Origin of the sequence: Methylotenera mobilis 13 (assembly GCF_000384255.1) — a bacterium.
In the GTDB taxonomy this organism is placed as follows: Bacteria; Pseudomonadota; Gammaproteobacteria; order Burkholderiales; family Methylophilaceae; genus Methylotenera; species Methylotenera mobilis_B.
The window spans coordinates 533362-589562 of the sequence record NZ_KB913035.1; the positions used below are offsets into that span (position 1 = coordinate 533362).

The window sequence follows — 56201 nt, forward strand, 5'->3', positions numbered from 1 at the left end:
GGCGCAGCAGCGCCAAGATCGGCGCGGGCAAGTTCAGGCCGCTACGGCCGCTGCAACCGGCTTAGCGTGCTTTATTTTCCGTTTTCTGAGACGACCCCTATTACATATTGTTGAGAGTGCAGCGATCCCGGCTGGCTGGTTCAAGTCTTACTCTGCTTACGCAGGTGTACAAGATGCGATGGTGCAGTGGTGGTATGGTCACAACGCAGTTGGTTTCTTCCTGACAGCGGGTTTCCTGGGCATGATGTACTACTTTGTGCCTAAGCAAGCTGAGCGTCCAGTGTATTCTTACAGCCTGTCTATCGTGCACTTCTGGGCACTGATCTTCACTTACATGTGGGCGGGCCCTCACCATCTGCATTACACCGCATTGCCTGACTGGACTCAGTCTTTAGGTATGGTGTTATCACTGATTCTGTTTGCACCAAGCTGGGGCGGTATGATCAACGGTATCATGACTTTGTCCGGCGCATGGCACAAACTGCGCACAGACCCTATCTTGCGCTTCCTGATTGTTTCCCTGTCTTTCTACGGTATGAGTACCTTTGAAGGTCCGATGATGGCGATCAAGACTGTAAACGCTTTGTCTCACTACACTGACTGGACCGTTGGTCACGTGCACTCTGGTGCCTTGGGCTGGGTTGGTTTTATTTCTATCGGTTCCCTGTACTTCCTGATTCCACGTTTGTTCGGTCAGAAACAAATGTATAGCGTGAAAGCGATTGAAGTGCACTTCTGGATGGCAACGATTGGCGTGGTGTTGTACATCGCTGCGTTGTGGATCTCTGGCGTGATGGAAGGCCTGATGTGGCGTGCGATGAACGCTGACGGTACATTGGCTTATACCTTCGTTGAGAGTGTGAAAGCTAAACCTCCATACTACATTACTCGTGCTTTTGGCGGTTTCTTATACATGAGTGGCCTGGCTTTGATGCTTTGGAACACGATCAAAACTGCCCGCAGTGGCAAACCAGCCACTATCGCTGTACCCAATGCATTAGCACACGCCTAAGGATTAAAAATGGCATCACATGATCAAACCAGCAATAACTTGCACGAGAAGATTGAAACCAATAACTTTCTTCTAATCGTACTCACATTCATCACAATCTCAATGGGGGGATTGGTTGAGATCGTCCCCCTGTTTTTTCAGAAATCCATGACCGAGCCTATCCGTGGGTTGCAGCCTTACACTGCGCTGCAATTGGCTGGTCGTGACATTTACCTGCGTGAAGGTTGCTACAACTGCCACTCACAGATGATTCGCCCGTTCCACGCGGAAACGCTGCGTTATGGACACTACTCAGTGGCTGGTGAGTATGTTTACGATCACCCGTTCCAATGGGGTAGTAAGCGTACAGGTCCTGACCTTCACCGTGTGGGTGGCAAATACAGCGATGACTGGCACCGTGTTCATCTGAACAACCCACGTGATGTGGTTCCAGAATCCATCATGCCAGCATACCCATTCTTAAATGAGACATTGGTTGATCATGAAAGTATTGGTGATCATATGGCCGCACTACGTAAAGTTGGAGTGCCTTACACCGACGAGCAGATCAAGGCGGCTGGCGCAGAAATCAAAGGGAAAACCGAGATGGATGCACTGGTTTCATACCTGCAAGTACTCGGCACTTACCTCAAATAGGAATACACACCATGGACACCATAAATATTCTTCGCATTTTAGTTACCGTAGTGAGTTTTGTTCTATTTGTAGCAATCCTACTTTGGGCTTGGTTCAATCGCGACTCCAGGCAGTTTAAGGATGCACAGCATCTACCATTTGAGCAAGACTAAATACCAGCGGACAGATTAAGGAAAACAGCATGAATGATTTTGTAAATGGATTCTGGCCGATCTGGATTTCGACCATTACTTTAGGGGGGATCGCCGGTTGCGTAGGCTTGCTGATTTTTGCAAGCCGTATCAAAGTACCGCTGGACAGCGACAACACCAATGGCCACGAGTGGGACGGCATTAAAGAAATGAACAATCCGCTGCCAAGATGGTGGGTATGGTTATTTATAATTACTGTGGTGTTCTCACTCGGTTACCTGTATCTATATCCTGGGCTTGGTGACTTTAATGGCAAGTGGTCATGGACCCAAATTGGCGAGTACGAAGCTGAAGTTGCAAGAAACAATGCGAAGGTTGCACCACTATATGCAAAATACGCAGCCATGCCTGTAGAGGACGTTGCCAAGATCTCTGAAGCCCGTGATATCGGCAAACGTATTTTCCTCAACAACTGTGCCGCTTGCCATGGTTCAGATGCCAAAGGTAGCCGTGGTTTCCCTAACCTGACGGATACTGACTGGTTGTATGGCGGTAGCCCAGAGCGTATTAAAGAAACTATTACTGGTGGTCGTATCGGCATGATGCCGCCGATGGCTGCAGCTGTTGGTAGCGAAGAAGACGTGAAAAACGTGGCTAACTACGTATTAAGTCTGTCTGGCAGTATTCATGACTCTGGTCGTGCCAATGCCGGTAAAGACAAGTTTGTCGTGTGTGCAGCTTGCCACGGCCCTGAAGGCAAAGGTAACCAGATGATTGGTGCACCTAACCTGTCAGACAACACTTGGTTGCATGGCCAGGGTGAAGCCGCGATTATCAAGCGTATTCACGAAGGTAAAACCAACCAGATGCCAGCCTGGGAAGAAAAATTCAGTCCGGAGCAAATTCATTTGCTGACTGCTTATGTTTGGGGTCTCTCAAACACTATTAACTAGGTATGACACTGTTCAGACGATTGATTGAACTACTGCTCAAAGGCTATTGGATAGAAACCCTTTTCAAGGAGGATCAATTTTGACACTCGCCTTGAGCAACACTAAATAAATTACATTAAATAGATTGCATCGTCGTAACTATCTGTTAGAAAATTCGCCTCAAGAAAAACAACCTGTTGACATTATTGCCATGGGCCTCGAACAACTCGCCGCACTCAAGAAGCAACTTGCTGAAGAAAAGAAGTCTGAGCAATCAGCAAATAAAGCAAAAACCAAAAACACTAATCCTGTCGATCCTGTGGTCTTAATCATTGGTAAGCTACAGAGGCTTTACCCTAAAGCCTTCCCGAAAAACCCAACCCCAAAAGTACCTTTAAAAATCGGCATTCTTGAAAATCTCCAATTGCAATCCGAAGAGATTGGCATTTCCAAGGAAGATTTACAGTTGGCGATAAAAACTTGGTGCAAAAGCTCTCGTTACTGGCAAGCGTGTAAAGAAGGGGCTACTCGTTTAGATTTAGATGGAAATCCAGCTGGAATAGTCGAAGCAACAGGTGCCGCCCATGCTAAAGAGATGGTAAGAAAACGGACCAAGGCTAAACAATCACAGAGTGAGTAGTTAATGTTTGAGTTTGTCCAAAGGCTTCCTGTAGGTTGATCATAATCTCAGCAAATACATAAGCTTCTGGGCTTTGCGCCGTCAAAATACCGTCGATTGAGTTGACACTAGCGTTCAGAGCAACTCAATCGACCCACTCAACATCACCTAAAATCGAACACCATTTAAACCCAGCATGATGGTCAAAGATATAAGGAAGGCAAAACTTGCAGTAGCAAATAAAACATTGTTTGCTTTTCTTTCCGCGGCCGCATGTGCAAGGAGCACAACTCTCAACCCAGAGCCCAAATGTGCTAGCACAAAGAATACACCAAATGCGTAATGTGGTATTAGGCGTACACTCCATGGGTCATAAAGCATGCCCACGGGATCTCCGGTCGCAAAACTCCAATCCGTTTCAATTCCTGCAAATGTACGAGCAAATATAAATACCGCATTTAAATGTGACAAGATAAAAATGCTAAGAAATACACCTGTAGCCAACTGAAATAATCTATAAAAGTCTGTTTTTTGCGCACTCCACTTCCAAACCAAAATTCCTCCGGTAACTACCTGGAATAACAGAGCAAGAACTAGTAACGGCTCAATAAGTGGAGACCTGTAGACAATCCTTCCCATCTCCATTACTTGTGCATGAGCGCTCTCACCAAACAAACTGAACAAATGATTGAATAAATGGAACGCGACATATGCGCTAACCAACAGCCCAGAGACTCCATGCCCGATACGCAAAAGAGGAGACACACTTACCTTTTGCAAATTGAAAGTGCTTGCCATTTTGGGTTTGCTCGATAAAAATAAAATACCTAACAATATCCAAAGTGGCATCCAAATAGCGACATCTTTCACCTTGCTGCCGAGCATGATTGTATTCACACCAAAAAGACAGTACAACGTGGGCACTGCTACTAACAAGAGACCTATTCTTCTGGCTCGTATATTCAAAGGCGAAACAACTTTGCTAAGCCAAGCAAAATATATCCCCTTCACAAGTGAAATGACCTTTGAATTGTCCAGAATGACTGCTGCGGTGATTGGAGTTTCAGGAACCGGGTCGATTGTAGCTGAGCAAATATGCCGGTTAGGATTTGGCCGAGTTATTCTTATTGAATATGATACGGTTGAACACAAAAACCTTAATCGCATCTTGAATACTATTAAAGCCGATGCCGATAGAGGGCTACCTAAGGTTCAAGTTTTTTCTGATCGCGCCAATCAATACCGAAATGAACCATATGTAGTTCCAGTAGATGCAAATGTTTTATCCCGCAAAGCTGTATTGGCATTAGCTGAAGCAGACATGATATTTTCTTGTGTAGATAAGCTTCGCCCGCGTAGCGTAGCGGATCGTGCAGCCCAGTCATTTTTGTTACCGCTATTCGATGTTGGCGTAGGTATATCTACTCGCAGCCTTGAGAATGGCGAGCTTGCAGTAGACGAAGTGGTTGGCAGAATTGACTATGTTTATCCAGATAGTAGCAGTTTGTTTGATCGAAATGTCTACACCTCAGCTAATTTGCAAGCTGAAGCATTACTTGAGTCTGATCCTGAAGCTCATGCGGATCAAATTCGCAGAGGCTATATTGAGGGCATGCCAGAGCAGGCTCCAGCAGTAATCACACTTAATATGCGTGCCGCAAGTGCATGTGTTATGGAGTTTATTGCTCGCTCATATCCTTTTAGGCAGGAGCCTAACGACAATTATGTAAGAACTAGATTCATGCTTGCAGAAGCTATTGAAGAGCACACGAGGGAGAGTGAGTTTACTAAGCGAGAGTCCCCCTTTATAGCAAGCGGCGATGAAGAGCCATTACTAGGACTTCCCTTTCTTGGTAAAGAGGAGTTTAACTAAATGAGATGGCCACTATGGATTCTAAAATTTAGTGATGCCATTCTTCCTTCTAGGAGTCTACTGGTATATGACAATGAACTCCCAAAAAAGCTGCCAAGAAGAAATTTAGTACTATTGCGTGATGGAGGTGAGAACTGGAGCATTAATATGAAATGTCCCTGTGGTTGTGGGCAAACTATTGAGCTCCCTCTAATCCAGGAAGCAAAACCTAGATGGTCACTAAAAATTGACGATGGAGGCTTGCCTACGCTATCCCCATCAGTTTGGTTGCGCGAGGAATGTAGAGCTCACTTTTTCGTTAAACGGGGCAGAATATTTTGGGTCAAGTCTTGAATCCTATTAAGAGGCTTACATATGATGCTTTCAAATTTATCAAAGCAGCAAGAAGATGCTATCTTAATGTCAGGACTTTCAGGGGACGCAGTGGAGAGCCTGTCCGACTGATAGTAGGGCCAATATAGGAGATTAATATGGAATATGACTCTGTAGGAAATCTAGCTCAGGTTCGTGCTTTGGCTATTGATACTTTTGGTTCCGAGTCAGTGGCAGAGTCTTGGCTGAATCAATATCATGACTTATTGGGTGCGGCTCCTATAGTTGTCGCTGAATCATCTTCTGGACTGGTAGAAATTCAGAAGATATTAAGTGCAATAAGTTATGGAGGGGTGGCGTAAACTCAGACAGAGAGTTATGCGAAGATTCAAACTCAGATTAAATGCAGCCACTAAGGCGTTCAAACTGCGTCAACCTATTGCAAAAACTCAGGGGTGCATTGATACCTGGCTTTTAAGGAGCTTGAGCTGAAACCTGCAAACAAATCACTCAAGCCACTTATGAAAAGCTAGGCCTTTTATTGCGAGAGACTTCGCTCCGAGGCGAGTGAATTAAACTAAAGAAGCTCTTTACCCTTCGGTGGTCCCAAATTAACACGTGGATGCACATTTTCTTGAGTTACACCGCATAGCAAATCATCTAATTCAAAGGCATTTGTATTTTTTGACGTAATACCATCTCTTGACCTGCAAAAGAGAAAATACCGACTTCTAAATCGGAGTGATCTAAAAATTCTCAATAAACATCTTTTGCCTAGTTTGTTTGAATTAATAGACATCCAAATGTCGTCTCTGTAACCATCTTATTGTGAATAACATGATTACATCATAAGACTTGAATTAGAAGGCGTGTAGAAATTGGCGCTTACACAGCAACCCATGTGAGTCGAAACCAACGAATGACAATCATGTTCACGTCCTTTGATGGTCCGCCTCTGATTCTGCGTCTTTATGGCTCGGCAAAAGTAATCAATACGAAAGACTTTGAATGGGATACCTTGTGCAAACTATTACCATCTCAGCCAGGCGCTCGTCAAATTTTTGACCTTGAGATTGATCTCATACAAACCTCTTGCGGAATGGCCATACCTTATATGGCTTACCAGGGCGAGAGACAACAACTTAACGACTGGGTGTCGAAAAAAACACCTAATGAATTAGAGGAATACTGGATTACAAAAAACAGTATTAGCATAGATGGCATCCCAACAATGCCTCCAGAGACTTGATTTCCGACTTAGTTTACAACACAGCAATATCATAGGTATCCCATCATGATATTTAACCTTACTGCCCTACATTAATTGAGAAAATGCCAAGGACACTAAGATAGAAATAATCCAAGAAAATAACCAACCACTTAGCCAAGTACCCAAGGTTACCTTTTCAAAACCAAAATGGGAAAGCAAAAATTGTGCACTAGTAATTGAACTGGCAAAACCCGTTGGAATAGCAATCTTAATTAGCTTCAAATGTCTCACGCTCTTCCCGCCAATCATCTGCATGCCAATGAATACTCATGTTGAAAGGTGGGGAAAATAATCTTTCCCCGCCTCCATCCTGACTTAAGCTAGCTCAGGCAACGCTAATACCAAAGCGCTCCACTCTTCGTCAGTAAATAATCTAGACTTAGTAACAAAGCTGCGTCCATCAGGTGCATTCAATGAGAAAGTATTGTTATTCCCAACCTCCAGCTCAAGGATCAACTGAGTGTGTTTCATATACTCATACTGAGATTTGGACATGAAATATGGAACGCTTCCAACACAGCCAATCTGGATATCGTTGGGGCCAATCGCATATTCGTTTTGGGGGTAACACATTGGAGTACTACCCTCGCAACAACCTGATGACTGAAAGAAAATCAAGTCACCATATTGCTCCTTTAAAAGCTCAACAGCCTTCTTACTTTCCTCAGATGCTACGACACGTTCCACCATGCTCATCTCCCTTAATAAGCTATTTAGTTTTACTAGTTAACTGATTGAGGGTTTCGTCAGTAGTCCAAAGCGCATGTGCGATAAATCTAAAATTAATTAACGCGGCCAAGTATCCGTCTCCTTCTGGCACTCTTGGCGCTGCAGTGGCATCTCTAACGACAGCAACCTCAAAACCTTGCTCTACCAACTCACGCAAGTGTGATTCAATACACAAATTTGCCGCCATACCCGCTAGCAAAACTTGTGTTACACCTTTCTTTCTTAACTGAAGTGCAAGATCATTGCTTTCAGGCCCATAAACCTTATGAGGAGAAGCAATGATTGTTTTTCCATCAAGAATATAAGGCTTATATATTTCCAGGAAATCTGCTCCAGATCCCTCAAAACCTTCCAAACTTAAGGGGCTCTTTCTTTCGAACATACCAATGTCATGCATTACATGCTCCAATGGCCCTCCAAAATCCCACTGATGATCTACCGGATAGTAAAAATGAGGGGACACTGCTACCGTTATTTCAGCTTTTTTTGCTGCCTTGAAAAGTGACTCGATATTTGAAACTGTATTGTTCTCGGTTACGCATTCTCCAACGAAAGGCCAACTTACCCCCTGCGGAGTAAGAAAATCGTTTTGCGGGTCCACGACCACTAATGCAACACGATTAATATCAAGTTCGAATTGGCTTTTTGGCAATACTGGATTTGCCGGATCCACATAGATACTCTTACTTTCTTGCATCTTAATCTCCTTTAAAAGACGACTGGTCAACTATTTAAATGTTTAAAAAAATTTACTTCAAAATTTGTTTCAAAAAAATATTTTTAAAACTTAAGAATGGGGTATTACTTTTTAGCAACTTGGCTTGCATAACCGCACCCTCAAATCCTGATATGCATACATCCGCCAGTTGATTTAGCTCATTTTCAGTTTTATTTGGAAACTCAGCCTGGACCTTGGTTAAAAGTAGCTTTTTCCATTCAATGAAAATTTCTAACAAAGTATCTCTAACAACAGCGTTGTTTCCACCTAACTCTAAAGCTAGATTTCCCAATAAACACCCCTTAACAAACAAATTCTCCTCATGGTAATTTGCCAATGCGTCAAAATGCTCTATAAGGGTTGTGGCCCTACCATTTACCAAATGATCTGACTCTAAAATTCCTGCCCAGTAAGCCTGCAATATCTCAACAGCAAAAGCCTCCTTGCTTTCAAAATAGCTGTAAAAAGACCCTTTAGGGATATTCGCTGCTTGCGCAATATCTTGGACTGAACATGCATTGAATCCATTAGCTTGAACGAATTCTTGCCCTACGGATAAAATCTTTTCTCTAACAACAAAATTGACTGGACGTGGCATAACTAAAAATAGATGACCGGTTGGTTTTTTATATTATTAAGCTACTAAATCTAAATGTCAATTAGTTTTTTTAATTTCCGAGTGGAAATAAGCATAAAGATCTCTTTTACTCTGGAAATAGCTTGAGCCTCTAATTAGTTAGGATTGCTTATGAAATTCCACTTGGAGAGAATAGCAATGTCATTAATCAATGGTATTAGTAACAACATCAGAGTCTTTGAAAAACTAGCGAGCAAGCAAGATTCAGATAAAGCTAATACGCCACCACTTCAAGCCACTGAATCCTCCAAAGTAACGCTTAGTGAGGATGCCAAGGCTCTGGCCAATTTTACAAACAAAGGAATTGCAGTATCGATGAAGGAATTCGATACCCCATTAACTAAAGCAAATGCTGCAGGTAGGGGTCGTCTCAGAAAACGGAAAATAAAGCACGCTAAGCGTGCGTGGAGGCTGGCACCCAGCGGTACAGCGTCGGAATGGACACGCCGAGGTTCTTGGCCACGTCCTTGGGCGGCACCCCGCTGGCCAGCAGCTTCTTGGCCGACTCGATCTTGCTGTCGGTCATCTTCGGCTTGCGGCCGCCTTTGCGGCCGAGCTGCTTGGCGACTTCCAGCCCGGCGCGGGGGCGCTCGACGGTCAGCTCGCGCTCCATTTCGGCAAGGCTCGCCATGACGTGGAAGAAGAACCGCCCGGATGGTGTGCCGGTGTCGATGGAGTCGGTGAGGCTCCTGAACTGGACACCGTGCTTGTGCAGATCGCCGACCAGATCGACCAGTTGCTTGACCGACCGGCCCAGCCGGTCGAGCTTCCAGACGACCAAAGTATCGCCTTCGCGCAGCATTTCGAGCGTCTTGGCCAAGCCAGGCCGGTCTGCCCGCGTGCCACTCACCTTGTCCTCGAAGACCTTTTTACATCCGGCCTTGCTCAAGGCTTCGCGTTGCAGCTCCAGGTTCTGATCCTGCGTCGAGACGCGCGCATAGCCAATCAACATGGCTTGTCTCGCGCCCGGTCGATGCGTTCCTGCATCGCCTGCATCACTTCTTCGTGGGTGTACGATCTGGCGTTGGCGTCGGTGGCTTGCCGCAGGGCTTCCTCAACCTCGCGCGTCATCCGCTCGTAATCCTCCGGCCACAGCGCTTGCTCCATGCGCAGCGACGCCTGACCCAGCAGGTGCAGCAGGCTGAACAGCCGCATGTCGTTGGTGGCGACGATGCGCTCCCGAATCTGCTCCTGAATAGCTTCGCTAGCCCGATGCGCTTGTGGTGTGGCAGTCCCCTCGTAGTCAGCGGGGAATTCCGCTTCCTCGGCAATCCTTGCCCAGGCGCTGGCCAGCGCCTCGATGGTTGACGTGCTCATTTCCGCCGCTCCTGTGCTCTTTGGCGAATCAACCGGCCAAGGGGCCTCGACGCGAAAACCAGCAGCATCACGCCTATCGGATACCAGGTCGAGAAGACCACCAAGGCATCGAAGGCTGGCCGTCCGGTGTTGGTAGGCAGTACGGCGGTCACAGCCATCAACCCGCCGACCGTCCAGATGATGCGCCACACGTAGGGCATCACGCGGGGCACGTAGCCGTCATCGAAAGCGGTCTGGTAGTAGCGGCGCAGGCCGCGCTCGGCAAGCGCCTGGCGCTGCCGCTCCGACAGCGCATCCGTCCGGCCATACCAGCGCCGGAATGGTGGACAGCGCAGCAGCAAAGGGGTGAAGAGGATCATCACCGCCACGATCGCGACACCCCACGCCATGACGGCGCCGGCATCGGGCCGCTTGGCGTTCTCGATCACGGGCGCGAAGACGCCCGGAGCACCGATCATCCAGAACAGCGCAATGTGCTGATGGAAGGAGAGCTTCATTTGCTCATCCACTTGCGCAGCAGGCGCTTTTTCAGGGAGGCGCGTTCTTGCGGGTTGCGTCCCTTGTGATTGGCGATGCGATCCGCCGTGGCGGCCTGGCGCTTGACGGGCCAGTAGGAGCGGCCATCCTTGCCCATCGACCAGACGCTGCTGGCCTGGTTTTCCAGCAGGGGCAGATGGGCGCTCAGGGCTTCGGGCGACGCGCTGGTCAGCGCCGTGCGCTCACGGGTGCGCCAGCGCTGATGCCAGAGCTTCTTGTCCTCGCGCTCGCTGCCGCAGGTCGTGTGCCCGACGATGGGTGTTTTGCGGCGGCTGCGGCTCATAACGTAGTGGTCTCCAAGAACATTCAGGACTGATCCCAGGCGTCGATGGTCAAGACCTGATCGGCAGGACAGGCGGCTACGCGGTCGGGAACTGGATGGTGTTCAGTCTCATGCCGACCCCATTCGATTGATCGCGTCGCTTGCGGCACGCTGCGACGCAAGGAGGTTTGCGACCTGGTTTAGCAGCCGTGTCCGCTGCATGTCTGTTACCCATCTCCCCGACCGCTCATTGGACCAACTCCAGAGATTGGGCTCTATCGCTCAGCCAATACGAAACCGGCATTGGCTGATGCCACAACCGAGACGAACACAAATGGCTCGGTACCTGTATTTCGCGCCCCGTGCACTTGGCCCGGTCTTGCCACGGCTATCTCACCTTCCCTGAGGGCACGAACAATCCCATTGCCCTGAAAGTAATCAGCCATTCCCGACAAAACAGTCCACGTGTCTTGGCCGTGAGGATGAATGTGAGCCGCAATTTCCTGCCCGGGATGGACATGCCAAACCACGATAATTGAGTCTCGGGTTTCAAGCACAACGGAACGAATAGGCTCGCCTTCGGACGGCTGAACATACTCGGCTACAGAAAATATTCTCGATTCAACAGTCATCGGAGATCCCTCTTTCACAGTGCCCCCAGACAGGCTGGAGATGAGTTCTAACTCGAATTTGAACGGGAGGCTGGTCGTGCGGTCGTGCAGTTGCCGATGAGCGTGTCGGCTGCTGCCTCCTTGCCCACCAGCGAACTCACGTCCGTTGCGGCCATCCAGAAGGTCTTGCCCGAGCGCGGCTCATAGGTCGCGGGATCGAACACGCCAGAGGGGCCGAACATCGGCGGCTTGATTGGTCATGGCTCCATGCCTTTGTCGTTACGGTCTTCATCGTCGGCATCCTGACGCACGGCGGGCAATTGCTGGAGCAACGCCGGCAGCCATTCCTGTACCGTCTCCCACACCACATCGAGGTTGATGTCGAAATAGCCGTGAGCCATGCGATTACGCATATTGCGCATGCTGCGCCACGGCACGTCGGCATGCGCCTGGGTGAACTCGACGTAGCCATCCATCACCTTTGTGGCCGCCTCGCCGATGACGATCAGGCTCATGATGACGGCCTGCTGGGTGCGCTTGTCGGCCAAGAAGTCGTCCTTGGCCATCCCTTCCACGAAGCTGCGCGCATCGGTTGCGGCCTGCTGAATGTGGTCGAGGTAATCGGGCAGGCGGTTCTCGCTCATATCGGTTGCGCCTCCGCGAGCACCTTGGCCCGGAACTTCGGCGGCAGGTCGCCGGGAGTCAGCAGATCGACGTCAACGCCGAGCAGCGATTTCAGTTCTTCTTCCAAATCGCCCAAGTCCAACAACGTGGCACCGGGCAGCGCATCGACCAACAGGTCGAGGTCGCTGCCATCCCGGTCGGTGCCATGCAGCACCGAGCCGAAGACGCGCGGGTTCGCGGCGCGAAAGCGGCCTACCGCTTCACGCACTGCGCTTCGCTTCATGTCAAGCACAACAGACGGTCGCATGGGCATCCTTTCTTATCGAAACTCGTTGAGATGATATGCAATCAAGAATAGAATTTCAAGAACTATTTTCGAGAATCGCAATGCCTTGATTCCCGTGCCGCGCCGGTTGCCTTGGCGGGCTTGTCACAAACCTACGTTTTCAAGAAGAAGGAAACCGCATGCCCCGCCGTTCGATCCTCTCCGCCGCCGAGCGCGAAAGCCTGCTGGCGTTGCCGGACACCAAGGATGAGTTGATCCGTCACTACACGTTCAGCGAAAGCGACCTCTCCATCATCCGGCAGCGGCGCGGCCCGGCCAATCGGCTGGGCTTCGCGGTGCAGCTCTGCTACCTGCGCTTTCCCGGCGTCATCCTTGGCGCTGATGAGCCACCGTTCCCGCCATTGCTGAGACTGGTCGCCAACCAGCTCAAGGTCGGCATCGAAAGCTGGGACGAGTACGGGCAGCGTGAGCAGACCCGACGCGAGCACCTGGTCGAGCTGCAAACGGTGTTCGGCTTCCAGCCGTTCACGATTGGCCACTACCGGCAGGCTGTCCAGTTGCTGACCGAGCTGGCCATGCAAACCGACAAGGGCATCGTGCTGGCCAGAGCCTTGATCGAGCACCTGCGGCGGCAGTCGGTCATTGTGCCCGCCCTCAACGCCGTCGAGCGGGCGAGCGCCGAAGCGATTACCCGCGCCAACCGGCGTCTCTACGACGCCTTGGCTGAGCCGCTGACGGACGTGCATCGCCGTCGCCTCGACGATCTGCTCAAGCGCCGCGACAACGGCAAGACGACGTGGCTGGCCTGGCTGCGGCAATCCCCGGTCAAACCGAACTCGCGGCACATGCTGGAACACATCGAACGCCTCAAGGCGTGGCAGGCGCTCGACCTGCCCTCCGGCATCGAGCGGCTGGTTCACCAGAACCGGCTGCTCAAGATCGCCCGCGAGGGCGGCCAGATGACGCCCGCCGACCTGGCGAAGTTCGAGCCGCAGCGGCGTTACGCGACCCTGGTGGCGCTCGCCATCGAGGGCATGGCCACCGTCACCGACGAAATCATCGACCTGCATGACCGCATCCTGGGCAAGCTGTTCAATGCCGCCAAGAACAAGCATCAGCAGCAGTTCCAGGCATCCGGCAAGGCGATCAATGCCAAGGTGCGGCTGTTCGGGCGCATCGGCCAGGCGCTGATCGAGGCCAAGCAAGCGGGCCGCGATCCGTTCGCCGCCATCGAGGCCGTCATGTCCTGGGATGCTTTCGCCGAGAGCGTCACCGAAGCGCAGCGGCTCGCGCAACCCGAGGACTTCGATTTCCTGCACCGCATCGGCGAGAGCTACGCCACGCTGCGCCGCTACGCGCCGGAATTTCTCGACGTGCTCAAGTTGCGGGCCGCGCCCGCCGCCAAGGACGTACTCGACGCCATCGAGGTGCTGCGCAGCATGAACAGCGACAACGCCCGCAAGGTGCCCACCGACGCGCCGACCGAGTTCATCAAGCCGCGCTGGCAGAAGCTGGTGATGACCGACACCGGCATCGACCGGCGCTACTACGAACTGTGCGCGCTGTCGGAGCTGAAGAACGCGCTGCGCTCCGGCGACATCTGGGTGCAAGGCTCGCGCCAGTTCAAGGACTTCGAGGACTACCTGGTGCCGCCCGCGAAATTCGCCAGCCTCAAGCAGGCCAGCGAATTGCCGCTGGCCGTGGCCACCGATTGCGACCAGTACCTGCATGACCGGCTGACGCTGCTGGAAACGCAGCTCGCCACCGTCAACCGCATGGCGCTGGCCAACGAGCTGCCGGACGCCATCATCACGGAGTCGGGCCTGAAGATCACGCCGCTCGATGCGGCGGTGCCCGATACCGCACAGGCCCTGATCGACCAGACGGCGATGATCCTACCGCACGTCAAGATCACCGAATTGCTGCTGGAGGTAGACGAATGGACGGGCTTCACCCGGCACTTCGCCCACCTGAAGTCAGGCGACCTGGCCAAGGACAAAAACCTGTTGCTGACCACGATCCTCGCCGACGCGATCAACCTGGGCCTGACCAAGATGGCGGAATCGTGCCCCGGCACGACCTACGCCAAGCTGGCCTGGCTGCAAGCCTGGCACATCCGCGACGAAACCTACGGGGCGGCACTGGCCGAGCTGGTCAACGCGCAGTTCCGACATCCCTTCGCCGAGCATTGGGGCGACGGCACCACGTCATCGTCGGACGGCCAGAACTTCCGCACCGGCAGCAAGGCCGAGAGCACCGGCCACATCAATCCGAAATACGGCAGCAGCCCAGGGCGGACGTTCTACACCCATATCTCCGACCAGTACGCGCCGTTCCACACCAAGGTCGTGAACGTCGGCGTGCGCGACTCGACCTACGTGCTCGACGGCCTGCTGTATCACGAATCCGACCTGCGGATCGAGGAGCACTACACCGACACGGCAGGGTTCACGGACCACGTCTTCGCGTTGATGCACCTGCTGGGCTTCCGCTTCGCCCCGCGCATTCGTGACCTGGGCGACACCAAGCTCTACATCCCGAAGGGCGATGCCACCTACGAGGCGTTGAAACCGATGATCGGCGGCACGCTCAACATCAAGCACGTCCGCGCCCATTGGGATGAAATCCTGCGGATGGCCACCTCGATCAAGCAGGGCACGGCGACGGCCTCGCTGATGCTCAGGAAGCTTGGCAGCTACCCGCGCCAGAACGGCCTGGCCGTCGCCCTGCGTGAGCTGGGACGCATCGAGCGCACACTGTTCATCCTGGACTGGCTGCAAAGCGTCGAGCTGCGCCGCCGCGTGCATGCCGGGCTGAACAAAGGCGAGGCGCGCAACGCGCTGGCCCGCGCCGTGTTCTTCAACCGCCTGGGGGAAATCCGCGACCGCAGCTTCGAGCAGCAGCGCTACCGGGCCAGCGGCCTCAACCTGGTGACGGCGGCCATCGTGCTATGGAACACGGTCTATCTGGAGCGGGCCGCGAACGCCTTGCGTGGCCACGGTCAAGCCGTCGATGACGGCCTGTTGCAGTACCTGTCGCCGCTCGGCTGGGAGCACATCAACCTGACCGGCGATTACCTCTGGCGCAGCAGCGCCAAGATCGGCGCGGGCAAGTTCAGGCCGCTACGGCCGCTGCAACCGGCTTAGCGTGCTTTATTTTCCGTTTTCTGAGACGACCCCAATTAGGGTATGAAGTGTAATTTTGAGTAACGCGGGTCATATGGGCGGGATGCGCTAGCATCTGAACTTTTTTGACCGTCAGTCGAAATTACAAAGAATAGAAGCGTTATTAAGGGGTAAAATGTGACGAGAACTCTCCTTTTCACTAGATGGCGGATAAGTGCATCCCGTATTGAAGGAGCTGTCATGTCCTTAAAAAGCAGCGGTGTTCTTTAATCATCCCGCGACGAATAATTATGTTGCACGTGCGTCACATTATGACGCACACCTCACCTAAACTCATGACTGTTCAAATAACAGTAAAGGATTAGTTATGAGAATTACCTTATCAATCAACTCGGAACATTCAATAGAACTTACCCATGATCAGGCAACAAGTATTATGTATGAATTGGATGATAAGCCTGTTTTGGCTGACTTCTTTGCCGAAGCGGCTAACCATTCAGCAAGTCAAATGCGCTGTATCGTCGCCAGAAAAAGTTGCCTTCCTATTTCAATGTTAGAAAAACTGGCTCATGATTCCCATTGTGATGTGGTTCGTGAGGTCGCGCAAAACAAAACTGCATTAAAAAAATTTAGTGCAGATTTGTTGATTGATATGATGAGCCGAGATTTTGGTATTGCGTTCGAATTGGCAGACAATTTGCCTCTGATTGAAGATGTTGCCACACGCGATTGTGTCATAAACTTTATGCAAGAAAGTGGTGATCCTGAAATACTGGTTAAAATTGCCAAATATCACCGACGCCTAACAAAGCAATCCTAATGACGAGCATGTGGCTAAAATTGTGGCCTAGCTCGTTAGCTAGGAGCAATGCTCCGCTTACGGTTCGCATCCCTCACTTAACACATTAGCTGTCCGCTATGGGGATTAAGCAGAAATGCGGGACAAAGCCGCCATTCATATATTCAATAAATTTCAATAGATATTAAAATTCAATTACAATTAATTATGTTAAGCTGCGTCTTTATATTCATATCTTAATATAAAGACCGGAAAATAATAAAACTAAGAAAAATTAGGGTGCTCCGGCCATGCAACATAAAATATCAATTATTAGTATAGAGATCTATGGGTCTCTTATTAACTGTTGGCAGCAGAAATAACCGCAAGATGCAATCAACGGCCTCATTGACTCTTGCCAAGGCGCGCCTCTTCCTTGAGCAGGCACGAAGAGCCGATCGCAATGATTACCACACTATCTCAACGAACCTTGAAGGCGCGATTGTTTTCTGCCGCAGCGTCACATTTCACTTGCAAAGCCAGTTTTCGCACGCTCCGGGGTTTGACACCTGGTACATTGAACAACAGAATATCTTGAGGGGACAACGCTTGGGTAAGTTCCTACTGGAGCAAAGGAATTATGTGCTTAAGGTCGGCCCAGCCATCGTCAATCGAATTGTCGGTGTTTCCATTACCGAGGCGTTAATAATGCATGACGAAGTTACTGTTGAAGTTCTTCGTGGCCAGCCTTGGTACTGCCGTTCACCCAAGATACTCTTTGAAGACTTGGTGTACCCGCTGCGCCAACGGATTCGCCTGTGGATGGAGCGACGTCGCAGGCTTAATGCCATTAAGAAGAAGACAGCAGAGTCAGCCGACATGATTACCTCCGACGAGCTTCACTTTGCTGATGCTGATTGGAACAAATTGCCAGCGATACAATTAATCGAACAGCAGTTAGCAGTTCTTGCCGACATAGTTGTTGAGGCAGAAGATCGCTTCTTGTCCAATGAGGCAAATGCCGTCTAACCCATCATCCACCGGATGCTGCGCGATGAAGCTGCGCACCGCCGACGATTTTAAACGTTATTCATAAGGAGAGTTACCGTTGAGTTTCCCATTGCAACTTACAGCAGAGATCAACAGCCACAATGGAAACTTCAATCGCTCGTTCACGTTGAACCGCGGGCTTACAGTTTTACTTGGGCCTAACGGATCGGGAAAAACGCATCTACTTCGGGGACTGAAAAATAGTCTCTATCAGTACACAAATGGTAAGCGCGTGCGATTCCTCTCTGCGGGTCGAATGGGGATGTTGGAACAGTTCAGGTCGGACTTTGATGGCCATCGTGGTGGTACCCCTAACTACGACAGTGCGACTTATGGAAGCAAAAGTGATACAGCTCGTCGCCACCAAATCGAGACTTTGACCGGAGATTTTCAAACGCTAGCGGAGCGTGCCGATATCCTGATAAAGATTCAGGAGAGACTCAGAAAGCTATTTAAGAGAGACCATTCTTATTGAATGGGATGCGGGAAGCCTGAAGATTTCATATTCCCGGCTTGATATTGATGCAAAGCCATATTCTTCAGGCAGAGAGGCTTCAGGTCTCATGCACTTAGTCGGGATACTGGCGGCACTTTACGATGATGAAGTGGGAGCGTTACTTCTTGATGAACCCGAAGTGTCCTTACATCCACAATTGCAAGCATTTCTTCTGAAAGAGATTCTCAGTGTTGCTGGACATCCGGCGGTCGGAGTAAACAAAAAAATCATAATTATTGCGACACACTCCACGGAGATGTTGCAAATTCAAAGCCCAGAAGATCTGTTATCTCTCGTTTTCTGTTACGACCTAATGGTCGACCCTGTACAAATTCCGGCTGATGCAGGTGAACTGAAAAGCAAGAAAGTGCAAAGTTTAATTGCCAGACTTGGTCAAGAGCACAAGCTTTCACTGTTTTCCAAGCGGCCTCTACTTGTTGAAGGGCCATCTGATGTAATCATTTGTAGCGCTCTTGCAGCTAAATTAGATATGCATTTGGAGGCTGCTGGGTCACAACTTCTTCCAGTTATTGGTAAGGGGCAAATGCCGACTGTTACTAAGTTGCTGCGGCTACTCGGAAAGACGCCCGTTGCGCTGGCAGATGCAGATGGAATTTCTGATGGGATAGAATTAACTAACTCCTTTCTCAACGACAATCCTGCTGCTGATGCACGAGCAAGTACCCTAGGTTTTTCATCTGCTAATCAGATGGCGGGGGCAATATTCGGTGACTTCTGTAACTTAGTCGATCGTCGGTGGAATGAAATCGTGGGTAGAGCCGAGTTACATCCGTATTGGGTTAACAGAAGCACCGGCGAGGAAGAGCAGGCAAGGCGTCGCTCTACTTTTTGTGCACTTTTCACCACTGATGATATCGAATTATATAAGGTGGCCACTGATGGTGCTTGGGTAGCAATAAAATCCCGATTCACTGCATTACTCGATTTATTGGAACATTGTGGCCTCTTTATTTTGCGGAGAGGCTCTATCGAGTCTTACTACCTAAGTTCAGATCAATTTACTTCAATTGGAAAGCCAAGCGCTGCTGTAAGTGAAATTGACTGTTTCAGCCAACTTTCTCAAAAGGATGTAGAAAATGCCTATGGAGATGTGGTGCGGTGCATTCGAGATGCGTCCAATGCAGAAGTAATTTGTGAGGCTGACGCATTGAGAGACCTTTTGCTTTCAGTCGTTGCACCCGCGCACGCAAGGTTCAAAAGTGGCGATCCCTCACTTAATTTCAACGTCTTAGCCCGATCAATCTTAGGAGAGCGATCCAAGATTTTTGACCTAACTGTGGAAGACGATAGGCTTGTTATTTCGATTGAAAGTAAGATACTCAATGTCAGTGGCTTCCCGGTGGCGCTAGGAAAAGACGATGACGTGCTGAAGTCGATCAATGTGGCTCTTGCAACTAATTCATAACGAGGCCGTCCACTGGTGACTACTATATTGATTGTGTCCGCTTTGCGGATTTAGCTGCCTAATGTGAATATAATTCTGATGTCACAATAAGTCTGTTAGTTCTACTCTAATTGTTTTATTAAGGGCAACGGTTGCCTTGACCAGCATTGCTAGAGTTAGATGAGTATTAGGCTCATCCAGTAATCTATCAACAGCAGCAAGGCTGGTTTTCATTCTTTTAGCCATATTTGTTTTTGTAATACTCTGTAGCTCCATTTCCTTTTTTATTTGCCAAACAATCGTACGTTTTACTGCAATAACGGTAGCCACTTCTAGCAAATCCTCTTCTGCCAGAAAACTGTCTAAGCTAGTCCCTATATGTTCAGCATTCATTTCCGTCTCCATGCGAGTCTCTAGGTTATTATATGCCTAACATACTGATTGAATTGCCATGACTTGAATGGCGTAGAATGAGTGCTTAATCACGAAATATTTATTAAGTTGGTTTCGGAATGTAAGGAGCTAAGCAATCCTTATATTCATTTTGTAAGTTCCAGTACTTATCAGCCAGTTTTTGGTCACCAGTCATGGCTATTACTGTCATTGCGGCCATGAGCAATAATCCGGTTGATTGCTGCAAGACACTGGTAAGTAAATGGACAGGATAACCATCTTGTTTTCTTTTTAAAGGATGTTTCCCACCGTGAATATATGAACCCAATGCTCGCCATGACTGTGATTTAAACTCTGACAGATTTACGCTGGCTTGCTTGGGGGCATTAGGTTTTACTTCTAAATCTCTTAACATTCTCGCAACATCTGGACCATCAGAGTATCCGTCATTCCCAACGGTCAGTGGGGAATCGTGTTTTGTTATGTATTCGTCATCCGCTGCGTAGAACAGCCAAATACTGCGCACGGTTACTTCAAACTGAGACCTAAGTAGGGTCATGGCTGACGTGAAATTCTTGGAATATATCAGCATTCTTATGCTATCTGCATGTTCGATAGATATGCCTGCCATTGCTACTGACAATCGGCATCTTGGCAGCGGTGGAATTTTTGCTTGAGATAAAAGTGTTGAAATAGCTTGGTCAAACTCTGCTGATCTGATTATTAATTTATCTTCCATGCTTTACTTTAGCAATTTTGACAGGTGTTATCAATTTACGGATGATATTAATGTGAACTAGCCGAATGTTCCATAAATCAGTAACCAAAAGCTTCAACAGTATTTTATGATGTTGATTTATAACCCTATGCTTTCCCGGAACTTGGCTGCATTTTCAAGTAAATCCTGGCTAGTTTGTTTTACATTTTTTGGAATTTTAGCAGTGACAGTTTTGTTCTGAGCGTTATTCACAAGACCATCAATTTCTTTAAGAGCATCTCTTTCACTCGGTGTGAGTGAGGACGTTAGTTCAATGTGAGCAACAGTTTCCTGCCGATTCGTTTTGTGATCATCTGGATGTTGATTATCAGTAACCTTTGGAACTGATAATGGGCACCATAGATCTTTTCTTTTTTTATTGGGTTGATTTAAGGTGGCTTGGTTTGCAATAGCTTCAGAATCATTACGATAATCAGTAAACTCACTGGAAAGGTAAGCTCGCTCAAGAGCATGTATATCAACTTCTTTGCGGCTAATATGTTGATAGCGAAAAGCGATCATAATTAGATCAACCAATGCACGCTTTCGTCCCGCTGTCCAACCATGCAGTTTTTTTGCATCTTTTTCAGGGTCAATTTTTAAAATATCGGGCGCCACGTCTATTAAAGCTTGAAGAGTCTTTATCCAGCATTCACTTGACCATGCATCAGGTAGAAGAAAAATTGGATCGGCAGTTAACCGCTGTCTATCTTCATCGTATCTTAAAAGTAAACGATGCAAGAGACTAAAATTCGCTGAAAATAAGAATGGGATTTGAATATATGAAAGCGAAAGCAGTATTTGTGTGATGCGTGCATTCGCAGTAGTACTGGAGGTTGCAAATTGTGATTCATCAACCATAAAAAATGGAATTCCATCTTGAAAGGCTTTTTTTCTGCATTGGCTGGCTAACGTGGCAGCATTTACTTCGACATTAAATAGTGATTTGGCTACTTGAATAGGCGTACTAAGTGTTTTTAATGTCATTAAGCGAGGCCCCTTTATCTGGAAAGGGGGATGATTAGCATCAACTTTAACGTAGGTTTCTTGCCCGGCAATTCGTATCAAAGCTTTCAGTATCTCAGATTTTCCGATGCCTGACAGGCCTGTAAGACAGATAGGCCTCGTGAACTTATCAGAGTCATTTTTTTTATCTTCGGTATCATAAACTCTTGAAATGAATGCTTGATTGCTAGGGTAGGTCTCCACGGCACTGGCGTATGTGACGCCAACAAGTCGCTGCAGAACCTCGACGCATTGCCGAGTTGGATAGAAAGCTGCTTCCAATGAGTATTTTAGCCGACTGCAAGCTAATTCTATGGTGGTTTCAAGAAGATTTTCCACTGGATCTGGTTTAACTTCAGCCATTGTCTTGATGTAGGCTGGATCTAGAAAAGGAAGATATCTATCAGCCCACGGATTATTCTTGTTATTAGGCATCTGGCCTAACCTAAAAATTCTTAGATGCTGAATGCATTACTTCATTTGCTTCATTTCCAGAAACTGCATTCTTTTTAGGTTTGCCAGGAAATCTTTTTCCAGGATTAAATTCTTTACCAGTTAAGTTCTTAAATCTTCGCATCATCTCGGAATTTGTTGCCTGTCTATGCACGCGAAAGGCAGACAAGATGTTTTTGCGTTGCTCATCCCACTGTTCTAAGTCGGCAATAGACATGTAGAGTGTGTCTTCATCTCCCCGTATTCTTAACATTGCTGGCGTTTCAATCAGACGCCCATTAAACTCAACCCACACATAGCGTACACACATATCAAGAATGTAACCTTGGACCTTCGTAATGCCGGCTATATCAAAGAGACCTGTTTCCCGCAGTGCCTCGCAGTAGAATTTTCTGGATTTGAGATAGACACCATCTTCTTTTACAGTGAATTCAACTGGAGTCAGGAAACAACGGACAGCGTCATCAATACTGATAGGCTGGGAATCATTTCTATACTTGCTGCTATAAAACTGCCATAACCCATTGGGTGATGGAACAACATGCGCTAATTCGCCTTCAGGATCAATTCGATCTTCCATATTTGCTGACTTATTAAAAGTAATAATACGCATGATTTCCCTTTTAGCTAGCTCTACAGGATTCAGGTTGCTGTTGATAAACGTTGGTTGACCTTCAAGTTTTACGTCACGGGGATGGGACGATTCAATATTCGCTTTTGATTGGCCCGACCAGGACGGCGCAATATCCCGAATCGGAAATCGCTTCTCTAGATCTTCGATAAGATCCTTGCGTGCTCCTGGACCTCTATCAATAGCAAAGTATGCCGGTAAACCTTCATTCATCCACTCGTTAGGACTAATCTTGATTCCGAACAAATTGCAAAAATAAACTTTAGGTACAGCTATCGAGAACAGCATCATGCGATAAGCCGTGCTACGCTCTTTGTCAAAACTGAAACCTATACCAAGTAAACTGCCGCAAAGTCCGTCTCGTCCCGTAGCTACGCACAGAGGAGGCAGCGTTGTTTTTTCGATATAGCCAACAGGTTTTTCCTTTAAGTAGTAGGCATCCGCTTCAACGCGTTCCATAAGGTTTGCGATTTCTTCGCTGAACCTGCCTATTGATGCAGCAATACGGGTGCGATGGCGAACTTCGCCGTACAGCTGTTTCTGCACATTCTCCAGGCCAATTTCTTTCTGCACTTGGTACCTGAATTGATCATAGGTAGGAAATGGAGAACCATCTGAGCTTATGTAAAGGTCCATTCCATTTTTCTGCGTTATTATTTTGCAGTTAAAATCATAAGCCATTGCTTCGCGATAGATGGTTGTCATGTAATTTCCCAAAGTGGCTCTTTTAAGGAAGCTTTTGACACACTTATTTGCCAGTTCAAGACTTTTTCCATTTCCGTAATTATTACCAAATGCTTTTGATGGAGCGCCAAATTTGCGATCGGGATACTTCATGCGATCCCAGTTCCCACTTTTGTGGAATGGAGGTAACAACGTCCAAATATTTCGTCCAAAACATAGATAGGTAAGCAACCAGAGTCGGAAACGGGATTCATTCTGAGGAGGAGAGCAAAGCCTTGCGCGCATATTAATTTCCTTTTGCGGATATTGGGCATTCATGACATCTTCAAAGTCATTCACTGTCGGAGCAATGAACTGATAGCGTTCGTTGACGCGATCGTAATGCGACGTTGTGGCATCTTTAGTGCGGTAGGTATCTATCAGTGATAAGTCCAAACCTTCAAGTTCTTCAAGCCAGGGCGGAAGGGTAGATTGTTTGGTGCAAGGAATTATTTTATTTAGGGTAACACCTTCTTCAAACTGGATTCTTGGCATAGACATTAGAGTTGCATTTGCCGGACCCTTCTCCTTAAGTTGAAAATGCACCAGTAGAACTCTGCCATTTTGATGATTGCTTTTAAGAAAATGAATTTCAAGCCCTTTCGGTAATGACGCCCATCCCTCTGGAGCGATAATTTTTGTACCAACTTTCATGGCAACTCCTTGAACCAGTCTTCATAGATGTCCAGCACGTCTCTGCTTTCAGGTTTCATCGGTAGGTCGATTAAAACTGGTTTGAAAAGATCCACACGAAGTTTTCTTGCCCAAATCGCTTGATAAAATAGATCTCTACATTCGTGTTCCGTATATTTTTTTCTCTCAACAAAACTTGTAATTACGTGGGATGGAGGAACACCTGTATCGAAAGCAATTTTGAATCTGTTCAAAATCTCATTTTTTTGATGATCCGTAAGATTGACAGGGCGGCTGTGATGTAAAAATATTTGCCGCAGGTTCGCTACGACATGCTGATCAATCTTGTCGTCGCTGATAAACAAGGTACGTATCCCTGCCCCCTTGTAATATTGCTGTTCAATTTCATGGCGCTCTAGAAGTTTACTATTTTCGTTATTGTCAGCAGGTTGTTTTGGTTTTCTAAAAGGAGGTCTCTTGAAGTCCTGGTAGTCACTTTTGACTGACCAGTTGATACAGTAAACTCTTCCACTTTTATCTTTTATCGCCCACAGTAAATCGCCAATCCATGGAAAAACTGTAGTAATTACCTCGTTACCGGGCATACGGACTTTGACGCGAGGCAGAAGATGTAAATATCCCATTTCTTCAGCGACTTCGACTAGACCGCGAATTGGCTGCAAGTTTATACGATCAACATTAGGCATATTCCAGAGTGGATGTGCTATCGTCTCCGGTGACAGCATGCGCTGTTCCTGAAGGCCTACGACATCTGGATGGTAGAGGCCAAGCAAAGCGGCATTGCGTTCCGGAGTTGATAGCACATGTACCTCGCGTGCTAGTTTTTGAGGCTCGAGAATGAACGCTCGTGATTTAGACGGCGCTTCCTGAGGTGTCGCCAGTATGCTGGGTGTATATGTCGAATCCCACATGCATTCCAGTTGGCGTCTATATATTGTTTTTAATCGTTGGGCAGATATGCCCTTTTTTGAAGCCATGTTAACGATCCCTTAGCGTCAACATGGCGGGGTTAAGCTCTATTCCAAACATGGCATCACCTCGTAAACAAGCGAAACATACAAAATGTATGTTATTTATAACAAAATATTGACTTTGCTTGCTTTCGGATAGATACTATTGGTGCGAGCAGTAGTGACTTGTAAAAACAAGGCAGAGCCGGGTCTTAATTTTTTAAGATTCGGCTTTTTTACATTTTGCACTCCTCAAGTCTTCGCTCAGCTTCAGGTGATAATGTTCTTAATTTCTTAGACAACTGCTTTGCGTCCATGTATGTTCCTTTCTTTATACCAAGTGCAAGTGCAATCTGGTGGCTTTGTCCACGCAGACATTTACGTTTTCCGTCCAATACCTGGTACACCAATGTCGTTGAAAAACCATTAACCCGTGCCCATTCCGCAACAGATACGCCAGCTTCATCAAAAATGAGCTTCACATCTGAGGTGTTCAAGTTTTGATTTTGCATGTCTTTGGACTGCCTTATTTGTATTCAAATGAATACTAACATAAATGAATTTGTATTGAAACAAATAAATAAAAATGTATACTATGCATAACATGACTATACAAACTTCTACATCATCAGGTATTCCAGATGGATTTGGACAGCGGCTTCGGGAAGAGCGAAAACGTTTGGGATTGAACCAAGGGCAGCTTGCTGAAATTGCGGGTTGCCAACGTCTGGCACAGCTTCAATATGAGAATGAATCAAGGGTACCGACAATCCGTTATCTTAATGCGATTTCTTTGGCTGGCGTTGATCTTGCGTATTTGGTTCTGGGTATCCATTTTGGTAGTGCTTCATTAACTAATGAACAGTCACAACGTATTGAAGACAAGGTTTTTGAATTAATAGAGAACTGCGCAAAAAGCCAACCGGACGGAAAATTGTCGCCTGATTCTCATAAAATGCTATTCAGGCTGTTCAGAGGATATCTAACACAGGTTGAATTGGGTCAATTGCCTGCAGACTTTGACCCTTTGGCTTTGATCTCCAATCAATTCGGGGTCGCAGGGTAATGACTGGTCATGAGAGCAAAGATGACCTGAAGAGTCTGGCGCACATTTTGAGTGCGCTTCAGAAATCGGCATCTGATCATAACTCCTATCAGAAAACGATAGGCCAGGTAGGTTCGGATTTTGAGCATCTTCTGCAACAGGAGATACCTGCCATATCCAATACTGAATCTGGGTTAGTTGCTCGATCCAAAGCTGCCCTGCATATCTTTCTTCCATTAAAAGATCAGACTGCTGTTTTTGAGCGGATTCAAAAGGTTTCTGGATTATCCGACCGACAGATCAGATTGGCTATCAGGTCTGGCATATTAAGAATCGATCAATATGAGAGGCCTGCTCTGAATGATATACACGCCAAGTTTATTCCAAATAACAAAGGCATCGCCTACCTTTTTACGCTGGGATTGCTTTCGGGTGTGATTATCAGTCAGATTTTTTATCAGCCCACGGGCGGTTTGGCACATATTTTTTATGGACTAGGTTTTGGACTGGCAACAGGGTCCATTACAGGACTTGTCCTTGATCGGTCATTTCGTGCATATCCTCTTGTTGAAAAACTTGAAAAGCTTGCTCCCTGGATCGCTACCTCCTAATGTACTATAAACTCTCAAGTCACATTTAAAATTTCTAGTTCATTGTGATAAGACAGTCCTTGGAAAACATGTCTACATCCTTGAACGAGCCTAATCTTCCCGGATTCGACCAGCTTGGATTTCCGGACATTATGCCAGATGAAATCCTCTATAGTTGGTGCGCGAGGTTTCACCACTTGTCAATGCGATTGGACGCGAGAGTAACCAGCAAACTATTGTTTGGCATTGCTTCTGCAGGACTGCATCATGATATTCCATGCAATTTAAAGACATTTGAGAATAATACGAAAGGCTATCTAGGCACAGCTGAAAATCTTCTTTTACGGAATACGCAGTTTGGGTTTTATTCTAAATTTTTAACAGATGAATCGCGGTTAAAAATAGCGCAGTCTTTCATGCATAGAGATAATGCGACGGCAAGATCTAAACTGGGTTTGAATCCAAATGAATTAATCACTAGCAAGATTTTAAAGGTTTGCCCGGAATGCAGTCAGGATCAATACAAAGCCAGAAGATTTACCTGGTGGCAAATCGGACATCAACTTCCTACTTCCTTCATATGCCATGAGCATCATTGCGCCCTGAAATTGTTGATAGTGCCGCACACGCGAGGTTATGCAAGAAACCTTTATTCCCCGACTTCCAGGCTTGATTCATTAGACCTCAGTCAGTATTTCGATGCCCAATATCAATGGCAGCAGCTTGAAAAAATAAGTGACTGGGGAAATGCCATGTGGAGAAGCGATACATTGCAGTTGCAGAATGGAATTCTGCGTTGGTGCTGTCTGTATCAGTTACAGAAAAGAGGTTGGGTCGGGGTAGGTGGCAAGGTAATGATGCATGAACTGAGGAATGCGTTTGTAAGGCATTACGATGGGTTGCTAAACATCGTCGGGGAAAAATATTTCCGTGATTTAACAGATGTCAATAGCTCATTTTATACTCAGATGGTCCGCAAAGTATCTGGACGGCAACATCCGGTGAAACATGTGTTTTTAATCAATTTCCTTTTTGATAACTTTGAAGATTTTCTTGAAACTTACAATGATGTAACTAATGATTTATTACAAGGCGGGGAAGCGTTATGCAGTGCAATTCTGAATAGGAAAAATTCAATGATTGCGCGAATAAAAATAAGCGCAGGTCAACCAGTAGAGGAAGTGGCTTCATTGTTGGGGATGACGGCATTAGCGGTTTCAAAATGTGCTGATAAGGATAATGCAACAACAAAAACTCTCCCAAGAATTATTGGTACCGGTAAGGAGGCAATTATTATTGAAAAGTCTCGGCAAGGACTGGATTACAAGGATATTGCGATTGCAGCTGAAGTGAGTGTTTCATATGTCTATCAATACTTGGCTAAAAGGCCGACTCTGAAAATTGAATGGCGGAAATCCTATGACTACAGACAACTACAGCTACATCGGGAGCAATTTTTAACAGTTCTTAAAAATCACCCCGGTGCCTCACTCAATACAATTCGTCACATTCCTGAAAATGGCTTTGATTGGCTATTCAGGAATGATAGGGAATGGCTGCGAAATACATTACCTGCAATATGGCGCGTTAAATTCTAACTGCCACGTGTATCAACGCCTCAGGCTCGATTTGGCTGGGGTTTTCTCGATAATCAACATTCATCACTAATAATTTTTTGGATTAACCATGCGAATAGCCTCTGTCGAAGTATCTCATATAGCCAACCCAGGACACTCATTAACATTGCCCAATATATTAGATGATGAATTTCTGCCAGGTTATTTGGGGCGCGTATCTTTAGTTAGTAATAGAGAAAGTGTGAAAAATATAAAAAATACTCTTCACAAATGGTTCAGTGAAGTAAAGCCAGAAATTAAATCGCCTGCATTTGTGCATGTTTTAGAGCATGCGCTGGGTGTTGAGGCAGAAGCTATTGCAAAAGGGAATACTTTGACACCAATTTTGCGGACAACCAGGCCTGAAACTATCAACTTCCCGGCGGAGTTGGGGATTAAGATTAATGATGAATTTGCGCTATTAACAAGACTAAGCTTCATTAACCCCAAAAATGTTGCGTGCTTTTGTGAATCATGTGTAATTGAAAATAAGGGTAACCCATGCTTCTCGTTCTGGAAGAGGTCGCAGCAAATCCCTGGAATTGACTGGTGCGTGAAACATGAGGAACCATTACAAGAGGTGCATGATAAAAACGCCTTTTTTTATCAGCCGAGCTTCTTTTTAAATAGCGGAAATTATATAAAACAGCCGGAATCACTCGGAATAAACAATCCTGTCATATTGAGGTTTGCAAAACTGATTGAAGGTGCCATGGAATTGGATGTGCCTGTAAATAACAGAATTGCTCAGGAAATATTATCCAAAAAGGCAAAGTCAATAGGCGTTAAATTTTCTGAAGAAGGGACTTGTAGGCAGCTTAGCGATCTGATGAATGAAGTTTTGCCAGAGCAATGGATTCTAAAGCATTTTCCTAGATTAAAAAAAGAAAGTTACGGAAAGTTTGTTGCAGGTTTTGATGAGGTGCTGAAATCATCCAGAAAGGGGAAGTCCTATATCAATACTCTGCTGGCCGCAGCGGTTTTGTTTGATGACGCAGATGAGGCATTGCATGAATTAACTGCCCAAAATTTCCATTTATTAAATAAAGAAAACAAACCGGACATATCAGATATATCCTTCGTTAATGCTTATATAAGGCATAAGGGAAGCTATTTGAATATGGGCTTAGAGCTTGGGAAAGACCGACGTTATATTTTTTGGCGAGCAAGATGGCTCGGGTTGCCATCCTTTACCGGAGTTAACACACAAACATTTAGAGCGATTAAAGATTTCTATGACGGAGGCAATCTCATTGAAATACATTCAAGACCCGATCTGAAAAAAGAAAAATTCGAAAATATTATTCGTTTATCAGGGCGACTGTTCTCGAGTACAATCAAAAAAATAGATTCAATACAGTAAGTACAGAATAGGTACATATGGCAAAAGAAAAAAAAGAAACCAAATCCGAACCATTAGAAAAAACCCTCTGGAAAGCCGCGTGTAAGTTACAAAAAAATATTGATGCGGCTGAATACAAACATATCGTTTTAGGTCTGGTTTTCCTCAAATACATTTCCGATTCGTTTGAACAGCACTATGCCAAGCTCGTTGAGGGACATGGCGAATATATTGGTGCAGATCCGGAAGACAAAGATGAATACGCCGCCGAGAATATATTTTTCGTGCCGCAGGATGCTCGCTGGTCTCACCTGCAATCACAAGCCAAGCAACCCGACATTGGCAAACTGGTTGATGCCGCCATGGATGCGATTGAAGCCGAAAACCCATCGCTCAAAGGCGTGCTGCCCAAAGTGTTTGCGCGCGATAATCTTGACCCTGCTAGTTTAGGCCAGCTCATTGATCTGATCAGTAACATTGCGCTGCAAGATACCAAGGAAAGAAGCGCCGATATTCTCGGCCACGTGTTTGAATACTTTCTGGGCGAATTTGCACTGGCAGAAGGCAAGCAAGGTGGTCAGTTCTATACGCCTCGCTCTGTGGTGGAAGTGCTGGTAGAGATGCTGGAGCCTTATGAAGGCCGCGTATTTGACCCCTGCTGCGGTTCCGGTGGCATGTTTGTGCAATCTGAAAAATTCGTGGTCGAACATCAAGGCCGTGTGAATGATATTTCCATCTACGGCCAAGAGAGCAACCAAACCACATGGCGCCTGGCTAAGATGAACCTCGCTATTCGCGGCATAGATGCTTCCAAGGTGCTGTGGAACAACGAAGGCAGCTTTCTCAATGATGCACACAAAGACCTGAAAGCTGATTACATCATCGCCAACCCACCGTTTAACGTCAGTGACTGGTCTGGTGAACTGCTGCGTAACGATGGCCGCTGGCAATATGGCACGCCGCCCGCAGGCAACGCCAACTTTGCCTGGCTACAGCACTTTATTTACCACCTATCACCTAGCGGCCAGGCCGGTGTAGTGCTGGCAAAAGGCGCACTCACCAGCAAAACCAGCGGCGAAGGTGAAATCCGCAAAGCGCTGATTGAGCAAGCCAATGTGATTGACTGCATCGTTAACTTGCCGGCCAAGCTGTTCCTGAATACGCAAATCCCCGCTGCCTTATGGTTTATGAGCCGCAACCGTACTAACGGAAAATTCAGAAACCGCAGTAACGAAATACTCTTTATCGATGCCCGTAACCTCGGTCATCTCATTAACCGCCGCACTAAAGAGCTGAGCCACGACGATATTAAGAAAATCGCCGATACCTACCACAACTGGCGCAACCCAAATGGCAATTATGAAGATGTTGCAGGCTTATGTGCCTCTGTCAGCCTGGAACGCGTAAAAGAACTTGATTACGTACTCACCCCGGGCCGCTACGTGGGTCTACCCGATGATGAGGATGACTTCAACTTTGCCGAACGCTTTAACACCCTCAAAGCAGAATTTGAAGCGCAGTTGGTAGAAGAAGAAAAGCTTAATAAAGCGATTGCGGAAAACTTGGCGAGGGTAAAGCTGTGAGTGAGTTAAAGTCATGCAAACTTGGAGATGTTGTCAGTTTTGGTAATGGCAAGGCGCGCCCATCATCAGAAGGTGGCATTCCTATTTATGGGGGGAATGGAATTTTAGGATTTTGCGCCAATAATAATTATGAAGGCGAGACAATTGTTATTGGTAGAGTTGGTGCATATTGTGGTGCAACATACTATGAAAATCGCGCCATTTGGGTATCTGACAATGCATTGTCAGCAAAACCTAAAGGGGAAAATTATGCAAAGTTTATTTATTACTTTTTGAAAGACATGGATTTAAACCAGCATGCAGGTGGTTCGAGTCATCCATTAGTCACTCAAACATTGTTAAATTCTTTAGACATTGAAATCCCTGAAAATCCCGAAGAACAAAAAGTGATCGCCTCAGTCCTCAGTTGTTTAGATGACAAAATCGACCTGCTGCACCGCCAAAACACCACACTAGAACACATGGCCGAAACGCTGTTCAGGCAGTGGTTTATAGAAGAAGCGCTGGAGGATTGGGAGTTTGGAGAGCTTGGCGAATATGTTGATTGTTTTAATGGTGTATCTTACAAAAGTTCAGAACTTAATCCTTCAAAGGTAGCAATGGTTACTTTGAAAAGCTTTGATAGAAATGGCGGTTTTAGACTAGACGGATTTAAAGAATTTACAGGCCGATTCAAAGAACAGCATATTGTTGTTCAAGGCGACTTGGTTGTGGCACATACAGATATTACTCAAGATGCAGATGTTATAGGCAATCCAGTATTAGTTGTTGGTTCTCCAAGCTATGAAACCATTGTAATTTCAATGGATTTAGTAAAAGTTACATCAAAGTTTGAATGGCTTTCAAATGAGTTTCTATATCGCATGATGCGAACCAGAGAGTTTAAAGAACATTGTTTAGGTTATTCCAATGGCTCTACGGTTCTGCATTTAAGCAAACAAGCAGTTCCATCTTTTGAATTTTTTATGCCACCAAAAGAGAAAATTGAAAGTTATACAAAGCTCGCTAAAGATTTATTCAGTAAGAAATTTAAAAATATCGAACAAATACAAACTCTGGAAAAACTCCGCGACACCTTGCTTCCCAAGCTAATGAGTGGTGAGATTAGAGTGGAGGTGTAAATATGTCTAGCTTGAAGATGCCTGAAAAAAAGGTTTTTGAGCGTCTATTCGATAGAAGTGGATATGTTTTAGATTTCACAGATAGAACTTTCTCTGAGTTCTTTAGGGAATACCAAATAAATATTGATGCTGATAAATACTTGGTCAATGGTCAATCAAAAATGAAACGGCTGAGAGCGTTTTGGGAGATAGAAAGCGATTTATTAGTTGGAAAAATTTTGAATGGTCTGCTCGAATATGCACAAGTTATTGGAAACCTGTCTGAGGCTGACTTGAAGACTGCCAAGCAAATTATTGCGAGGTTGCTAGGGGAGGCAGAAGCAAAGCCAAAAAATGAATTATCAGAAGATGAATTTTTACAACAGTCATTTAACAAAATTGACCTATCAAGGCTTGAATTAGATACTGTTTTTCAAAAGGTGATAAGCCAAAGAATTGATGAAATTCAAAAGTCATTAACAGCAAAAACACCGCTTGCGACTATTTTCTTATGCGGAAGTACCCTAGAGGGATTGTTGCTAGATGCGGGTACTAAAAACCCCAAAAAATTTAATAATGCTCAATCAGCACCCAAAGATAAAGATGGGAAAATTAGACTTTTGCACGACTGGACACTTGAATGCCTCATTAATGTAGCTCACGAGTTAGGTATGCTGTCATTAGATACAAAAAAATTTGGCCACACTTTGAAAGACTTCAGAAATTATATTCACCCTAGACAGCAAGCGGTTCAAAAATTTAACCCAGATGAGCACACGGCAAAAATTACATGGCAAGTATTACAAGCTGCAATTGCTGATTTGACTGGAAAAAGAAATTAGTCATCAAAATGCCTGAAAAAGAATGGTTAGCGAATAATAGATTTTATTACCCAATTGATGATGCAAAACTCCAAAGCATTTTTTATTTCAGCCTTATTTGGAACATTTACGAAAAAGAGCTATGTAATAAAGACGGTCGAATTGGAAATCACCCAAACGAGCATTCAAAAAATTATGCAGGAAAAGTAGACCAAAGACTTTTGAGCAGTGTATTTGAATACTTTAAAAATCGATATATAGCCAGTGGCCAGCCAACTGAACAATTCATAACTTTTGAGTTTAAATCTGAGCTTATTAAATCAGAGGTTTTAAATTGCTTAACTATGGAAAATCCATCATGTGAGGAAATGATAGAAGCTTTGTTAAAGATCGCTTTTAGGCTTAGAAACAATTTGTTTCATGGTGAAAAGCAGATAGAAAAGCTTTATGAGCAGAATGAAAACTTTAAGCAAATAAACTTACTATTAATGAATTTGATTGAAAATAGATGACTGAAGAAGAGTTCAAGAAAATAATCAAAACTAAGGCTGATGGTAGATTGCATAAGCGAGAAAATACTACTCTAGAGTTTAAGCAAAATTACCATCAAGGCTCAATCAATGAGTATGCTAAGACCTTTTGCGCTTTTGCAAACCATTCTGGTGGTGTGATTGTTTTTGGCGTCTCTGATGCGCCCAGAGTGCCAAACGGCATGAGTAATGAAAACTTTAGTAACATAGAAATTGAAAAAGTTACTAATTTTTTGAATACGCATTATTCACCGATGATTGAGTGGGATGTTTATGAATTTGAAAATGATGGCAAGAAATTTGGCGTAATCAAAATTCATGAGTCCTCCAATAAACCAGTTATTTGTAAAAATAACACACCTAAAGATGTTGCAAGAGAAAGTGACATTTTTTATAGGTACAGTGGACGCAGTGAGCGTATTAAATATCCTGAATTACGTGCAATATTGGATGAAAATAGAAATATAGAGCAAAGAAAATGGGTTGAGCATATACAAAATATTGCCAAAATTGGCCCACAAAACATTGCTATTGTAGATACTTTGAAGGGTGAAATTGAAGGAAAGAATGACCATAAACTTCTGATTGATACAAAGTTAATCAAAGATATTAAATTTGTGCAAGAAGGTAAGTTTGTCGATAAAGATGGCGCACCAACTTTAAAGCTTGTTGGAAATATTACCCCCGTTGAAAAAATAGAAGTTGAAGTTATTAAAAATGCGGACAAACTAAAAGTTTACACATTAACCGCTAGTGATTTATATAAGGCAGTAAAAGCTCAGCTACCAAATATCAAGCAAAATGAGCATTACAAAATAATTGCTGACAACAACATTAAAGATAAGAAAGAACTTTCTGACTATATTTTTAGAAGTAGCAAGCAACAAGAACAATATGAGAAGTTTGGAATATTACAAAAGGGAATCACCAGTGTTTATAAGCCAGAAGCTGTGGATTTTATAGTTAAATCTTATAAAAAAGATTATGAGTTATAGCTAATGAAAATCACCGAATCGGACATCGAGTCACTAGCCATTGAGCGCTTGCAGGTGCTTGGCTTTGATTACCTTTATGGCCCAGAGATTGCACCTGATAGCGCCAACCCTGAGCGCGACAGCTTTGCTGAGGTGTTGTTGCTCAACCATTTACGCAAGGCTGTTGCCCGCATTAACCCCACGCTGCCTGCTGCAGCACTCGATGAAGCTGTTAAAGCCATACAGCGCATCAGTTCGCCAGAGTTATTGGCCAATAACGAAGCATTTCACCGCTTGCTGACTGAGGGGGTAAATGTCAGCTACCAGAAAGATGGCAACACGCGTGGAGATCTGGTGTGGCTGGTAGACTTTGCCAACCCGGATAATAACGAGTTTCTGGTGGTGAATCAGTTCACCATTATTGAAAACAACCAGAACAAACGCCCTGACCTGATTTTGTTTGTAAACGGCCTGCCGCTGGTGGTGATTGAGCTTAAAAATGCTGCCGATGAAAACGCTACGGTTAAAACCGCGTTTGAGCAGATTCGCACCTATAAAGCTAGCATTCCCAGCCTGTTTACTTACAATGGCTTTGTGGTGGTGTCTGATGGGCTGGAGGCTAAGGCCGGTACCATTTCCGCTGACCTGAGCCGCTTTATGGCATGGAAGAGTGCTGATGGCAAGGCCGAGGCTTCACACTTAACCAGCCAGCTTGAAACGCTGATTCACGGCATGCTGAATAAAGCCACATTGCTGGATTTGATTCGCCACTTTGTCGTATTTGAAAAATCTTCCAGAGAAGATACCAAAACCGGCCAGATCAGTATCAGCACGGTGAAAAAGCTGGCGGCATATCACCAGTATTATGCGGTGAATGCGGCAGTGATTTCCACGTTAAGGGCCGCTGCAGAAGCCAGCGGCGTTGCGCAAGACCCTGCCAGTTATGGCTTGAGCGATGTGCGTACCCAGCCCAAAGGCGACCGTAAGGCAGGCGTGGTGTGGCATACGCAAGGCAGCGGCAAATCACTGAGCATGGTGTTTTACACCGGAAAAATTGTGCTGGCGCTGAATAACCCGACCATTGTCGTCATCACTGATCGCAACGATTTAGACGACCAGCTGTTTGATACCTTTGCCGCCTCTAGCCAGTTATTACGGCAGGAGCCTAAACAGGTTGAAGACCGTCAGCAGTTGAAGGAGCTGCTCAAGGTAGCTTCAGGTGGCGTGATATTTACCACCATTCAGAAGTTTCAGCCGGAAGAAGGCAATGTATACGAAACGCTGTCTGAGCGCCGCAACATTGTGGTGATTGCCGATGAGGCACACCGCACCCAATATGGCTTTAAAGCCAGAACAGTAGAAGATAAAAACGCCGCTGGTGAAGTGATAGGCCAGAAAATCGTGTACGGTTTCGCCAAATACATGCGCGATGCACTGCCTAATGCAACCTATCTGGGCTTTACCGGCACGCCGATTGAAAGCACCGATGTAAACACGCCTGCGGTGTTTGGCAATTACGTGGATATTTACGACATTTCCCAGGCCGTGGAAGACGGCGCTACGGTGCGTATCTATTACGAAAGCCGTTTGGCCAAGGTGCAGCTTTCTGATGAAGGCAAAAAGCTGATTGCTGAGCTCGATGAAGAACTCGATCAGGACGAACTCACCGAAACGCAGAAAGCCAAATCACGATGGACTCAGATTGAAGCTTTGATCGGCAGCCAGCAACGCATAGCCAATATTGCGCAGGATATTGTGAAACACTTTGAGCAGCGGCAGGAAGTGTTTGCCGGTAAAGGCATGATCGTGAGTATGTCGCGCCGTATTGCTGCCGCACTTTATGCAGAAATTATCAAAATCAAACCTAAGTGGCATTCGGATGACTTGAACAAAGGCGTGATCAAGGTTGTGATGACCGCATCATCAAGCGATGGGCCGGAACTCGCCAAACACCACACCACCAAGCAGCAGCGCCGCAACCTGGCCGAGCGCATGAAAGACCCGGATGACGAATTGAAGCTGGTGATTGTGCGTGATATGTGGCTGACCGGATTTGATGCGCCCAGCATGCATACGCTGTATATCGACAAGCCGATGAAAGGCCATAACCTGATGCAGGCGATTGCCCGTGTCAACCGCGTGTATAAAGACAAACCCGGCGGTTTGGTGGTGGACTATCTGGGTATAGCAGCCGATTTGAAACAGGCACTGTCATTCTATTCTGATGCTGGTGGCAAGGGCGACCCCGCTGAAACGCAGGAGCAGGCGGTCAACCTGATGTTGGAAAAACTTGAAGTGGTTGCCAACTTATTTCATGGTTTTGACTACAAAGCCTATTTCACAGCAGATACTTCTAAAAAGCTCTCGCTGATATTGGTCGCTGAAGAGCATATCCTCAATATCGAAGATGGCAAAAAACGCTATATCAATGAAGTTACTGCTTTGTCGCAAGCCTTTGCAATTGCGATTCCGCATGAGCAAGCTATGGATGCAAAGGATGAAGTGGCCTTCTTTCAGGCTGTCAAAGCACGGCTGGCCAAGTTTGATAGCAGCGGTGAAGGCAAAACCAATGAGGAAATTGAAACCACGATACGCCAGGTGATTGATCAGGCGCTGGTGTCAGAACAGGTAATTGATGTGTTTGATGCGGCAGGCATCAAAAAACCTGATATTTCAATTTTAAGCGATGAGTTTTTAATGGAACTCAAAAATCATGAGCATAAAAACATCGCGCTGGAAGTGCTGAAAAAATTGCTGAATGAAGAAATTAAGGTGCGCGAACGGCTCAACGTGGTGCAAGGCCGTAGCCTGATGGAAATGCTGCAGAACTCGATTAAACGCTACCAGAACAAAATCATCACTGCCGCCGAACTGATGGATGAGCTGATTAAAATCAGTAAGGAAATTGTGCATGGCGACAGCGAGGCAGAGCGTCTGAAACTGAGCCCGCTAGAATTTGCCTTTTACACCGCGGTATCTAATAACGACAGTGCAAAAGAGCTTATGCAGCAGGACAAGCTGCGTGAGTTGGCAGTAGTGTTGCTGCAAAAAGTGCGTGAAAATGCCAGCATCGACTGGACGATTAAGGAAAGCGTCAAAGCCAAACTCAAAGTCATCGTCAAACGTACGCTCCGGCAGTTTGGCTACCCACCTGATATGGAAATACTGGCAACCGAGACCGTGCTCAGGCAGGCGGAGATGATAGCTGCTGAATTACAACACTAAATATAGCAGAAGCAACTATATGATAAAAAAGCCCTGAAAAAAATCAGGGCCTTTTGAATTGCAAAGCTCGACAGACTTTATTATCTTCCGACAGACTTTATTAATTTACATCATAAATAAAATAACAACAAATACATTGAATACTTGACATAGTTAGCCAGCTAACTATAATGGTCCTAATTATGCTAGAACTAAAAGACTTACCTACTACTGGAGTGCTCCATAAATTTGCTGAGCGATATCCTGATGCGGATATCACGGCAGTGTCGAGCTTTTTGCATTTGCTACGGGTTGCAACCGATTTATCCATCGCATTGGATACTTGTTTGAGTAAGCATGGGTTGCTACAAGGGCGCTGGTGGGTCCTTATTTTGCTAATGCGTGAGGACACACACACCGCAACACCTTCTGTACTTGCAAGCAAAGCGGGCGTTACGAGAGCAACGATGACAGGGCTAATTGATGGCTTAGAGCAAGGTGGCCTTGTTGAGCGTGTGTTTACGAAAAGTGACAGGCGTAGCGTGTTGATTCACCTGACTGATGCAGGGCAAGCTAAGCTAGATGCAGTCATGCCAGATTACTACCAAAGATTAAGGCTGTGTATGAAGGGTCTTAATGAAGCACAGCGTATCCAATTAGAGCAGATGTTAGATTTAATTAATGCAGGCATCCCAGAATTAACCAAGCAAAAATAATTTATTTCACAATCAGGAGTCATGATGAGTAATATCAAACAACAAATCAGCGAAATCAATCAAAAATTTGACCATGCATTTAATACCAAAGATTCAGTGTCGATTGGTGCCTTATACGATACAAATGCAGTGGTAATGCCTGCTCCAGCAGGTGACCCTGTGATAGGCGCCTCTGCAATCCAATCATTTTTCCAAGGGCTCATTGATGCGGGCGTGATTGAGCACCAGTTAACGTTGCTGGACGCCGTTGAAGATGGCAATCTTGCTTTCCAACGCGGTAAATGGGCTGGTGCGATGTTAAATGCGCAAGGCGAAAAACAAACGTTTGGCGGTAATGTGCATTTGGTATACCGTAAGCAAGCGGATGGCAGCTGGAAAGCAGTAACACATATTTGGAACTAAGCAGTTAACGGACGCCAATCATTAGGGCATGAAAATATATGGGAAATAGTACAAAAAATATCATTAGTGCATTTGTTGCACTAATCGTACTCACCATTATTTGGGGCTACAACTGGGTTGTGATGAAAAGTGCACTGCAATATGCAGGCCCATTTCAATTTGCTGCCCTGCGTGTTTTCTTTGGTGCGATTGTACTATTTGTTGTGATCTATGCTACTAAGCGACCCTTGGGTCTAAAAGAGTTCCCAACGATGCTGGTGTTGGGTTTGCTACAGACTGTGGGTTTTACTGGTTTATTGATTTGGGCCTTGGTTGAAGGCGGTGCAGGTAAAACAGCTGTACTCACTTACACGATGCCATTTTGGGTGATGCTGTTTGCTTGGCCAATGCTGGGTGAAAAAGTACAAGGCTGGCAGTGGTTGGCAGTCATCTCTGCCGTATTCGGTATGGTGCTGATATTCGATCCTTTACATATCAAAGCAGATGGCTTCAGTATGTTCTTGGCAATTGTCTCAGGTGTTTCTTGGGCACTTTCAGCCATTATTTCTAAAAAACTACATCGACGTAGCCCGCATCTCGATTTATTAAACCTGACAGCTTGGCCTATGTTGTTGGGCTCGATTCCTATGATCGCAATTGCGTTTATCGTGCCAGCCGTCCCTATTCAATGGACAGGTTACTTTATCGGTGCTGTATTGTTTAATGTGTTTCTGAGTGGTGCGTTGGCTTGGTTGCTGTGGTTGTATGCCTTACAAATTTTACCTGCTGGCATGGCCAGCATGGCATCAATGCTAGCGCCTGTCATCGGTGTGTTGGCTGCATGGGTACAGTTAAATGAAGTACCTAATCAGATGGAGTTGATTGGCATGGTGTTAATCGCACTATCGTTAGTGATTATTTCATTTATTAGTATTAAAAAGCATGCGCCTGTTGATCCAGCAATTGGGCAAGAGTAAACACCTGTAAATAGAATCTGAGTATTTGGTGCTTACTAGGCCATTAACCTCAATCCTCTCTCTGAAAAGCCTGTAATTTGGGTAAACGCATGTGATAAAATCAGCCTTATTTAGTTGGAAATTAGGATCTAAACATGGCAGGTCATAGTAAGTGGGCAAATATTCAACACCGCAAAGGTCGCCAAGACGCAAAGCGCGGTAAGATTTTTACTAAAATCATTAAAGAAATCACGGTCTCAGCACGTCTAGGTGGTGGTGATCCTAATATGAACCCACGTTTACGTGCGGCAGTTGCGTTGGCAAAAGAAGAAAACATGCCATCAGATAATATTACACGAGCGATTAAAAAAGGTACGGGTGAGTTAGAGGGCGTTAGCTACGAGGAAATCCGATACGAAGGCTACGGCATCAATGGTGCAGCCATTATTATTGATTGCTTAACTGACAATAAGCAACGTGCAGTGATGGATGTGCGTCATGCATTAAGTAAGCACGGCGGCAATCTGGGCACCGATGGCTCGGTGGCTTTTATGTTTAAGCACTGTGGTAGCTTAGTGTTTGAGCCTGGCACCTCAGAAGATAAAGTAATGGAGGTCGCATTGGAAGCCGGCGCTGAAGATGTGGTAACCAACGATGATGGCAGTATTGAGGTGATTACGCCACCAGCTGACTTTGTGGCGATTAAAGAGGCGCTCGAGGCAGCGGGTATCAAGGCAGTAATGGGTGAAGTGACAATGAAACCTGATGCCGAAGTGATCTTTACTGGCGAAGATGCGGTGAAAATGCAGAAAATACTGGATGCACTGGAAGATTTAGATGATGTGCAGGATGTTTACACCTCTGCTGTGATTGAAGAGTAACTCTGAATGTTGATAACAACTGGGTGCATGCCTTGAGTGTTACTAGAATTCTCGGTATTGACCCAGGCTTAAGGTTAACGGGTTTTGGTGTGATTGAAAAAGTAGGTGAAAAAATCACCTACATTGCTAGTGGCACTATCAAAACCGCTAGTGGTAAAAAGAGCAAGGTGGAAGGCGACCCAGAGCGTGAAGAGTTGCCCGCCCGCCTCAAAATCATACTCGATGGCTTGTTCGAGGTGATTGATACTTACCAGCCTAATCAGGTGGCCATTGAAAAAGTATTTGTGAACGTTAACCCTCAATCCACTCTGTTGCTTGGGCAGGCCCGTGGTGCTGCGATTAGTGCTGCGGTGATTCGTAATTTAAGCGTTGCAGAATACACTGCCCTACAAGTGAAACAGGCGGTGGTAGGTAACGGGCATGCGCAAAAAGAGCAAGTGCAAGAAATGGTAAAGCGCCTACTCAAGTTACCTGCTGCACCAAAACCAGATTCGGCTGATGCGCTTGCTTGTGCTATTTGCCATGCGCATGGTGGTCAGGGACTCGGCTTAATGGCTACCGCAGGTTTCCGTGTTCGCGGTGGGCGATTGGTTGGATGAGAAACTCAATTTCAGAGCCTAGTCCCACTAGCTTCACCAATTCCCTTTTTTGTTATTTCTGTGCCACGCGACCTATGTTTCTGATAGCTACGCTGATGGCTTGTTTGATAGGCCTAGCTGCGGCTATTAATTCAGGAGTTGTGTTTCAGCCAGTGCTTGCAGTCGCAACTTTAGTGCTAGCGCTTACGATGCATGCTGCGGTAAATATAATCAACGATTATTTTGATGCATTAAACGGTACAGATGCTATTAATCACGAGAGGTTATATCCCTTCACTGGCGGTAGCCGCTTCATCCAAAATGGTGTGATGACGCTAAAACGAACAGCCTATTTAGCCTACGCATTGCTGTTTACTTCAGTATTAGGTGGTTTGATATTAACTTATTATGTGAACTTGGGATTGTTAGTGCTGGGCATGGTGGGCGTGTTGATTGGTTGGGCATATTCCGCCACCCCATTTCGCTTAAATAGTCGTGGTTTAGGTGAGTTCTGCGTTTTTTTAGGGCTTGTTGTTGGTGCTGATTACGTTCAGCGCCAAATCTTTTCTCTAGTGCCAATATCGGCAGGTGTTCCATATGCTTTGCTGGTCACCAGTTTGTTATATATTAATCAGTTTCCAGACCGTCATGCTGATATGGCTTCTGGTAAGCGCACTTTGGTCGTTCGATTAAAATCCGAACACGCTGTATGGGTTTATTTAGTCGTAATGTTGATGGCATTGGTATGGTTATTCGGCTCTGTCTATATGAGTACATTTCCAACTTCAGTGATGCTATCAGCGATGCCTTTGTTCTTCTCACTGCACGCATTTTATGTGCTGCACCAGTTCTCAGAAAAACCAGCGCAGTTGTTGCCAGCAATTAAATCTACACTTGCTTCTATGTTCAGTCATGCGTTACTGTTAACCATTATTTTGTTATGGAATGCATCATGATTGGTCGATTAAGCGGTACCCTATTAGAAAAAACACCTCCGTTGGTTTTAATTGATTGCAACGGCGTGGGTTATGAGTGCGAAGTGCCAATGAGTACTTTTTACAATTTGCCTGCCTTAGGTGAAAAGGTGGTGATGCTTACCCACTTTGTGGTGCGCGAAGATGCCCAGTTGTTGTATGGCTTTGGTACAAGTCAAGAACGTGCGACGTTTAGACAATTACTTAAAGTGAATGGTATTGGCGCTAAGTCGGCATTGTCTATTTTAAGTGGGCTATCGATAGATGATTTAGTGCAAGCCGTGGCGCTACAAGAGCCAAGCATGCTGACACGTGTGCCGGGTGTTGGCAAAAAAACAGCAGAAAGATTGCTGCTAGAATTAAAAGATAAATTCACGATTGATGGTGTTGCTGCCATGAGTGAGCATCAACCGAAATCTGCAACTAGCGATGTGCTTAATGCATTGCTAGCGCTTGGTTATAACGAGCGCGAGGCAGTTGCTGCAGTGAAGTTGCTGGATAAAGAAGTGAGTGTGACGGACGGGATTAAACAAGCATTGAAATTACTTTCCAAGTAGTATGCGTGATGAGGCTAGAGCGTGCTTTACTAGTGGGCATATTGTCTATATGCCCGATATTTTTGAGTATTTAATATGATTAACACCAACCAAATTGCACGCATGACCTTAATATCTCTACTGATAGTAGGATGTGTTTTAGTGCTTTATCCGTTTATGCCCGCTATGCTGTTTGCTGCCGTGATTTGTGTGTTTACTTGGCCTTTATACCAACACATATGGCGTCTATTAGGTAAGCGAGATACGCTTGCATCCCTAACAATGACATTGTTGTTGCTGGTCGCGCTAATCTTACCAATGGCTTATTTGGCTGTGAATTTGGCTGATTCAGCCACAGTGTTACTTGATGAAGCACAATCTGCCTTGCAAAGTTTACAACCTGCAGCGCCATCGTGGCTAAAGGCCCTGCCAATCATCGGAGAGCAGTTGGCTGAGTCTTGGCAACGTGCGCTTGTCAGCCATGAAGAGCTCATGCGCTTGCTAGACCAATATTCAGAACCAATCCGAGAGTTTTTATTGCAGGCTGTGCAATTGGTGATGGGTGGTTTTTTGCAGTTGGTATTGGTCGTATTTGTCGCATTTTTCTTTTATAGAGATGGGGCGCGTTTATCCGATGTTATTACTGCAATTGTGCGTAGGTTGGGTGGTGAACTAGGGCAAGAAATGCTAACGTTATCATCCAGTACAGTGAAAGGCGTCATGCTAGGCGTTTTTGGTACAGCATTAGCACAAGCGAGCGTTGCATTGTTTGGATTTTGGCTGGCGGGTGCGCCAATGCCCTTCTTATTGGCACTAGCAACCTTTTTCTTATCGGTGATTCCAGTTGGTCCGCCGTTGGTGTGGGGTGGTGCTTCACTATGGCTATTTAATCATGGCGATCATGGTTGGGCGATCTTTTTACTGATTTATGGCCTGCTTGTGATTAGTACGGTGGATAATATTATCAAGCCAATTTTAATTAGTCATACATCACGGTTGCCACTGCTGCTTGTTGTGCTCGGCGTGCTGGGCGGGGTGTTAATGTTTGGGTTTATTGGTATTTTTTTAGGGCCAACCTTGTTAGCGGTTGGTTTGACGCTCGTTTCACATTGGGTAGTGTTGCAAAATAAGAGAGCAGATGAAGTTGTATGATAGAAACTGATCGTTTAATCGCCCCGGATGTTGTCAATCCGCAGGAAGAAGCGCTGGAGCGCGCACTGCGCCCCAAAGTGCTGGATGAATATATCGGACAAGAAAAAGCGCGTGCGCAACTGGAGATATTCATCAATGCCGCACGTGGACGTAGTGAAGCACTAGACCATGTATTGCTGTTCGGCCCACCAGGGCTAGGCAAAACAACGCTGGCACATATTATTGCCAAAGAAATGGGCGTCAATATGCGCCAAACTTCTGGCCCTGTACTTGAACGTGCGGGTGATTTAGCCGCGCTACTGACCAACCTAGAGCCAAATGATGTGCTGTTTATTGATGAAATTCACAGGCTCTCACCAGTCGTTGAAGAGATTCTATATCCAGCAATGGAGGACTACCGCCTAGATATCATGATTGGCGAAGGCCCTGCTGCACGTAGTGTCCGTTTGGATTTGCCACCATTTACCTTAGTGGGGGCAACCACCCGTGCCGGTATGCTCACTAATCCGTTGCGGGATCGTTTTGGTATCGTGTCGAGATTAGAGTTTTATACTTCTGAAGAGCTGGGTCGTATCGTACAGCGCTCCGCAGGTTTGTTGGATGTGGAAATGGTCGATACAGGCGCCCTTGAAATTGCCATGCGCTCTCGTGGTACACCGCGTATCGCTAACCGCTTATTGCGTCGTGTGCGTGACTACGCCCAAGTGAAAGCCGATGGTAAGGTGAGTGCCAGTATTGCAGATGCCGCTCTTAAAATGTTGGATGTCGATAAACTTGGCTTTGATGTCATGGACAGAAAGTTACTGTTAGCCGTATTGGAAAAATTTGGTGGCGGGCCTGTTGGGCTAGATAATTTAGCCGCCGCCATTGGTGAAGAACGCGATACGATTGAAGATGTGCTGGAGCCTTATTTGATTCAGCAAGGCTTCCTGATGCGTACCCCACGTGGGCGCGTAGCAACCAGTCAGTCGTATCAACATTTTGGCTTGCCAGTCCCTGGCGCTATCGCTAGCGGTGAGTCGTGGCAGGAGCAGTAGTGATGTCTTTAGGTAAGTTTAGTTGGCCTGTGCGTGTGTATTATGAAGATACGGATGCCGGTGGTGTTGTCTATCATTCCAATTATTTAAATTTCATGGAACGTGCCAGAACCGAGTGGTTGCGTGCCTTGGGGTTTGAACAAACTGAGCTAAAAGATGGTCACGGTATTATTATTGTTGTACACAGCCTGTCTATCGCTTTCAAAAAGCCAGCGTATTTTAATGACATGCTTGAAATTCACTGCGATATCATTAAAATCGGCTACGGTAGCATCGAGTTGGCGCAAACAATCATGCGTGATGGGGTGTTGTTAATTAACGCGCATGTGAAGGCAGCTTTTGTCAATGCAGCAACATTTAAGCCTCTAGGTATTCCAGCGCATATAAAACAAGCCATGCTTGAAAAGGCTTAGTTTGAAAAGATTAGTCATATTCAGTATTGCACTATTTTGGATATTCAAATCATGAGTAATGCAGTGAATCATTGCAGTACGACATAAAAAAGCAGTAGATAAAAAGTGGAGAAGTTATGAACGCAAGTAGTGATATGTCCTTCTTTAGCCTGATTGCAGGCGCAAGTTTACCTGTGCAGCTCGTGATGCTGATTTTAATCATCACCTCATTATTCTCATGGTGGTATATCTTTATTAAAGTTGCCACGATTAAGCGTGCTGAGCGTGATGCAGAAGATTTTGAAGACACCTTCTGGAGTGGGGGTGACCTAAATAAGTTGTACGATGTGATTACTGCTAATCGTCGTAAACCACAAGGCATGGCGAGTATCTTTGAAGCTGGTTTTAAAGAATACGCACGTCATAAACAACAAACACGTATGGATGTATCCGATGTAATGGAAGGCTCTCGCCGTGCGATGCGCGCAGCGTTTAACCGTGAGATGGATGAGCTTGATGCACATTTGCCATTTCTCGCATCTGTTGGTTCAGTCAGTCCATATATTGGTTTGTTCGGCACAGTGTGGGGCATTATGAACGCATTTAGAGGCTTGTCTAATGTCGCCCAAGCAACCCTTACACAAGTGGCGCCTGGAATTGCTGAGGCCTTAGTGGCAACAGCGATCGGCTTATTTGCTGCTATTCCAGCAGTGATTGCTTATAACCGATTTGCAAGTTCAGTGGATAGGCTTTCAGTGCGTTATGAAAGCTTTATGGAAGAATTTACCAACATTCTACAACGTAAGTCTTAACATGATGATTCAATTGGTGATTACTTTGGAATTGATTTCAGTAGAGGTTTCTCGATGAGCAGAACTCGTAAACGCCGCATGATGAATCAAATCAATGTTGTCCCGTACATCGATGTGACTTTAGTTTTGTTGGTAATCTTTATGGTGACAGCACCCATGACTAACCCAGGAGTGGTTGAGTTACCCGGCGCGGGGCAAGCACTCAGTCAACCAAAGCTTCCGCCAGTCGTTGTCACCGTTAAGAAAGATGGCAGCATCGAGCTGGATAGCAAAACCATGCAACGTGATGAGATGTTGGTCGCGGTACAAACCACATTAGCACAATCACCTGAGCGCACTGTTGTGATCGCAGCTGATAAAAACGTGAAATATGAAGATGTCATTGGTGTCATGGATCTGCTTAAAACCAATAAGGTAGACAAAGTTGGCTTGCTTCTTAAGCCAGTTTAAAGTGTTTAGATAATTTAGCCTCTATGTTACGTCAGCGCGAAAACCCAGATTCATTTAAAGCCGGTGTTTTATCCATTACTGTGCACACCATCTTATTGGGCGCTTTGCTTGTGTCATTTAATTGGAAAACAACACATCCCGTTAGCATTGCTGAGGTTGAGTTGTGGGATAGTCTCCCAGCTGTAAACATGCCCAAACCACCGTTGCCAACGGTAGAGCCAGAGCCTGTTGTGAAAGACGTACCTAAGCCTGAGCCCAAGCCAGAGAAGGTGGTTGAAGCTAAACCGCAAATAAAGCCGGAACCAAAACCCGAGCCTGAAATTGCGATCAAACAAGAAGTACCCAAAAAGCCTGTTAAAAAAGACCCACCTAAAGAGCCTCCTAAAAAAACACAGCAAGACGATCAATTAGCTAAGTTGCAAAAACAACTGATGTTAGATGCGTTAGAAAAACCTAACAAACCACCAGTAGACGATGCTTTAAAAAAGCTACAACAAGAAAGTCTGTCTGATGGAAAGCCTTTGGGTGAACAAAAAGCTAGCGCGGCAAAAGCTGGTGTTGTGGATGAATTTAAAGCGAAAATTCAGGCAAAAATTCGTAATAACGTGAATAAATCCCTATGTGGTGATGCTAATCTCGAGTTAAAGTTTGATATTGCTCTGCTACCTACCGGTGAGTTAGGTTCGTCACCTAAGTTGACTAAGTCTAGTGGTAATCCCGCATGTGATGAAGCGGTTGAACGCGCTATTCGTGTGTCAGAACCGTTGCCATTGCCTGAAGATAAAGCGTTATTCTCACAGTTCCGTGCATTAAAGCTGACTTTCCGCCCCAATGACCATTAGGCATTAATGGGTAAAATGTAAGCAAGTGTAAATGCTCTGGCATCTATTGTAGATTACAGTAAAATTTGATGAACTATTTAATACCTCACTGACCATACGCTATATGAAAAAATTGCTTAATTTATTTCAGGCAACGTTGTTGTCTGTAGCCGTAATCATGACATCTGCAATGATGCCATCGACTAGTCACGCCGCATTAGAAATTGAAATCAGCGGCGGCAATGCGCAACAACTCCCTATCGCAATTGTGCCGTTTAATCAGGACAATGTTAAAAATCAAGAAAACATTGCTAATATCATCAGCGCAGATTTGCGCCGAAGTGGCATGTTTAGGGTGTTAGAAACGGCAGGTGTTGCGAGTAAGCCTAGTGCTATTTCTCAAGTTAAATACAGTGATTGGGCTGCTTTGCAGGCACAAGCGATTGCTGTTGGTAAAATAGAAACCTTACCTGGCAATCGTCTTAAGGTGAGTTTTCAGTTAGGGGATGTGCTAAAACAGACTCAGTTAGCAGGTATGGATTACAACATTGCGCCAAATCAATTACGTATGACTGCACATAAAATAGCAGACGTCATTTACCAAAAGTTGACAGGTGAGTCAGCCATCTTTGCTAGTCGCATTGCTTACATTAATAAGTCCAAAGGCCGATATGCTTTACAGGTGGCTGATGCTGACGGTGTTAACCCACAAACGGTTGTTTCCTCAAACGAGCCGATTATTTCGCCTGCATGGTCGCCAGATGGTAGCAAGATTGCATACGTCTCGTTTGAGAAGAAAAAACCAATCATCTTCGTGCAATCGCTCATGACAGGTCAACGTATAACATTAGCAAGCTACAAAGGTAATAATAGTGCGCCTGCATGGTCACCAGACGGCAGTAAACTTGCCATTGTGTTAACGCATGCAGCCAACTCCCAACTTTATCTGATTAACGCTGATGGCAGTGGCTTGAGGCAGTTGACTAAGAGTAGCGCGATCGATACCGAGCCAGTCTGGTCACCAGATGCTAAATGGATATATTTCAGCTCTGATCGTGGCGGTAGCCCACAAATTTACAAAGTGTCGTCCATTGGTGGCGATGCGCAGCGGGTCACCTTTGACGGCCCTTACAATTTAAGCCCACGCTTCTCTCCAGATGGCAAGTCGCTAGCGATGATTCGAAATGATGGTGGAAAATTCCGTGTCGCGTTGCAAAATCTAGCGACAGGACAAGTGCAAATCGTCAGTGAAGGCTCTCAAGATGAGTCTCCAAGTTTTGCGCCTAATGGGCGTGTGGTACTATATGCCACTAGAACGGGTGGTCGTGGTTCACTTGCTGCAGTGTCTGCAGATGGTCGCGTGAGACAGCGTTTGAGCGAGTCCGGCGGCGATATTCGCGAGCCAGCATGGGGTCCGCTATTGAATTAACATGATGCAATACAGAAAGTTTGTTTTTACTAAAGGAGAAGGTAATGAATAAGGGAATGTTTAATAAAAAAGTTTTAGGTGCTTTAGTGCTAGCAGCAATGTTATCTGCTTGTAAAAGTACACCAATGACAGACAAACCAGCAGGCGTTGAAGATAAAAGCCCAGCTGGTTCATCACAATCTGCTAACGGTTCAGCAGATACTTCTGGTGTTAAAGAGGTTGTAATTGATAGCAATGCTAACAATGGTAACAATCCGCTTAAAGATCCAAACAATATTTTGTCAAAAAGAAACATCTACTTTGACTTTGACAGCGATACAGTGCGTGCAGAGTTTCGTCCTCTAATCGAAGCACATGCTAAATACTTGCTTGCTAACAGCAATGCTAAATTAGTATTGCAAGGTAACGCTGATGAGCGCGGTACACGTGAGTACAACGTTTCATTGGGTCAACGTCGCGCAGTATCAGTTAAAAAATCATTTAACTTGTTAGGCGTTCAAGACAAGCAAATCGAAACAGTGAGTTTTGGTGAAGAAAAAGCATCAGCAAATTGCGCTGATGAAGCTTGTCATCAATTGAACCGCCGTGTTGATGTTGTTTACGAAAACGACTAATTCTTAGTTACTAATTTTAAAATTACTAAGTTTAAAAATGATGAAAAACCTGATTCTGTCTAGCGTATTTTTAGCAACGCAATTATTTTCAATGAGTGGTCACTCTGCATTGTTTGATGATGAAGAGGCGCGAAAGAAAATACTGGAAGTTGAGAAAAACTTGCAAAGCCAGAATCAGGCTACGCAATCTGCGCTACGTGATTTAAAACAATCAAATGAGCAGCAAGATGCCGTCACCAGAAATGGTTTAGCTGATATGCAGTCGCAGCTAGATGCATTAAAGCAAGAGAATGCAAGACTGAAAGGCGAACTAGAGGTCGCTAATCATAAAGTTGAAACCGCACTTCAACGCCAAAAAGATTTATATACGGACATTGACGAGCGCTTACGCAAGTTAGAGTCTGCTCCAGTGGCCGAGGTCGCTGCGCCTCCAGCGGTGGTTGTTGAAAAGAACACACAGGAATACCAGTTGCTAGAGTTAGCCAATGGCCTGTCAAAAGAATCTAAGCACAAAGATGCTTTTAAAGAGTATGACAAGTTCTTAAAAGACTACCCTAATAGTAGTCTTGCACCTGAAGCAATGTATGGTTTGGGCTACTCGCAATTTGCACTAAAAAATTACAAATCATCTATTGCAACACAGCAAAAGTTGATTGACACCTACCCAGATAGTCCAAAAGTACCTGATGCAATGTTCAATTTGGCAAATAGTCAGATCCAACTGGGTTTAGTGCCAGGCGCTAAAAAAACATTGCGTGATTTAGTGGCTAAATTTCCAAACAGTGAGTTGACGCCAACTGCGCAGAAACGCCTAAAAGCACTTGAGGCGATTCGATAAGTATTTAAAATAGGTAAATAATCTAAAAGTTGTTTATTTCTCTATATTTAGGCAAATAAAGCTTTTAAGTTAAAATAGTGCCAATCTCTGTATTGGCGCTATTTTTTTGCGTTATTAATTGTTAGTGTGCAAAGTATTTGATGAAACTTAAAATCCACGAAATTTTTTACTCCCTACAAGGTGAGTCCTCGCGTGTGGGCTTGCCTACCGTATTTGTGCGCCTTACTGGCTGCCCAATGCGTTGCGTGTATTGTGACACTGCCTATGCTTTTAGTGGCGGCAATAATATGGAAATTGATGACATTCTTAGTAAGGTCGCTGAGTTTGGTACGCCATATGTCACCGTGACTGGAGGTGAACCGTTGGCGCAAAAAGATTGCCACGTATTGCTCAAGGCGCTATGTGACCAAGGTTATAGTGTCTCTTTAGAAACTGGCGGTGCTATTGATATTGGCCCCGTTGACGCTCGTGTATCAGTGATCTTGGATATTAAAACACCAGATTCAGGTGAGCTTAAAAATAACTTATGGGCTAATCTCACACATCTTAAAAAGACCGATGAGGTGAAGTTCGTGCTATGTAGTCGCGCAGATTATGATTGGGCAAAGGACCTGTTGGTGAAAGAGCGATTGACCGATAAATGCCCAGTACTATTTTCACCAGTCTATAGTCAATTAATGCCGTCAGACTTAGCGGATTGGGTGTTGGCCGATAAGCTTCCTGTCCGTATGCAATTGCAGTTACATAAGATATTGTGGGGCGAGGTGCCAGGAAAATGACAAAAAAAGCTGTTGTACTATTGTCCGGTGGCTTAGATTCAGCCACCGTGCTAGCTTATGCTCGAAATCAAGGCTTCGAGTGCTACTGTTTAAGTTTGGACTACCATCAGCGGCATATTGCAGAGTTGTTCGCAGCTAAAAATGTTGCCAAAGTCATGGGCGCAGCCGCACACAAGACTGCGCAGCTAGATTTATCTCTATTTGGAGGCTCGGCGCTGACTGACGATGCTATTGCAGTGCCAGAGAGCGCAACAGAAGGTATTCCAATTACTTATGTGCCAGCACGTAATACCATTATGCTGTCGCTTGCGTTGGCTTGGGCAGAAGTGTTGCAAGCACAAGATATTTTTATTGGCGTGAATGCGTTAGATTATTCAGGTTATCCAGATTGTCGCGGAGAATACGTTAAAGCATTTCAGGATATGGCTAATCTGGCGACTAAAAGTGCCGTGGAGGGTAAAACCATTACCATCCATGCACCTTTGATTGATATGACTAAAGCCCAGATCGTTAAACTGGGCACAACATTAGGTGTAGATTACGCCATGACGGTTTCATGCTATCAGGCTGATAGTGAGGGCGAAGCCTGTGGTTTGTGTGACTCGTGCCGTTTACGTCGCGATGGCTTCTTAGCCGCAGGGTTAGCGGACCCTACACGTTATCAATTGCATTTATAAACCGCGCAGGCAAACTATTTATATATAAATCATCAGTTGATTAATAAATGTAGATAAATAGCTTGCCAAAAGGTGTATAAGTAACGTAAAATCCGCGCCTTTCTGCTTTAAATTTTTCAAAAGAGAACAAAGATTATGGTTATTATTCGTTTAGCTCGTGGTGGCGCGAAAAAAACTCCTTTCTACAACGTGGTTGTAGCTGATTCACGCAATCGTCGTGATGGCCGCTTTATTGAGCGTGTTGGTTTTTACAACCCATCAGCTAGCGCAAACGCTGAAGGTTTACGTATTGATTTAGCTCGTGTTACGCATTGGCAAAATAACGGCGCGCAATTGTCAGAGACGGTTGCACGCTTAGTTAAATTCCACGCTAAAGGTCCAGAAGCTGCTATTGCTGCTAAAGCAAAAGACGCTGCTAAGGCTGAAGCTGCTAAAGCAAAAGCTGCTGCTGAAGAAGCTGCAAAATTAAAAGCAGCCGCTGACGCTGCTAAGGCAGAAGCTGACGCTCAAGCCGCAGAGGCTGCTGCTGCAGCTAAAGCTGCCGAGGCTGCCGCTGCTGAAACACCAGCTGCTGACGCTTAATTTAAAAAGCTTAGGTAATTTACCTAAGCAATTAAAATGGCTGTGAATAACATGGTAGTAATGGGGCGCATTGTTGCGCCCTACGGCGTTTATGGTTGGCTCAAAGTGTTGCCAGATACAGAAGCAATCGATGGTCTGTTTGATTATGACACGTGGTGGCTAGGTAAAGGCGACGACTGGCGCGAAATGGTGGTTGAAACTGCTAAGCTTCACAATGATGTCATCGTTGTGAAGCTACAGGGCATTGATGATCGAGATGCTGCTTTTGCATGCAAAGGTAAGCAGATTGCCGTGCCCAGAGAGCAGTTGCCGGAGCCTGACGAAAATGAGTATTACTGGTCAGACTTAATCGGGTTACGTGTTAAAAACAGTCAAGGTGTTGATTTTGGTTTAATTACTGAAGTGTTTGAAACAGGTGCAAATGATGTACTTGTCGTAAAACCAGATGTAGTGGAACCTAATGTAGCAAACGCAGATGCTGATAAACAGAAACCGCAAGAGCGGCTATTGCCGTTTGTAGCAACGGTCGTGCTGGAGGTGGATTTAAAAGCTAAGACGATGTTGGTTGATTGGGACGAAGACTTTTAGTCGTTTCGTTAAAATTAAACCGTTTAAATCATGGCGTTTAAATTTGATATTGTGACCTTGTTTCCCGAAATGTTTGATGCTATCACTAAACATGGCATTACAAGCAGGGCATTACAACAAGGTATTTATGAGGTTGGCTTTTGGAATCCACGTGATTTTACTAGCGATAATCATAAAACCGTAGATGATAGACCCTACGGTGGTGGTCCTGGTATGGTGATGTTGGTGCAGCCGCTTGAAAAAGCAATTGGCGCAGCAAAAGCAGCACAGACGACTAATCAGGTTGATGAATATTGGGTGGTGCATCTGTCGCCAGCAGGAAAGCCGCTGACCCATCAAAAAGTGATGGAGTTAAGCAGGAAGCAAGGCTTGGTATTGCTTGCCAGTCGATATGAAGGTGTCGATCAGCGTTTAATTGATGCTGAAGTAGATGAAGAAATATCGATTGGGGATTATGTATTAAGTGGTGGTGAGTTGCCTGCCATGGCATTGATGGATGCAATCATCCGCCAGTTGCCAGGTGCGCTAGGTGATAGTGATTCTGCAATTGAAGATTCATTCGTAGATGGATTGTTAGACTGCCCACACTACACTAGGCCAGAAGAATATAACGGCAGACGAGTACCTGATGTGTTAATGTCAGGTAATCATGCCAAGATTAAGCAGTGGCGTTTGAAAATGTCATTGCAAAGAACTCGGGATCAACGTCCCGATTTATTGGCCGCAAGGCCGTTGACGAAAGAAGAAGCACGGCTACTAAAAGAACTTGAGTAGAGTTTTGATAAGTAGGAACAAGTTTCTTCACAATTAAAAGGAACTCCGACGGGCAACCGAAAGAGATAAATAAAGATGGCAGATATTATTAAAATGTTGGAAGAGGAAGAAATTGCCCGTTTAGGCAAAACGATTCCTGAATTTGCTCCAGGTGACACTGTAGTGGTTGGCGTAAACGTAGTTGAAGGTACACGTAAACGTGTACAGTCATACGAAGGCGTTGTTATCGCTAAACGTAACCGTGGTTTGAACTCATCATTCATCGTACGTAAAATCTCTTCAGGTGAAGGCGTTGAGCGTACATTCCAAACTTACTCACCATTAATCGCTTCAATTGAATTGAAACGTCGCGGTGATGTTCGTCGTGCGAAACTGTACTACCTACGTGAGCGTTCAGGTAAGTCAGCACGTATTAAAGAGAAGTTAGTAGCACGTGACAGAGAAGTTTTAGCGCCAGTAGAAAAAGCGTAATACTTAGTCTGTGTGAAACACATTAAAAACCCCAATTGATGAAAATCATTGGGGTTTTTTTTGCGGATAATATCGTTATACGTTGATCCCCTACTGTAAATCATATTCATGTGAGGTTTGCATATCGCTAGCTTTGGTTTAACATAACGTGATGAAAACCAACTCTCCTGACGTTAATCATAGTGCACTCATTAATGCGCCGTTTGGTCAGGTATCTATTACTGTACGCCATCAACAGTTAATGATTAAGTTGCTTCCACAATTATCTAACGCACAGCAGTTGCCAGACCATGACAAGGTAACACTAGAAAAAACATCAACACACTCGCTTGTGAGTATGGCTTGCCAGCAGATCATGCAATATTTACAACAGGCAAATATAACCTTCAGCTTACCTACTAACCAGCAGGGTACTGTATTTCAAAAGCGCGTTTGGCAGGCGATCTACGATATTCCCTGTGGGCAGACTAGAACTTACACCGAGATAGCCCAGCAAGTTGGCTCTGGCCCACGCGCCGTTGCAAATGCCTGCGGCGCCAATCAGCTGCCTCTGGTTGTTCCATGTCATCGAGTGCTTGCTAAAAGTGGCTTAGGTGGCTTTATGCAAGGTGAGCGTGATGGCTTGTTGATAAAGCAGTGGCTTTTGCAGCACGAGGGTCTGATGTCTGTTGGAGTGCTAAATGAGTGAGCGCATGCTTGCACCTGATGATGCAACACAGATTGATGTTTTTATTGATCATCTCTGGTTGGAGGATGGTTTATCAAAAAACACATTAGAAAGTTATCGGCTAGATCTAACATCATTTGCAGGTTGGGTGTTGACGCAAGATAAGCAGCTATTAACGGTAGATAAAGCTGATGTTCAGCAATACTTGGCGGTAAAGTTCCCACAGAGCAAGCCTCGCAGTATTAGTCGCCTAATCGCCAGTTTAAGACGTTTTTATCGTCATTGTTTGCGTGAGAATGCAATCAGTGATGATCCTACGGTGCAAATTGAGTCACCTAAATTACCGCGTAGCTTGCCCAAAAGCCTGAATGAAGAAGAGGTGGAGGCGTTGCTCAACGCGCCAAATTTGAATGAGCCTGCAGGGGTGCGAGATAAAGCAATGCTGGAGCTACTTTATGCCTGTGGCTTGCGCGTGTCTGAGTTGGTTTCCATTAAAACAACGGAAGTAAGTCTTAGTGATAGTGTCGTACGTGTGACGGGGAAGGGTAGTAAAACACGCTTAGTGCCGATGGGTGAAAATGCAGTAGAGTGGATTTCGCGGTATTTAAAGGATGCTAGGCGGGAGATTATACAAAAGCGCTTATGTGACGCATTGTTTGTCACCAACCGTGGTGATGCGATGACACGGCAGGCTTTCTGGTACATGATTAAACGGTATGCCTTGCTGGCGGGGATCACCAAGCACATGTCGCCACACGTATTGCGACATGCGTTTGCAACACACTTGCTCAATCATGGGGCTGACTTAAGGGTGGTACAGATGCTGTTGGGTCATTCGGACATTTCGACGACGCAGATTTATACGCATGTGGCACGAGAGCGGTTGAAGCGGTTGCATAGTGTGCATCATCCGCGGGGTTGACGTTTTCTCCCTTTCCGACGGTTGCTCCCTCTCAGTTTAAGGGGGAGGGTAAAGTGGTGGAGTTTGAGGAATGTCGGGGGTAGCCCGACAGCTAGTTACTTTCTTTTAACTGCCTGAAAAGAAAGTAACCAAAGAAAATGGCACCCCACACCACGGGCTAAGCCTTCCCTGCGCTACTCAATATAAAGGGTAGCAATCGGAAACTCGCCCAATAAAATCTTTGGCCTCAAACAGCCGATTGCTGAGAGCTCCCTTTATGTCTGCGTTGCTCGGCGTGTTGCAAGGGGTAATGGAACTAAGATGTTGTAGTTGCTAATGCTAAAGTATCTTCAGATGATTTAGGTAATCCTAATTTCTCTCTTGCTAATTCGGAACTAAAAGCTTCGTTAGAATAACTTCTTTCTAAAGGAAGATGTTTGTTCATAACTTTAATTCCTATATCG

66 protein-coding genes and 1 pseudogene (1 of these 67 running past the window's edge) are annotated in these 56201 nt (G+C 45.6%); 48 read left to right on the forward strand and 19 right to left on the reverse strand.

What is annotated here, in order from left to right; all coding sequences use genetic code 11:
- Positions 1–97: 97 nt before the first annotated feature.
- From A391_RS13625 to A391_RS0102560, 5 genes and pseudogenes are all read left to right on the forward strand, one after another.
- A pseudogene (locus tag A391_RS13625) lies at positions 98–1012 on the forward strand (cbb3-type cytochrome c oxidase subunit I); the annotation flags it as partial.
- Positions 1013–1021: 9 nt separating this feature from the next.
- Positions 1022–1648 (forward strand): cytochrome-c oxidase, cbb3-type subunit II, encoded by a 627-nt coding sequence (ccoO, locus tag A391_RS0102545; protein WP_019897073.1) that lies wholly within the window; start codon positions 1022–1024, stop codon positions 1646–1648.
- A gap of 11 nt (positions 1649–1659) precedes the next feature.
- Complete coding sequence (locus tag A391_RS0102550) at positions 1660–1800, forward strand: cbb3-type cytochrome oxidase subunit 3 (protein ID WP_019897075.1); 141 nt, start codon at positions 1660–1662, stop codon at positions 1798–1800.
- A gap of 29 nt (positions 1801–1829) precedes the next feature.
- A complete protein-coding gene (ccoP, locus tag A391_RS0102555; RefSeq protein ID WP_019897077.1) occupies positions 1830–2732 on the forward strand; it encodes a cytochrome-c oxidase, cbb3-type subunit III in 903 nt (300 codons plus the stop codon).
- Positions 2733–2856: 124 nt separating this feature from the next.
- Positions 2857–3351, forward strand: coding sequence for a ProQ/FinO family protein (locus tag A391_RS0102560; RefSeq protein WP_019897079.1), 495 nt, complete (start codon positions 2857–2859; stop codon positions 3349–3351).
- A 147-nt stretch (positions 3352–3498) separates the two neighbouring features.
- Here A391_RS0102560 and A391_RS0102565 read toward each other — a convergent pair whose 3' ends face one another.
- Entirely contained in the window at positions 3499–4215 is a 717-nt protein-coding gene (locus A391_RS0102565; protein WP_019897080.1) for a hypothetical protein, read from the reverse strand.
- Between A391_RS0102565 and A391_RS13630 the strand changes: the two genes are divergently transcribed.
- The 4 genes from A391_RS13630 (at position 4214) to A391_RS13635 (ending at position 6764) form a co-directional block, all read left to right on the forward strand.
- The gene (locus A391_RS13630; RefSeq protein WP_019897082.1) at positions 4214–5203 is read left to right on the forward strand and encodes a ThiF family adenylyltransferase; all 990 of its coding nucleotides are present in this window, start codon (positions 4214–4216) and stop codon (positions 5201–5203) included. The two genes, A391_RS0102565 and A391_RS13630, sit on opposite strands and share 2 nt — an antisense overlap.
- 147 nt (positions 5204–5350) lie before the next feature.
- A complete protein-coding gene (locus A391_RS14750; protein ID WP_423793884.1) occupies positions 5351–5536 on the forward strand; it encodes a DUF6527 family protein in 186 nt (61 codons plus the stop codon).
- A gap of 137 nt (positions 5537–5673) precedes the next feature.
- The gene (locus tag A391_RS0102580; protein WP_019897085.1) at positions 5674–5877 is read left to right on the forward strand and encodes an antitoxin Xre/MbcA/ParS toxin-binding domain-containing protein; all 204 of its coding nucleotides are present in this window, start codon (positions 5674–5676) and stop codon (positions 5875–5877) included.
- Between the two features lie 566 nt (positions 5878–6443).
- Entirely contained in the window at positions 6444–6764 is a 321-nt protein-coding gene (locus A391_RS13635; RefSeq protein WP_157261318.1) for a hypothetical protein, read from the forward strand.
- Between the two features lie 66 nt (positions 6765–6830).
- Here A391_RS13635 and A391_RS0102590 read toward each other — a convergent pair whose 3' ends face one another.
- The 11 genes from A391_RS0102590 to A391_RS0102640 form a co-directional block, all read right to left on the reverse strand.
- Positions 6831–7040 (reverse strand): hypothetical protein, encoded by a 210-nt coding sequence (locus tag A391_RS0102590; RefSeq protein ID WP_157261319.1) that lies wholly within the window; start codon positions 7038–7040, stop codon positions 6831–6833.
- 60 nt (positions 7041–7100) lie between these two features.
- Positions 7101–7475 (reverse strand): DUF779 domain-containing protein, encoded by a 375-nt coding sequence (locus tag A391_RS0102595; RefSeq protein WP_019897094.1) that lies wholly within the window; start codon positions 7473–7475, stop codon positions 7101–7103.
- 19 nt (positions 7476–7494) lie between these two features.
- The gene (locus A391_RS0102600; protein ID WP_019897095.1) at positions 7495–8211 is read right to left on the reverse strand and encodes a cysteine hydrolase family protein; all 717 of its coding nucleotides are present in this window, start codon (positions 8209–8211) and stop codon (positions 7495–7497) included.
- Between the two features lie 52 nt (positions 8212–8263).
- Positions 8264–8830: a TetR/AcrR family transcriptional regulator gene (locus A391_RS0102605; protein WP_019897096.1), complete on the reverse strand. Its 567-nt coding sequence runs from the start codon at positions 8828–8830 to the stop codon at positions 8264–8266.
- A 433-nt stretch (positions 8831–9263) separates the two neighbouring features.
- Positions 9264–9821, reverse strand: coding sequence for a recombinase family protein (locus A391_RS0102610; protein ID WP_019897068.1), 558 nt, complete (start codon positions 9819–9821; stop codon positions 9264–9266).
- Positions 9815–10186 carry a hypothetical protein gene (locus tag A391_RS0102615; RefSeq protein ID WP_003100853.1) on the reverse strand — a complete coding sequence of 124 codons (372 nt, stop codon included), beginning with the start codon at positions 10184–10186 and terminating at the stop codon, positions 9815–9817. Before A391_RS0102615 ends, A391_RS0102610 begins: the two co-directional genes overlap by 7 nt.
- Complete coding sequence (locus A391_RS0102620) at positions 10183–10683, reverse strand: hypothetical protein (protein ID WP_003100856.1); 501 nt, start codon at positions 10681–10683, stop codon at positions 10183–10185. The genes A391_RS0102615 and A391_RS0102620 overlap by 4 nt, the downstream gene beginning before the upstream one ends.
- Positions 10680–11006 (reverse strand): hypothetical protein, encoded by a 327-nt coding sequence (locus tag A391_RS14270; RefSeq protein WP_003100858.1) that lies wholly within the window; start codon positions 11004–11006, stop codon positions 10680–10682. Before A391_RS14270 ends, A391_RS0102620 begins: the two co-directional genes overlap by 4 nt.
- Before the next feature lie 254 nt (positions 11007–11260).
- Entirely contained in the window at positions 11261–11617 is a 357-nt protein-coding gene (locus tag A391_RS0102630; protein ID WP_003465043.1) for a cupin domain-containing protein, read from the reverse strand.
- Positions 11618–11853: 236 nt separating this feature from the next.
- Positions 11854–12240: a DUF86 domain-containing protein gene (locus A391_RS0102635; RefSeq protein ID WP_003100872.1), complete on the reverse strand. Its 387-nt coding sequence runs from the start codon at positions 12238–12240 to the stop codon at positions 11854–11856.
- Positions 12237–12527, reverse strand: a complete 291-nt coding sequence (locus A391_RS0102640; RefSeq protein ID WP_001247892.1) for a nucleotidyltransferase family protein — start codon at positions 12525–12527, stop codon at positions 12237–12239. Before A391_RS0102640 ends, A391_RS0102635 begins: the two co-directional genes overlap by 4 nt.
- 158 nt (positions 12528–12685) lie before the next feature.
- Here A391_RS0102640 and A391_RS0102645 point away from each other — a divergent pair, with 158 nt between their 5' ends.
- The 5 genes from A391_RS0102645 (at position 12686) to A391_RS13640 (ending at position 19381) form a co-directional block, all read left to right on the forward strand.
- A complete protein-coding gene (locus A391_RS0102645; RefSeq protein ID WP_003100881.1) occupies positions 12686–15652 on the forward strand; it encodes a Tn3-like element ISPa38 family transposase in 2967 nt (988 codons plus the stop codon).
- 346 nt (positions 15653–15998) lie between these two features.
- A complete protein-coding gene (locus A391_RS0102650; protein ID WP_019897101.1) occupies positions 15999–16451 on the forward strand; it encodes a hypothetical protein in 453 nt (150 codons plus the stop codon).
- A gap of 306 nt (positions 16452–16757) precedes the next feature.
- Entirely contained in the window at positions 16758–17438 is a 681-nt protein-coding gene (locus A391_RS0102655) for a hypothetical protein (RefSeq protein ID WP_019897103.1), read from the forward strand.
- A 91-nt stretch (positions 17439–17529) separates the two neighbouring features.
- Positions 17530–17934 (forward strand): AAA family ATPase, encoded by a 405-nt coding sequence (locus tag A391_RS14735; RefSeq protein WP_336884727.1) that lies wholly within the window; start codon positions 17530–17532, stop codon positions 17932–17934.
- Positions 17935–18022: 88 nt separating this feature from the next.
- A complete protein-coding gene (locus tag A391_RS13640; protein WP_198291924.1) occupies positions 18023–19381 on the forward strand; it encodes a TOPRIM nucleotidyl transferase/hydrolase domain-containing protein in 1359 nt (452 codons plus the stop codon).
- An 81-nt stretch (positions 19382–19462) separates the two neighbouring features.
- On the opposite strand, the gene A391_RS0102665 is transcribed toward A391_RS13640, so the two are convergent.
- The 6 genes from A391_RS0102665 to A391_RS0102690 all read right to left on the reverse strand — a co-directional run bounded on the left by A391_RS0102665 (position 19463) and on the right by A391_RS0102690 (position 25438).
- The gene (locus A391_RS0102665; RefSeq protein ID WP_029143948.1) at positions 19463–19753 is read right to left on the reverse strand and encodes an XRE family transcriptional regulator; all 291 of its coding nucleotides are present in this window, start codon (positions 19751–19753) and stop codon (positions 19463–19465) included.
- A 103-nt stretch (positions 19754–19856) separates the two neighbouring features.
- Positions 19857–20492 carry a DUF6988 family protein gene (locus tag A391_RS13645; RefSeq protein WP_019897107.1) on the reverse strand — a complete coding sequence of 212 codons (636 nt, stop codon included), beginning with the start codon at positions 20490–20492 and terminating at the stop codon, positions 19857–19859.
- Positions 20493–20609: 117 nt separating this feature from the next.
- Positions 20610–21950, reverse strand: coding sequence for a hypothetical protein (locus A391_RS0102675; protein WP_019897109.1), 1341 nt, complete (start codon positions 21948–21950; stop codon positions 20610–20612).
- Between the two features lie 10 nt (positions 21951–21960).
- Complete coding sequence (locus A391_RS0102680) at positions 21961–23976, reverse strand: hypothetical protein (protein ID WP_019897111.1); 2016 nt, start codon at positions 23974–23976, stop codon at positions 21961–21963.
- Positions 23973–24953 carry a hypothetical protein gene (locus A391_RS0102685; protein ID WP_019897113.1) on the reverse strand — a complete coding sequence of 327 codons (981 nt, stop codon included), beginning with the start codon at positions 24951–24953 and terminating at the stop codon, positions 23973–23975. The genes A391_RS0102680 and A391_RS0102685 overlap by 4 nt, the downstream gene beginning before the upstream one ends.
- Before the next feature lie 209 nt (positions 24954–25162).
- On the reverse strand, positions 25163–25438 hold the full coding sequence (locus tag A391_RS0102690; protein WP_019897115.1) for a DNA-binding protein: 276 nt from the start codon (positions 25436–25438) through the stop codon (positions 25163–25165).
- A gap of 92 nt (positions 25439–25530) precedes the next feature.
- Between A391_RS0102690 and A391_RS0102695 the strand changes: the two genes are divergently transcribed.
- The 34 genes from A391_RS0102695 (at position 25531) to xerD (ending at position 55758) form a co-directional block, all read left to right on the forward strand.
- Positions 25531–25992, forward strand: a complete 462-nt coding sequence (locus tag A391_RS0102695; RefSeq protein WP_036316953.1) for a helix-turn-helix domain-containing protein — start codon at positions 25531–25533, stop codon at positions 25990–25992.
- Positions 25992–26582, forward strand: a complete 591-nt coding sequence (locus tag A391_RS0102700; protein ID WP_019897126.1) for a hypothetical protein — start codon at positions 25992–25994, stop codon at positions 26580–26582. Before A391_RS0102695 ends, A391_RS0102700 begins: the two co-directional genes overlap by 1 nt.
- A gap of 68 nt (positions 26583–26650) precedes the next feature.
- Positions 26651–28159 (forward strand): TnsD family Tn7-like transposition protein, encoded by a 1509-nt coding sequence (locus A391_RS0102705; RefSeq protein ID WP_019897127.1) that lies wholly within the window; start codon positions 26651–26653, stop codon positions 28157–28159.
- An 88-nt stretch (positions 28160–28247) separates the two neighbouring features.
- On the forward strand, positions 28248–29540 hold the full coding sequence (locus tag A391_RS0102710; RefSeq protein WP_019897128.1) for a hypothetical protein: 1293 nt from the start codon (positions 28248–28250) through the stop codon (positions 29538–29540).
- Between the two features lie 17 nt (positions 29541–29557).
- On the forward strand, positions 29558–31102 hold the full coding sequence (locus tag A391_RS0102715; protein WP_019897129.1) for a type I restriction-modification system subunit M: 1545 nt from the start codon (positions 29558–29560) through the stop codon (positions 31100–31102).
- A complete protein-coding gene (locus tag A391_RS0102720) occupies positions 31099–32223 on the forward strand; it encodes a restriction endonuclease subunit S (protein ID WP_019897130.1) in 1125 nt (374 codons plus the stop codon). Before A391_RS0102715 ends, A391_RS0102720 begins: the two co-directional genes overlap by 4 nt.
- A gap of 2 nt (positions 32224–32225) precedes the next feature.
- Positions 32226–33044: a hypothetical protein gene (locus A391_RS0102725; RefSeq protein WP_019897131.1), complete on the forward strand. Its 819-nt coding sequence runs from the start codon at positions 32226–32228 to the stop codon at positions 33042–33044.
- 8 nt (positions 33045–33052) lie between these two features.
- Entirely contained in the window at positions 33053–33535 is a 483-nt protein-coding gene (locus tag A391_RS13650) for a hypothetical protein (protein WP_019897132.1), read from the forward strand.
- Positions 33532–34548, forward strand: coding sequence for an ATP-binding protein (locus A391_RS13655; protein WP_019897134.1), 1017 nt, complete (start codon positions 33532–33534; stop codon positions 34546–34548). Before A391_RS13650 ends, A391_RS13655 begins: the two co-directional genes overlap by 4 nt.
- Before the next feature lie 3 nt (positions 34549–34551).
- Positions 34552–37752, forward strand: a complete 3201-nt coding sequence (locus A391_RS0102740; RefSeq protein ID WP_019897135.1) for a type I restriction endonuclease subunit R — start codon at positions 34552–34554, stop codon at positions 37750–37752.
- A gap of 182 nt (positions 37753–37934) precedes the next feature.
- Entirely contained in the window at positions 37935–38447 is a 513-nt protein-coding gene (locus A391_RS0102745; protein ID WP_029143949.1) for a MarR family winged helix-turn-helix transcriptional regulator, read from the forward strand.
- A gap of 24 nt (positions 38448–38471) precedes the next feature.
- Positions 38472–38849 carry a YybH family protein gene (locus A391_RS0102750; RefSeq protein WP_019897137.1) on the forward strand — a complete coding sequence of 126 codons (378 nt, stop codon included), beginning with the start codon at positions 38472–38474 and terminating at the stop codon, positions 38847–38849.
- Between the two features lie 38 nt (positions 38850–38887).
- Positions 38888–39805, forward strand: a complete 918-nt coding sequence (locus A391_RS0102755; RefSeq protein WP_019897138.1) for a DMT family transporter — start codon at positions 38888–38890, stop codon at positions 39803–39805.
- Positions 39806–39939: 134 nt separating this feature from the next.
- Complete coding sequence (locus tag A391_RS0102760) at positions 39940–40665, forward strand: YebC/PmpR family DNA-binding transcriptional regulator (protein WP_019897139.1); 726 nt, start codon at positions 39940–39942, stop codon at positions 40663–40665.
- Between the two features lie 32 nt (positions 40666–40697).
- Positions 40698–41264 carry a crossover junction endodeoxyribonuclease RuvC gene (gene ruvC / locus A391_RS0102765; protein WP_029143950.1) on the forward strand — a complete coding sequence of 189 codons (567 nt, stop codon included), beginning with the start codon at positions 40698–40700 and terminating at the stop codon, positions 41262–41264.
- A 95-nt stretch (positions 41265–41359) separates the two neighbouring features.
- Positions 41360–42199 (forward strand): prenyltransferase, encoded by an 840-nt coding sequence (locus A391_RS0102770; protein WP_019897141.1) that lies wholly within the window; start codon positions 41360–41362, stop codon positions 42197–42199.
- Positions 42196–42774, forward strand: coding sequence for a Holliday junction branch migration protein RuvA (ruvA, locus tag A391_RS0102775; protein ID WP_019897142.1), 579 nt, complete (start codon positions 42196–42198; stop codon positions 42772–42774). The genes A391_RS0102770 and ruvA overlap by 4 nt, the downstream gene beginning before the upstream one ends.
- Positions 42775–42849: 75 nt before the next feature.
- Complete coding sequence (locus A391_RS0102780; protein ID WP_019897144.1) at positions 42850–43905, forward strand: AI-2E family transporter; 1056 nt, start codon at positions 42850–42852, stop codon at positions 43903–43905.
- Positions 43902–44942: a Holliday junction branch migration DNA helicase RuvB gene (ruvB, locus tag A391_RS0102785; protein ID WP_019897146.1), complete on the forward strand. Its 1041-nt coding sequence runs from the start codon at positions 43902–43904 to the stop codon at positions 44940–44942. Before A391_RS0102780 ends, ruvB begins: the two co-directional genes overlap by 4 nt.
- A gap of 2 nt (positions 44943–44944) precedes the next feature.
- Positions 44945–45355, forward strand: coding sequence for a tol-pal system-associated acyl-CoA thioesterase (ybgC, locus tag A391_RS0102790; protein WP_019897150.1), 411 nt, complete (start codon positions 44945–44947; stop codon positions 45353–45355).
- A 116-nt stretch (positions 45356–45471) separates the two neighbouring features.
- Positions 45472–46146: a protein TolQ gene (gene tolQ, locus A391_RS0102795; protein WP_019897152.1), complete on the forward strand. Its 675-nt coding sequence runs from the start codon at positions 45472–45474 to the stop codon at positions 46144–46146.
- Positions 46147–46200: 54 nt separating this feature from the next.
- The gene (locus tag A391_RS0102800) at positions 46201–46596 is read left to right on the forward strand and encodes an ExbD/TolR family protein (RefSeq protein WP_019897154.1); all 396 of its coding nucleotides are present in this window, start codon (positions 46201–46203) and stop codon (positions 46594–46596) included.
- A 23-nt stretch (positions 46597–46619) separates the two neighbouring features.
- Entirely contained in the window at positions 46620–47438 is an 819-nt protein-coding gene (locus tag A391_RS0102805; RefSeq protein ID WP_019897155.1) for a TonB C-terminal domain-containing protein, read from the forward strand.
- A 157-nt stretch (positions 47439–47595) separates the two neighbouring features.
- Positions 47596–48846, forward strand: coding sequence for a Tol-Pal system beta propeller repeat protein TolB (gene tolB, locus A391_RS0102810; RefSeq protein ID WP_036316959.1), 1251 nt, complete (start codon positions 47596–47598; stop codon positions 48844–48846).
- Between the two features lie 44 nt (positions 48847–48890).
- A complete protein-coding gene (locus tag A391_RS0102815; protein WP_019897162.1) occupies positions 48891–49460 on the forward strand; it encodes an OmpA family protein in 570 nt (189 codons plus the stop codon).
- A gap of 37 nt (positions 49461–49497) precedes the next feature.
- On the forward strand, positions 49498–50298 hold the full coding sequence (gene ybgF, locus A391_RS0102820; RefSeq protein WP_019897164.1) for a tol-pal system protein YbgF: 801 nt from the start codon (positions 49498–49500) through the stop codon (positions 50296–50298).
- Positions 50299–50438: 140 nt separating this feature from the next.
- Entirely contained in the window at positions 50439–51077 is a 639-nt protein-coding gene (gene queE / locus A391_RS0102825) for a 7-carboxy-7-deazaguanine synthase QueE (RefSeq protein ID WP_019897165.1), read from the forward strand.
- Positions 51074–51754 (forward strand): 7-cyano-7-deazaguanine synthase QueC, encoded by a 681-nt coding sequence (queC, locus tag A391_RS0102830; protein ID WP_019897171.1) that lies wholly within the window; start codon positions 51074–51076, stop codon positions 51752–51754. Before queE ends, queC begins: the two co-directional genes overlap by 4 nt.
- A 135-nt stretch (positions 51755–51889) precedes the next feature.
- Positions 51890–52336 (forward strand): 30S ribosomal protein S16, encoded by a 447-nt coding sequence (gene rpsP, locus A391_RS0102835; RefSeq protein WP_019897173.1) that lies wholly within the window; start codon positions 51890–51892, stop codon positions 52334–52336.
- A 36-nt stretch (positions 52337–52372) separates the two neighbouring features.
- A complete protein-coding gene (gene rimM / locus A391_RS0102840; protein ID WP_019897175.1) occupies positions 52373–52924 on the forward strand; it encodes a ribosome maturation factor RimM in 552 nt (183 codons plus the stop codon).
- Between the two features lie 30 nt (positions 52925–52954).
- The gene (gene trmD, locus A391_RS0102845; protein WP_019897180.1) at positions 52955–53698 is read left to right on the forward strand and encodes a tRNA (guanosine(37)-N1)-methyltransferase TrmD; all 744 of its coding nucleotides are present in this window, start codon (positions 52955–52957) and stop codon (positions 53696–53698) included.
- A 75-nt stretch (positions 53699–53773) separates the two neighbouring features.
- On the forward strand, positions 53774–54169 hold the full coding sequence (gene rplS, locus A391_RS0102850; RefSeq protein WP_019897188.1) for a 50S ribosomal protein L19: 396 nt from the start codon (positions 53774–53776) through the stop codon (positions 54167–54169).
- 151 nt (positions 54170–54320) lie between these two features.
- Positions 54321–54857: a methylated-DNA--[protein]-cysteine S-methyltransferase gene (locus A391_RS0102855; protein WP_019897190.1), complete on the forward strand. Its 537-nt coding sequence runs from the start codon at positions 54321–54323 to the stop codon at positions 54855–54857.
- Complete coding sequence (gene xerD / locus A391_RS0102860) at positions 54850–55758, forward strand: site-specific tyrosine recombinase XerD (protein ID WP_019897192.1); 909 nt, start codon at positions 54850–54852, stop codon at positions 55756–55758. The genes A391_RS0102855 and xerD overlap by 8 nt, the downstream gene beginning before the upstream one ends.
- Positions 55759–56053: 295 nt before the next feature.
- Here xerD and A391_RS14105 read toward each other — a convergent pair whose 3' ends face one another.
- On the reverse strand, positions 56054–56201 hold the 3' portion of the coding sequence (locus A391_RS14105) for a putative phage abortive infection protein (protein ID WP_019897194.1). 911 nt of this gene lie beyond the right edge of the window; the window shows 148 of its 1059 coding nt (coding positions 912–1059); the start codon falls outside the window, past its right edge; the stop codon is at positions 56054–56056.

Bases quoted from the DNA above. Each gene is read 5' to 3' on its own strand.
- ccoO (WP_019897073.1), top strand. From the start codon at position 1,022: ATGGCATCACATGATCAAACCAGCAATAACTTGCACGAGAAGATTGAA.
- A391_RS0102550 (WP_019897075.1), top strand. From the start codon at position 1,660: ATGGACACCATAAATATTCTTCGCATTTTAGTTACCGTAGTGAGTTTT.
- ccoP (WP_019897077.1), top strand. From the start codon at position 1,830: ATGAATGATTTTGTAAATGGATTCTGGCCGATCTGGATTTCGACCATT.
- A391_RS13630 (WP_019897082.1), top strand. From the start codon at position 4,214: ATGATTGTATTCACACCAAAAAGACAGTACAACGTGGGCACTGCTACT.
- A391_RS0102565 (WP_019897080.1), bottom strand. From the start codon at position 4,215: ATGCTCGGCAGCAAGGTGAAAGATGTCGCTATTTGGATGCCACTTTGG.
- A391_RS14750 (WP_423793884.1), top strand. From the start codon at position 5,351: ATGAAATGTCCCTGTGGTTGTGGGCAAACTATTGAGCTCCCTCTAATC.
- A391_RS0102580 (WP_019897085.1), top strand. From the start codon at position 5,674: ATGGAATATGACTCTGTAGGAAATCTAGCTCAGGTTCGTGCTTTGGCT.
- A391_RS13635 (WP_157261318.1), top strand. From the start codon at position 6,444: ATGTTCACGTCCTTTGATGGTCCGCCTCTGATTCTGCGTCTTTATGGC.
- A391_RS0102590 (WP_157261319.1), bottom strand. From the start codon at position 7,040: ATGCAGATGATTGGCGGGAAGAGCGTGAGACATTTGAAGCTAATTAAG.
- A391_RS0102595 (WP_019897094.1), bottom strand. From the start codon at position 7,475: ATGGTGGAACGTGTCGTAGCATCTGAGGAAAGTAAGAAGGCTGTTGAG.
- A391_RS0102600 (WP_019897095.1), bottom strand. From the start codon at position 8,211: ATGCAAGAAAGTAAGAGTATCTATGTGGATCCGGCAAATCCAGTATTG.
- A391_RS0102605 (WP_019897096.1), bottom strand. From the start codon at position 8,830: ATGCCACGTCCAGTCAATTTTGTTGTTAGAGAAAAGATTTTATCCGTA.
- A391_RS0102610 (WP_019897068.1), bottom strand. From the start codon at position 9,821: ATGTTGATTGGCTATGCGCGCGTCTCGACGCAGGATCAGAACCTGGAG.
- A391_RS0102615 (WP_003100853.1), bottom strand. From the start codon at position 10,186: ATGAGCACGTCAACCATCGAGGCGCTGGCCAGCGCCTGGGCAAGGATT.
- A391_RS0102620 (WP_003100856.1), bottom strand. From the start codon at position 10,683: ATGAAGCTCTCCTTCCATCAGCACATTGCGCTGTTCTGGATGATCGGT.
- A391_RS14270 (WP_003100858.1), bottom strand. From the start codon at position 11,006: ATGAGCCGCAGCCGCCGCAAAACACCCATCGTCGGGCACACGACCTGC.
- A391_RS0102630 (WP_003465043.1), bottom strand. From the start codon at position 11,617: ATGACTGTTGAATCGAGAATATTTTCTGTAGCCGAGTATGTTCAGCCG.
- A391_RS0102635 (WP_003100872.1), bottom strand. From the start codon at position 12,240: ATGAGCGAGAACCGCCTGCCCGATTACCTCGACCACATTCAGCAGGCC.
- A391_RS0102640 (WP_001247892.1), bottom strand. From the start codon at position 12,527: ATGCGACCGTCTGTTGTGCTTGACATGAAGCGAAGCGCAGTGCGTGAA.
- A391_RS0102645 (WP_003100881.1), top strand. From the start codon at position 12,686: ATGCCCCGCCGTTCGATCCTCTCCGCCGCCGAGCGCGAAAGCCTGCTG.
- A391_RS0102650 (WP_019897101.1), top strand. From the start codon at position 15,999: ATGAGAATTACCTTATCAATCAACTCGGAACATTCAATAGAACTTACC.
- A391_RS0102655 (WP_019897103.1), top strand. From the start codon at position 16,758: ATGGGTCTCTTATTAACTGTTGGCAGCAGAAATAACCGCAAGATGCAA.
- A391_RS13640 (WP_198291924.1), top strand. From the start codon at position 18,023: ATGCACTTAGTCGGGATACTGGCGGCACTTTACGATGATGAAGTGGGA.
- A391_RS0102665 (WP_029143948.1), bottom strand. From the start codon at position 19,753: ATGAATGCTGAACATATAGGGACTAGCTTAGACAGTTTTCTGGCAGAA.
- A391_RS13645 (WP_019897107.1), bottom strand. From the start codon at position 20,492: ATGGAAGATAAATTAATAATCAGATCAGCAGAGTTTGACCAAGCTATT.
- A391_RS0102675 (WP_019897109.1), bottom strand. From the start codon at position 21,950: ATGCCTAATAACAAGAATAATCCGTGGGCTGATAGATATCTTCCTTTT.
- A391_RS0102680 (WP_019897111.1), bottom strand. From the start codon at position 23,976: ATGAAAGTTGGTACAAAAATTATCGCTCCAGAGGGATGGGCGTCATTA.
- A391_RS0102685 (WP_019897113.1), bottom strand. From the start codon at position 24,953: ATGGCTTCAAAAAAGGGCATATCTGCCCAACGATTAAAAACAATATAT.
- A391_RS0102690 (WP_019897115.1), bottom strand. From the start codon at position 25,438: ATGCAAAATCAAAACTTGAACACCTCAGATGTGAAGCTCATTTTTGAT.
- A391_RS0102695 (WP_036316953.1), top strand. From the start codon at position 25,531: ATGACTATACAAACTTCTACATCATCAGGTATTCCAGATGGATTTGGA.
- A391_RS0102700 (WP_019897126.1), top strand. From the start codon at position 25,992: ATGACTGGTCATGAGAGCAAAGATGACCTGAAGAGTCTGGCGCACATT.
- A391_RS0102705 (WP_019897127.1), top strand. From the start codon at position 26,651: ATGTCTACATCCTTGAACGAGCCTAATCTTCCCGGATTCGACCAGCTT.
- A391_RS0102710 (WP_019897128.1), top strand. From the start codon at position 28,248: ATGCGAATAGCCTCTGTCGAAGTATCTCATATAGCCAACCCAGGACAC.
- A391_RS0102715 (WP_019897129.1), top strand. From the start codon at position 29,558: ATGGCAAAAGAAAAAAAAGAAACCAAATCCGAACCATTAGAAAAAACC.
- A391_RS0102725 (WP_019897131.1), top strand. From the start codon at position 32,226: ATGTCTAGCTTGAAGATGCCTGAAAAAAAGGTTTTTGAGCGTCTATTC.
- A391_RS13650 (WP_019897132.1), top strand. From the start codon at position 33,053: ATGCCTGAAAAAGAATGGTTAGCGAATAATAGATTTTATTACCCAATT.
- A391_RS13655 (WP_019897134.1), top strand. From the start codon at position 33,532: ATGACTGAAGAAGAGTTCAAGAAAATAATCAAAACTAAGGCTGATGGT.
- A391_RS0102740 (WP_019897135.1), top strand. From the start codon at position 34,552: ATGAAAATCACCGAATCGGACATCGAGTCACTAGCCATTGAGCGCTTG.
- A391_RS0102745 (WP_029143949.1), top strand. From the start codon at position 37,935: ATGCTAGAACTAAAAGACTTACCTACTACTGGAGTGCTCCATAAATTT.
- A391_RS0102750 (WP_019897137.1), top strand. From the start codon at position 38,472: ATGAGTAATATCAAACAACAAATCAGCGAAATCAATCAAAAATTTGAC.
- A391_RS0102755 (WP_019897138.1), top strand. From the start codon at position 38,888: ATGGGAAATAGTACAAAAAATATCATTAGTGCATTTGTTGCACTAATC.
- A391_RS0102760 (WP_019897139.1), top strand. From the start codon at position 39,940: ATGGCAGGTCATAGTAAGTGGGCAAATATTCAACACCGCAAAGGTCGC.
- A391_RS0102770 (WP_019897141.1), top strand. From the start codon at position 41,360: ATGGCTTGTTTGATAGGCCTAGCTGCGGCTATTAATTCAGGAGTTGTG.
- ruvA (WP_019897142.1), top strand. From the start codon at position 42,196: ATGATTGGTCGATTAAGCGGTACCCTATTAGAAAAAACACCTCCGTTG.
- A391_RS0102780 (WP_019897144.1), top strand. From the start codon at position 42,850: ATGATTAACACCAACCAAATTGCACGCATGACCTTAATATCTCTACTG.
- ruvB (WP_019897146.1), top strand. From the start codon at position 43,902: ATGATAGAAACTGATCGTTTAATCGCCCCGGATGTTGTCAATCCGCAG.
- ybgC (WP_019897150.1), top strand. From the start codon at position 44,945: ATGTCTTTAGGTAAGTTTAGTTGGCCTGTGCGTGTGTATTATGAAGAT.
- tolQ (WP_019897152.1), top strand. From the start codon at position 45,472: ATGAACGCAAGTAGTGATATGTCCTTCTTTAGCCTGATTGCAGGCGCA.
- A391_RS0102800 (WP_019897154.1), top strand. From the start codon at position 46,201: ATGAGCAGAACTCGTAAACGCCGCATGATGAATCAAATCAATGTTGTC.
- A391_RS0102805 (WP_019897155.1), top strand. From the start codon at position 46,620: ATGTTACGTCAGCGCGAAAACCCAGATTCATTTAAAGCCGGTGTTTTA.
- tolB (WP_036316959.1), top strand. From the start codon at position 47,596: ATGACATCTGCAATGATGCCATCGACTAGTCACGCCGCATTAGAAATT.
- A391_RS0102815 (WP_019897162.1), top strand. From the start codon at position 48,891: ATGAATAAGGGAATGTTTAATAAAAAAGTTTTAGGTGCTTTAGTGCTA.
- ybgF (WP_019897164.1), top strand. From the start codon at position 49,498: ATGATGAAAAACCTGATTCTGTCTAGCGTATTTTTAGCAACGCAATTA.
- queE (WP_019897165.1), top strand. From the start codon at position 50,439: ATGAAACTTAAAATCCACGAAATTTTTTACTCCCTACAAGGTGAGTCC.
- queC (WP_019897171.1), top strand. From the start codon at position 51,074: ATGACAAAAAAAGCTGTTGTACTATTGTCCGGTGGCTTAGATTCAGCC.
- rpsP (WP_019897173.1), top strand. From the start codon at position 51,890: ATGGTTATTATTCGTTTAGCTCGTGGTGGCGCGAAAAAAACTCCTTTC.
- rimM (WP_019897175.1), top strand. From the start codon at position 52,373: ATGGCTGTGAATAACATGGTAGTAATGGGGCGCATTGTTGCGCCCTAC.
- trmD (WP_019897180.1), top strand. From the start codon at position 52,955: ATGGCGTTTAAATTTGATATTGTGACCTTGTTTCCCGAAATGTTTGAT.
- rplS (WP_019897188.1), top strand. From the start codon at position 53,774: ATGGCAGATATTATTAAAATGTTGGAAGAGGAAGAAATTGCCCGTTTA.
- A391_RS0102855 (WP_019897190.1), top strand. From the start codon at position 54,321: ATGAAAACCAACTCTCCTGACGTTAATCATAGTGCACTCATTAATGCG.
- xerD (WP_019897192.1), top strand. From the start codon at position 54,850: ATGAGTGAGCGCATGCTTGCACCTGATGATGCAACACAGATTGATGTT.